This is a genomic window from Paraburkholderia sp. EG286B (assembly GCF_040965655.1).
Classification (GTDB): Bacteria; Pseudomonadota; Gammaproteobacteria; order Burkholderiales; family Burkholderiaceae; genus Paraburkholderia.
Map to the genome: position 1 here is coordinate 1 of NZ_JBFRCF010000034.1, position 55,419 is coordinate 55,419.

General features: G+C 61.1%; 62 protein-coding genes (1 of these 62 only partly in view). 41 read left to right on the forward strand and 21 right to left on the reverse strand.

From position 1 onward, the window contains the following. Positions 1–717 precede the first annotated feature (717 nt). The 5 genes from AB4Y42_RS38965 to AB4Y42_RS38985 form a co-directional block, all read right to left on the reverse strand. Positions 718–1,842, reverse strand: a complete 1,125-nt coding sequence (locus AB4Y42_RS38965; protein ID WP_368697220.1) for a hypothetical protein — start codon at positions 1,840–1,842, stop codon at positions 718–720. A gap of 397 nt (positions 1,843–2,239) precedes the next feature. Further along, the gene (locus tag AB4Y42_RS38970) at positions 2,240–2,626 is read right to left on the reverse strand and encodes a hypothetical protein (protein WP_368697221.1); all 387 of its coding nucleotides are present in this window, start codon (positions 2,624–2,626) and stop codon (positions 2,240–2,242) included. A 308-nt stretch (positions 2,627–2,934) separates the two neighbouring features. Next, positions 2,935–3,816, reverse strand: coding sequence for a hypothetical protein (locus AB4Y42_RS38975; protein WP_368697222.1), 882 nt, complete (start codon positions 3,814–3,816; stop codon positions 2,935–2,937). A 538-nt stretch (positions 3,817–4,354) separates the two neighbouring features. Next, positions 4,355–5,731: a hypothetical protein gene (locus AB4Y42_RS38980; RefSeq protein ID WP_368697223.1), complete on the reverse strand. Its 1,377-nt coding sequence runs from the start codon at positions 5,729–5,731 to the stop codon at positions 4,355–4,357. A 7-nt stretch (positions 5,732–5,738) separates the two neighbouring features. Next, complete coding sequence (locus AB4Y42_RS38985; protein WP_368697224.1) at positions 5,739–6,344, reverse strand: hypothetical protein; 606 nt, start codon at positions 6,342–6,344, stop codon at positions 5,739–5,741. A 246-nt stretch (positions 6,345–6,590) separates the two neighbouring features. Here AB4Y42_RS38985 and AB4Y42_RS38990 point away from each other — a divergent pair, with 246 nt between their 5' ends. The 10 genes from AB4Y42_RS38990 (at position 6,591) to AB4Y42_RS39035 (ending at position 15,713) form a co-directional block, all read left to right on the forward strand. After that, on the forward strand, positions 6,591–7,178 hold the full coding sequence (locus AB4Y42_RS38990) for a hypothetical protein (RefSeq protein ID WP_368697225.1): 588 nt from the start codon (positions 6,591–6,593) through the stop codon (positions 7,176–7,178). A gap of 689 nt (positions 7,179–7,867) precedes the next feature. Next, the gene (locus tag AB4Y42_RS38995) at positions 7,868–8,281 is read left to right on the forward strand and encodes an antirestriction protein (protein WP_368697226.1); all 414 of its coding nucleotides are present in this window, start codon (positions 7,868–7,870) and stop codon (positions 8,279–8,281) included. Between the two features lie 50 nt (positions 8,282–8,331). Then, positions 8,332–9,162: a DUF932 domain-containing protein gene (locus AB4Y42_RS39000; protein WP_368697227.1), complete on the forward strand. Its 831-nt coding sequence runs from the start codon at positions 8,332–8,334 to the stop codon at positions 9,160–9,162. Positions 9,163–9,213: 51 nt separating this feature from the next. After that, entirely contained in the window at positions 9,214–9,522 is a 309-nt protein-coding gene (locus AB4Y42_RS39005) for a hypothetical protein (RefSeq protein WP_368697228.1), read from the forward strand. 188 nt (positions 9,523–9,710) lie between these two features. Beyond that, positions 9,711–9,815 (forward strand): hypothetical protein, encoded by a 105-nt coding sequence (locus AB4Y42_RS39010; protein ID WP_238328148.1) that lies wholly within the window; start codon positions 9,711–9,713, stop codon positions 9,813–9,815. Positions 9,816–10,185: 370 nt separating this feature from the next. Beyond that, a complete protein-coding gene (locus AB4Y42_RS39015) occupies positions 10,186–10,512 on the forward strand; it encodes a transcriptional regulator (protein WP_081716270.1) in 327 nt (108 codons plus the stop codon). Between the two features lie 192 nt (positions 10,513–10,704). Next, positions 10,705–11,220: a hypothetical protein gene (locus AB4Y42_RS39020; protein WP_368697229.1), complete on the forward strand. Its 516-nt coding sequence runs from the start codon at positions 10,705–10,707 to the stop codon at positions 11,218–11,220. Positions 11,221–11,951: 731 nt separating this feature from the next. Further along, complete coding sequence (locus AB4Y42_RS39025) at positions 11,952–13,184, forward strand: ParA family protein (protein ID WP_368697230.1); 1,233 nt, start codon at positions 11,952–11,954, stop codon at positions 13,182–13,184. Continuing rightward, positions 13,181–14,203: a ParB/RepB/Spo0J family partition protein gene (locus AB4Y42_RS39030; RefSeq protein ID WP_028215733.1), complete on the forward strand. Its 1,023-nt coding sequence runs from the start codon at positions 13,181–13,183 to the stop codon at positions 14,201–14,203. Before AB4Y42_RS39025 ends, AB4Y42_RS39030 begins: the two co-directional genes overlap by 4 nt. A 322-nt stretch (positions 14,204–14,525) precedes the next feature. Next, positions 14,526–15,713: a Replication protein O gene (locus AB4Y42_RS39035; protein WP_368697231.1), complete on the forward strand. Its 1,188-nt coding sequence runs from the start codon at positions 14,526–14,528 to the stop codon at positions 15,711–15,713. Between the two features lie 623 nt (positions 15,714–16,336). Here AB4Y42_RS39035 and AB4Y42_RS39040 read toward each other — a convergent pair. From AB4Y42_RS39040 to AB4Y42_RS39055, 4 genes are all read right to left on the reverse strand, one after another. After that, on the reverse strand, positions 16,337–17,116 hold the full coding sequence (locus tag AB4Y42_RS39040; protein ID WP_368697232.1) for a hypothetical protein: 780 nt from the start codon (positions 17,114–17,116) through the stop codon (positions 16,337–16,339). Then, positions 17,110–17,319: a hypothetical protein gene (locus tag AB4Y42_RS39045; protein WP_368697233.1), complete on the reverse strand. Its 210-nt coding sequence runs from the start codon at positions 17,317–17,319 to the stop codon at positions 17,110–17,112. The genes AB4Y42_RS39040 and AB4Y42_RS39045 overlap by 7 nt, the downstream gene beginning before the upstream one ends. A gap of 100 nt (positions 17,320–17,419) precedes the next feature. Next, positions 17,420–17,779: a hypothetical protein gene (locus tag AB4Y42_RS39050; protein ID WP_368697234.1), complete on the reverse strand. Its 360-nt coding sequence runs from the start codon at positions 17,777–17,779 to the stop codon at positions 17,420–17,422. An 855-nt stretch (positions 17,780–18,634) separates the two neighbouring features. Then, positions 18,635–18,934: a hypothetical protein gene (locus tag AB4Y42_RS39055; protein WP_028215738.1), complete on the reverse strand. Its 300-nt coding sequence runs from the start codon at positions 18,932–18,934 to the stop codon at positions 18,635–18,637. A 199-nt stretch (positions 18,935–19,133) separates the two neighbouring features. Here AB4Y42_RS39055 and AB4Y42_RS39060 point away from each other — a divergent pair, with 199 nt between their 5' ends. The 3 genes from AB4Y42_RS39060 to AB4Y42_RS39070 are packed head-to-tail and all read left to right on the forward strand — an operon-like array spanning position 19,134 to position 22,533. Continuing rightward, positions 19,134–19,643: a molybdopterin-dependent oxidoreductase gene (locus AB4Y42_RS39060; RefSeq protein WP_368697235.1), complete on the forward strand. Its 510-nt coding sequence runs from the start codon at positions 19,134–19,136 to the stop codon at positions 19,641–19,643. After that, positions 19,640–21,472: a hybrid sensor histidine kinase/response regulator gene (locus tag AB4Y42_RS39065; protein WP_368697236.1), complete on the forward strand. Its 1,833-nt coding sequence runs from the start codon at positions 19,640–19,642 to the stop codon at positions 21,470–21,472. Before AB4Y42_RS39060 ends, AB4Y42_RS39065 begins: the two co-directional genes overlap by 4 nt. 11 nt (positions 21,473–21,483) lie before the next feature. After that, positions 21,484–22,533, forward strand: a complete 1,050-nt coding sequence (locus AB4Y42_RS39070; protein ID WP_368697237.1) for a glycosyltransferase family 9 protein — start codon at positions 21,484–21,486, stop codon at positions 22,531–22,533. On the opposite strand, the gene AB4Y42_RS39075 is transcribed toward AB4Y42_RS39070, so the two are convergent. After that, positions 22,519–23,394 carry a helix-turn-helix domain-containing protein gene (locus AB4Y42_RS39075; protein WP_368697238.1) on the reverse strand — a complete coding sequence of 292 codons (876 nt, stop codon included), beginning with the start codon at positions 23,392–23,394 and terminating at the stop codon, positions 22,519–22,521. The genes AB4Y42_RS39070 and AB4Y42_RS39075 overlap by 15 nt on opposite strands. A gap of 362 nt (positions 23,395–23,756) precedes the next feature. Then, positions 23,757–24,008: a hypothetical protein gene (locus AB4Y42_RS39080; protein ID WP_368697239.1), complete on the reverse strand. Its 252-nt coding sequence runs from the start codon at positions 24,006–24,008 to the stop codon at positions 23,757–23,759. Between the two features lie 194 nt (positions 24,009–24,202). On the opposite strand from AB4Y42_RS39080, the gene AB4Y42_RS39085 reads away from it, so the two are divergent. The 25 genes from AB4Y42_RS39085 (at position 24,203) to AB4Y42_RS39205 (ending at position 47,555) form a co-directional block, all read left to right on the forward strand. After that, entirely contained in the window at positions 24,203–24,334 is a 132-nt protein-coding gene (locus tag AB4Y42_RS39085) for a hypothetical protein (protein ID WP_368697240.1), read from the forward strand. Positions 24,335–24,500: 166 nt separating this feature from the next. Next, a complete protein-coding gene (locus AB4Y42_RS39090; RefSeq protein ID WP_368697241.1) occupies positions 24,501–24,734 on the forward strand; it encodes a hypothetical protein in 234 nt (77 codons plus the stop codon). Between the two features lie 67 nt (positions 24,735–24,801). Further along, positions 24,802–25,014 (forward strand): hypothetical protein, encoded by a 213-nt coding sequence (locus tag AB4Y42_RS39095; protein ID WP_368697242.1) that lies wholly within the window; start codon positions 24,802–24,804, stop codon positions 25,012–25,014. Positions 25,015–25,017: 3 nt separating this feature from the next. After that, positions 25,018–25,311 carry a hypothetical protein gene (locus tag AB4Y42_RS39100; RefSeq protein WP_368697243.1) on the forward strand — a complete coding sequence of 98 codons (294 nt, stop codon included), beginning with the start codon at positions 25,018–25,020 and terminating at the stop codon, positions 25,309–25,311. 37 nt (positions 25,312–25,348) lie between these two features. Beyond that, positions 25,349–26,020, forward strand: a complete 672-nt coding sequence (locus AB4Y42_RS39105; RefSeq protein ID WP_368697244.1) for a lytic transglycosylase domain-containing protein — start codon at positions 25,349–25,351, stop codon at positions 26,018–26,020. A gap of 12 nt (positions 26,021–26,032) precedes the next feature. Further along, positions 26,033–26,377 (forward strand): hypothetical protein, encoded by a 345-nt coding sequence (locus tag AB4Y42_RS39110; RefSeq protein WP_368697245.1) that lies wholly within the window; start codon positions 26,033–26,035, stop codon positions 26,375–26,377. A gap of 5 nt (positions 26,378–26,382) precedes the next feature. Beyond that, positions 26,383–26,811, forward strand: a complete 429-nt coding sequence (locus AB4Y42_RS39115) for a VirB3 family type IV secretion system protein (RefSeq protein WP_368697246.1) — start codon at positions 26,383–26,385, stop codon at positions 26,809–26,811. Next, positions 26,804–27,013: a hypothetical protein gene (locus AB4Y42_RS39120; RefSeq protein ID WP_368697247.1), complete on the forward strand. Its 210-nt coding sequence runs from the start codon at positions 26,804–26,806 to the stop codon at positions 27,011–27,013. Before AB4Y42_RS39115 ends, AB4Y42_RS39120 begins: the two co-directional genes overlap by 8 nt. Next, positions 27,004–29,403 (forward strand): transporter, encoded by a 2,400-nt coding sequence (locus tag AB4Y42_RS39125; protein ID WP_368697248.1) that lies wholly within the window; start codon positions 27,004–27,006, stop codon positions 29,401–29,403. The genes AB4Y42_RS39120 and AB4Y42_RS39125 overlap by 10 nt, the downstream gene beginning before the upstream one ends. Next, positions 29,400–29,900 (forward strand): hypothetical protein, encoded by a 501-nt coding sequence (locus AB4Y42_RS39130; RefSeq protein ID WP_368697249.1) that lies wholly within the window; start codon positions 29,400–29,402, stop codon positions 29,898–29,900. Before AB4Y42_RS39125 ends, AB4Y42_RS39130 begins: the two co-directional genes overlap by 4 nt. Before the next feature lie 2 nt (positions 29,901–29,902). After that, entirely contained in the window at positions 29,903–30,553 is a 651-nt protein-coding gene (locus tag AB4Y42_RS39135) for a type IV secretion system protein (RefSeq protein ID WP_368697250.1), read from the forward strand. Between the two features lie 14 nt (positions 30,554–30,567). Then, a complete protein-coding gene (locus AB4Y42_RS39140; RefSeq protein WP_368697251.1) occupies positions 30,568–31,500 on the forward strand; it encodes a type IV secretion system protein in 933 nt (310 codons plus the stop codon). Positions 31,501–31,525: 25 nt separating this feature from the next. After that, a complete protein-coding gene (locus AB4Y42_RS39145; protein ID WP_368697252.1) occupies positions 31,526–31,882 on the forward strand; it encodes a hypothetical protein in 357 nt (118 codons plus the stop codon). Between the two features lie 156 nt (positions 31,883–32,038). Next, positions 32,039–32,980, forward strand: coding sequence for a virB8 family protein (locus AB4Y42_RS39150; RefSeq protein WP_368697253.1), 942 nt, complete (start codon positions 32,039–32,041; stop codon positions 32,978–32,980). After that, the gene (locus tag AB4Y42_RS39155; protein WP_368697254.1) at positions 32,977–33,825 is read left to right on the forward strand and encodes a TrbG/VirB9 family P-type conjugative transfer protein; all 849 of its coding nucleotides are present in this window, start codon (positions 32,977–32,979) and stop codon (positions 33,823–33,825) included. Before AB4Y42_RS39150 ends, AB4Y42_RS39155 begins: the two co-directional genes overlap by 4 nt. Then, entirely contained in the window at positions 33,818–35,044 is a 1,227-nt protein-coding gene (gene virB10, locus AB4Y42_RS39160; protein WP_368697255.1) for a type IV secretion system protein VirB10, read from the forward strand. The genes AB4Y42_RS39155 and virB10 overlap by 8 nt, the downstream gene beginning before the upstream one ends. 22 nt (positions 35,045–35,066) lie before the next feature. Further along, the gene (locus AB4Y42_RS39165) at positions 35,067–36,218 is read left to right on the forward strand and encodes an ATPase, T2SS/T4P/T4SS family (protein ID WP_368697276.1); all 1,152 of its coding nucleotides are present in this window, start codon (positions 35,067–35,069) and stop codon (positions 36,216–36,218) included. Continuing rightward, positions 36,215–36,982 (forward strand): FadR/GntR family transcriptional regulator, encoded by a 768-nt coding sequence (locus AB4Y42_RS39170; protein ID WP_368697256.1) that lies wholly within the window; start codon positions 36,215–36,217, stop codon positions 36,980–36,982. The genes AB4Y42_RS39165 and AB4Y42_RS39170 overlap by 4 nt, the downstream gene beginning before the upstream one ends. Continuing rightward, positions 36,979–39,300, forward strand: coding sequence for a type IV secretory system conjugative DNA transfer family protein (locus AB4Y42_RS39175; RefSeq protein WP_368697257.1), 2,322 nt, complete (start codon positions 36,979–36,981; stop codon positions 39,298–39,300). The genes AB4Y42_RS39170 and AB4Y42_RS39175 overlap by 4 nt, the downstream gene beginning before the upstream one ends. Then, positions 39,293–41,965 carry a DUF5710 domain-containing protein gene (locus AB4Y42_RS39180; protein ID WP_368697258.1) on the forward strand — a complete coding sequence of 891 codons (2,673 nt, stop codon included), beginning with the start codon at positions 39,293–39,295 and terminating at the stop codon, positions 41,963–41,965. The genes AB4Y42_RS39175 and AB4Y42_RS39180 overlap by 8 nt, the downstream gene beginning before the upstream one ends. Positions 41,966–42,000: 35 nt before the next feature. Then, positions 42,001–42,735 carry a StbB family protein gene (gene stbB, locus AB4Y42_RS39185; protein ID WP_368697259.1) on the forward strand — a complete coding sequence of 245 codons (735 nt, stop codon included), beginning with the start codon at positions 42,001–42,003 and terminating at the stop codon, positions 42,733–42,735. After that, a complete protein-coding gene (locus AB4Y42_RS39190) occupies positions 42,732–43,223 on the forward strand; it encodes a hypothetical protein (RefSeq protein ID WP_368697260.1) in 492 nt (163 codons plus the stop codon). Before stbB ends, AB4Y42_RS39190 begins: the two co-directional genes overlap by 4 nt. A 232-nt stretch (positions 43,224–43,455) precedes the next feature. Further along, complete coding sequence (locus tag AB4Y42_RS39195; protein WP_028215759.1) at positions 43,456–43,782, forward strand: Killer protein; 327 nt, start codon at positions 43,456–43,458, stop codon at positions 43,780–43,782. A gap of 349 nt (positions 43,783–44,131) precedes the next feature. Further along, complete coding sequence (gene mobC, locus AB4Y42_RS39200) at positions 44,132–44,533, forward strand: plasmid mobilization relaxosome protein MobC (protein ID WP_368697261.1); 402 nt, start codon at positions 44,132–44,134, stop codon at positions 44,531–44,533. 1 nt (position 44,534) lies between these two features. After that, positions 44,535–47,555 carry an LPD7 domain-containing protein gene (locus AB4Y42_RS39205; RefSeq protein ID WP_368697262.1) on the forward strand — a complete coding sequence of 1,007 codons (3,021 nt, stop codon included), beginning with the start codon at positions 44,535–44,537 and terminating at the stop codon, positions 47,553–47,555. A gap of 379 nt (positions 47,556–47,934) precedes the next feature. Here the strand turns inward: AB4Y42_RS39205 and AB4Y42_RS39210 are convergent, their stop codons facing one another. The 6 genes from AB4Y42_RS39210 to AB4Y42_RS39235 form a co-directional block, all read right to left on the reverse strand. Continuing rightward, complete coding sequence (locus AB4Y42_RS39210) at positions 47,935–48,312, reverse strand: type II toxin-antitoxin system VapC family toxin (protein ID WP_368697263.1); 378 nt, start codon at positions 48,310–48,312, stop codon at positions 47,935–47,937. Continuing rightward, positions 48,312–48,545, reverse strand: a complete 234-nt coding sequence (locus AB4Y42_RS39215) for a type II toxin-antitoxin system Phd/YefM family antitoxin (protein ID WP_368697264.1) — start codon at positions 48,543–48,545, stop codon at positions 48,312–48,314. Before AB4Y42_RS39215 ends, AB4Y42_RS39210 begins: the two co-directional genes overlap by 1 nt. A gap of 410 nt (positions 48,546–48,955) precedes the next feature. Further along, entirely contained in the window at positions 48,956–49,219 is a 264-nt protein-coding gene (locus tag AB4Y42_RS39220; protein ID WP_368697265.1) for a hypothetical protein, read from the reverse strand. A 6-nt stretch (positions 49,220–49,225) separates the two neighbouring features. Beyond that, positions 49,226–49,417, reverse strand: coding sequence for a hypothetical protein (locus tag AB4Y42_RS39225; protein WP_368697266.1), 192 nt, complete (start codon positions 49,415–49,417; stop codon positions 49,226–49,228). A gap of 179 nt (positions 49,418–49,596) precedes the next feature. Beyond that, the gene (locus AB4Y42_RS39230; protein ID WP_368697267.1) at positions 49,597–49,905 is read right to left on the reverse strand and encodes a hypothetical protein; all 309 of its coding nucleotides are present in this window, start codon (positions 49,903–49,905) and stop codon (positions 49,597–49,599) included. Positions 49,906–49,913: 8 nt separating this feature from the next. Next, complete coding sequence (locus AB4Y42_RS39235; protein ID WP_368697268.1) at positions 49,914–50,390, reverse strand: hypothetical protein; 477 nt, start codon at positions 50,388–50,390, stop codon at positions 49,914–49,916. Positions 50,391–50,574: 184 nt separating this feature from the next. On the opposite strand from AB4Y42_RS39235, the gene AB4Y42_RS39240 reads away from it, so the two are divergent. Continuing rightward, positions 50,575–50,823 (forward strand): hypothetical protein, encoded by a 249-nt coding sequence (locus tag AB4Y42_RS39240; protein WP_368697269.1) that lies wholly within the window; start codon positions 50,575–50,577, stop codon positions 50,821–50,823. Positions 50,824–50,978: 155 nt separating this feature from the next. On the opposite strand, the gene AB4Y42_RS39245 is transcribed toward AB4Y42_RS39240, so the two are convergent. Both AB4Y42_RS39245 and AB4Y42_RS39250 read right to left on the reverse strand, forming a co-directional pair. After that, on the reverse strand, positions 50,979–51,932 hold the full coding sequence (locus AB4Y42_RS39245; RefSeq protein ID WP_368697270.1) for an IS5 family transposase: 954 nt from the start codon (positions 51,930–51,932) through the stop codon (positions 50,979–50,981). 485 nt (positions 51,933–52,417) lie between these two features. Beyond that, positions 52,418–52,873, reverse strand: a complete 456-nt coding sequence (locus tag AB4Y42_RS39250; protein ID WP_368697271.1) for an H-NS family nucleoid-associated regulatory protein — start codon at positions 52,871–52,873, stop codon at positions 52,418–52,420. Positions 52,874–53,369: 496 nt separating this feature from the next. On the opposite strand from AB4Y42_RS39250, the gene AB4Y42_RS39255 reads away from it, so the two are divergent. Continuing rightward, a complete protein-coding gene (locus tag AB4Y42_RS39255; protein WP_368697272.1) occupies positions 53,370–54,032 on the forward strand; it encodes an H-NS histone family protein in 663 nt (220 codons plus the stop codon). Positions 54,033–54,292: 260 nt separating this feature from the next. Then, a complete protein-coding gene (locus AB4Y42_RS39260; protein ID WP_236597017.1) occupies positions 54,293–54,532 on the forward strand; it encodes a hypothetical protein in 240 nt (79 codons plus the stop codon). Between the two features lie 62 nt (positions 54,533–54,594). On the opposite strand, the gene AB4Y42_RS39265 is transcribed toward AB4Y42_RS39260, so the two are convergent. Together AB4Y42_RS39265 and AB4Y42_RS39270 are read right to left on the reverse strand one after the other, a co-directional pair. After that, entirely contained in the window at positions 54,595–54,786 is a 192-nt protein-coding gene (locus AB4Y42_RS39265; protein ID WP_368697273.1) for a hypothetical protein, read from the reverse strand. A 348-nt stretch (positions 54,787–55,134) separates the two neighbouring features. Further along, on the reverse strand, positions 55,135–55,419 hold the 3' portion of the coding sequence (locus tag AB4Y42_RS39270; RefSeq protein ID WP_368697274.1) for a hypothetical protein. The gene runs 192 nt beyond the window's last position; 285 of the gene's 477 nt are visible here — the last part of the coding sequence; its start codon lies beyond the right edge, outside the window — the gene reads right to left on this strand; its stop codon occupies positions 55,135–55,137.

Below are 55,419 nucleotides of genomic sequence, written 5' to 3' on the forward strand. Positions count from 1 at the left end.
CGTCGCGGAGAGAATTCTCGGCCACCACCGGTCACTCCGTAAGCGCGCCATCCTGATCAGAAAAGGCCGCCCTGCCGCGTGTCCCGCGCCGGGGGCAGCGACGCCCGGGCGCGCCGGGCCGCCGCACATTCGCGACCAGTTCCGCCCTCGCCGCTCAGGAAGCCCGTCTCGCTGCCCAGCGTCAGGCCATCGGATCGATACGATCCCGACACGTCAGGAGGTACACCACTCCCGCAGTTACCTCACTTGCTGAAGACGGGGTTTTGCACCGGCTGCCTATGTTGGGAGGTTGGGCGCCGCAAGACCGTTAGTCGCATTTATTGGCTGGACGACCATCGCGGTTGGCAGCAGACGGGATTTGACAGTTGGGCCGGGTAATGTCGAAAAAATGGACCCGGTGATCGGCGCCCCGCGGCCGTCAACCGTCGCGCACGCCCGGTGCGATATGGACAGGGATCGGCATGCTACCACGCACCCCGCCGCCCCGCTTAGCCAGGCGTCAGGTCCCTGGAAGCTGCGGCATCAATCAGAAGGCAGCGCGGGTAGCTGTTGTTGGCGGCCCCGCTAACGGAAACTGCAATCGCTCCCGCTTCCCGATTACAAAGGAGTACGCTTCACGAGCGGGAGTCTGTAGTCGGCTGCGCTGCAACGGAGAGACTGGCATTGCAGGGGCTACGTCAGCTCTGTCATTACGATACATCGACGACACCAGCGCATTCAGGCCCGTGTGCCCTTGCGGCGACGCACCCACTCAGCGAAGGCTTCATCCTCGATGCGGTACTCACCGATGGCGAGTCTCGTAACGATGTTGTGAGACTGGAGCCGGCGTAGGGCATGAGCAGCCGTGTTCTTCGTGGCCCGCTTTCCGGTTAGCCCTGTGAGCCGCGCCAGACCCGCGGCACCGTGGATATCCCCTTCCCCACGCGCAAGCATGGTAACGACCGCCTGGTCTGCGGGATTCAACTCGGTCCACTGCCTGAGAAAGTGTTCATCCGAAAATACCGACGTCCTCGTATGTGCGAGCGCCGCCTCGTCGCCCTGGAGCTGGTAGAGCATGTACCGCTCGACGAACCGCTTGAAGAACTCGGGCGTTCGATGCAGTTCCTCGAACGCGTGCATTCCCTGCTCCAATGTCAGCCTGTGACGAGCCATGCTGTTCAGCAGCTTCACCGTGAAAGCGACGAATTCCTCACCAAGCAATGGAAATGGCTCCAGCGCCGCCCAGTTGTAGAACGGCTCGGAGGCCCGGGCAAACATCTCACGCAGCGTCGTCTCCGAACTCCCTGCAAAGATCACCTTGATGCGATCCTTGCGAACGTCGAGTGCCGCGCGCAATGCATGCGCGAAGTCGCTGTGGTCCGCAAGGGCGAGAACCTGCGCCTCGTCTATGACGAGGAGCAGCGGCCGTTTCTGTTTGTCGAGTTGGCGGAGCACCTCGCGAAGTGCCACCGCACTGTCGCCTGCCGCGCCGAGCTCGGCCTCGAGGGAACCCTCCGCTCCCGCAATCCTGGCGGTCGCCTTCAGCTTCCTCACCGGACTACCGAGTTTTGCGAGCACCGCCCTCACACCCTGGGGTTCGAGTGCTTCCGCAAGCGCGCTGACCAGGGCTTCATCTGGCGCAGAACGTTTGTCCCAAAGGTTCGTATACGCCACGAGGCAGTTTCTCCCGGCCGCGGCTGGCAGCAGGTCCCGGCGGAGAAATTCGGTCTTTCCCATGCGCCGGCGCGCAAATAGCCCGCGAGCAGACGAAAGCTTCAGGTCAAACGCCTGGAGATAGGCAGCAGCGAGGTCTGGCCGGGGAAAATGCCAGGGGTCCGGCTGCAAGGTTTCAAGTGGTATCATTGATTATGATTGGTATCAAATATCATGATACCGGATGATACTGCAGCGGGATGCCCAGCGCAAACGAGAAGTGCCCGGTAACGACGACGATTCCCTGCCTGCCGGCGCCCCCTGCGTTCGTTGTGCTATCAGGCGGGCCTGCACCTTCGCCAGGATCGACTGGCAGCAGTGGGCGGCACGCGGCCAACATGTGTGCTGCACAAGCTCGCGGAAGAAGATCACTCTCCGGCGCGACTGCAAACGCCCCGGACGCAACATTCGCCATGTCGACGCGAGCACCCATTCGTTATCAACAGCCGTATGTGTACTTGCGCAGTTGTAAACTGGATATGAGCGTGGCTCAGCCTGATACGCTACCTCGCCTCAACCCGGGGCTGAGGCTTCGGTCGTGTTCGCGTCAGTCGTGACTTCCGCGCCAGGCCGCTGCGGTCAATCGTTCCACCGCCGCGTAATATCGCGCCTGCGAAGCAGCCGCGCCGTCGTCCTGATTCGCCTTCAAAATGTCAAACAGATGCTCTGCGACAACCGAGCCGATCGCGTGGATTGCGTCGTGTCGTGTAAGCCCCTCTTTCCTGAGGCGATGCATCGCCCGGACCACGGGGTCGAGCCTCAATGCAAGCTGGTTTTCGACGATCACGTGTAGCGTGGCATGCAACCTGGCGTTGGGAAGCTTGATCCGGGCTGCGCGATGCCAGGTTTCGACGAGAGCAATTCTCTCCTGCTCATCAAGATTGAGCCATGATTCAGGCTCAGACTCGCGCTCGGGGTTGTACGCTTCCATCATTCTGCTCATTGAAAACAATGCGGTCTGCGATCGCGTCGTGTTTCTCCGTACTGGTCTACGGCAGCAGCCCGGCGATCCGCTGGCGAGTACGCGGGTGCACAGGCGGTGGAGAAGTCGTCAGTCAGATGCATTGCGACATCCTGGCGCCACATGACGCGCGAGCACGGCCGCGACGAACGTATTCCCGGGGCTCGACGCAAACTGGTCCCGCAGACGTCCGTTCAGCTCGTCCCGTTTCATGCCGGTGGCGAGCGCCGCGGTCCATTTGTAAGAGGTCGTACGTGCCATGATGTCATGGGGGCGCCATATCAGCGCGTATTCATGTAGGCAGCATAGAGGCCCGCATGCAGGCCACGTAACGCCGCGCGACGCTCGACAAGATCATGCTGACGACCCTGGCGCTCAAGGCTCAGAATTTGCCGCAGCAATGACGTTGCCCGCTCCGCGTCGACGTGCCGCGAGAGCCGCGCTTCGCGCAGCCGGTCCGCGAGCCCTGGCTTGACTGTAAGCAGCCAGGCGGGAAACCAGGCGAAATCAGCCGCGTCACCGGTCCCGGCGAATTCCGCATCAAACTGCCGCCGCAACGCATCGAGCACGCGATCGCCAAGCCGACCCATCATCGCCACGAACCGCGCTGGCGCGAGCCACGCCAGTTCCGTCAACAGCGGCCAGGCGACGTCGAGCCCTTCTAACCGGTAACGCGCCTCGGCCGCCCACTCGAGTGGAGCGGGGATGCGCCACCAGGACGGAATCTGTTCAGCCGCCTGTCGTGCCTTGTCCCAGTCGCCGGCGCACAGCCATAACGGCGCGGCGCAGTCATCTGTAGCGCCCGCGTGAAAGGGAAGTCTTGCAGCCCGTTCGGCCAGCGCACGCCAGCAGGGGGCGAGCCACGCCTGCACACAAGTCAGGGGCAGGACGCGCTGCGCAGCCGCCGCAATGGTTTCACTGAGTTCGCGCCGGGCAACAGCCAGTTCGGCATGGTCCGCAAACGGCCAGCGGCAATCGGCCTCCAGCGCCAGCACCAGCACCAGTGTGCCAGACGCCAGGAGTGTGCCGTCGCCCGGGTATTGCGCCCCAAGACGCGTCCACGCGGCCCGCGCCGCACCCGCGTCCCGGCGCAGCAGCGCGTCTACCACATCATTGCGCAACATCACGTCGCGGCTGTCGGCGAAAATGTCGAGCTGTTCCACGGCGAGTTCACCCCCAAAGAGCTGACTGGACAATGGATCGAGGCTAGCCCATTTCACCACATCGCGAAAGATGGCCCTCCTCGTCGACCGACTCGATGATCGCGCACTGGCGTAGGAAGGTCGGCTAGCTGCGGCGCAGCAAATGCGCCGCTGATTCCCGCCCCCATGCCCATGAGTTCTGTTGCCTGCCGATTGAATCTCCGAAGTCGCGAAAACTTGTCGAAAGGGCAAGGAATTCTACTTTCCAGGCGTGGATGCCACATTGACGCTTCCCGATGCAGACGTGTAGCCGGAGGGCAGGGCCCGCATGGATCGCCCGTTTCAAACCATGCGCTCGCGGGAACGCGGCTGAACTGACATCTGCCAGTACCTGCTAAACCGCGACGCCTGCTGCGCGGATGACGCTTCGCGCCGGCCCTCGCTCGTATCCCGCAATCCATATCATTTGTCGCCCGGAGCTTTGAGGGCCGCAAGCCTGCAGACGGAAATGATCCGTGACCTGGTGTCTTACAGGGACCACGATGACGCCAAGGGTCGTTCAGGTTGGCCCTGTCTGCGGCACCCCGGCGAGATGCAGGATCTTTGCAGCGACCCTGCGGAAAAACGCGTCGTCCCGCTCCTTCTGGGCAGCGTCGTCGGTAACGTGATGCTCGATCAGGATGCCGCGTCGCTTCATGATTTCCTGCGTACGAGACTTGCGTTCAAGGTAGTTAGGATCGTCGGCGCCCATCGTCTCAATGACGACACGGTGGAGCCGTGCCGTGACGCCGACGGCAGCCACCGATCGGAACGTCAGTTCGAAGTCGGGCCGGCACCACAGGCTCGGCGTGTCGGTCTGCCTCACCTCCCGGTCAAACAGCGGTTTCCACAGCGTCACCTCAACGCCGTGCTTTTTGACCCATGCCATAACATCGAACAGCAATTTCAGCGTAACGCGCTCGTACCGGCTGTCCAGCGGCACGGGGCGCGCAATCGAATACGCATGCTGTGCGAACGCTTCCCGGAAGCGTGCGTTGCCGTCGCGATCGCGGTCGACGACGCTGAGCACCCAATAAGGGGGCTCCGTCAGTCGCTGATCGCGGCCACCTGCACGGATGCCCTTTTCGGGGCGCACGACACACTCGCCCATGCTTGTTTTCTTGATTGCAACGCCTGCACGAATCTCGTCGGCGACGAACAGCAGGAGCGCGCTGCGTGCCTTCCGCTCCGGCCACACCAACGCGTCGATCTCCGTCATCTTATTGTTGAGAGGAGTCCATGGCTTGAAATAGAGTATCTGCGATAGCGACAGCTGCGGGCTCAGCGCCTGATCTGCTGCATATGCCTCGAGCCGGTCCCACGATCTGGATTTGTCATTCAACGCGTCGACGAGCAGCCGTGCGAAGTCAGCGTCCTCAAGAAGCGTATGCAGGATGCGTCCGAGCCGCGGCAGGCGGCGGCCCCGCTCGCCCACGCCGCCCCCTGATCCCGTCGAACCGCCCGGCCGTGCCGCACCTTCATGGAGATCGTCCAGATAGTCAAGCGCGTCGGCCACCGGTCTGAGCGGATTGTGCTGGCCTAGCCGCGCGCAATCATCGCCCGGCCCAACGTTTTCCGGCTCCGGCGTCTGACGGAACGACGCGAACGCGCAGTAATGCTCGCCGTACTGATGCATGCGCACGAAATGACGCGGGCCATCGTCACGGATCCGGGCGGTGAGCCGCGGCCGGCCACCGGGTGCTCTGACGCAGTCGCACTCGAGCCACAGACGCACATGTCGTCCGTCGTGCATCTCTTCGAGCACGGCTTCCACGAGTCTGGCGTCCTCAGGCCGCACTTGCTGTCCGTCGCCGCAGAACCGCCGCACAGCTGCAGCTTCTTCAGCACTCAGATGTCGCCTCACCGTCCCGGGGTGATCCCGCTCGACAAGTTCCATGTTGCGCTCAGTGTAAAGGTCGGACGAGCATCGCGAGGCTGTGCACGCTCTGGAGTGACACCTCGTAGTCACGCAACCAGCCATTCATCTGGCCGGCGAACGGTGGGGTGGATACAGCTGCGCGTGTGTCTGATACAAGCGGTGTGGGTGGCTGGGACGCGAACGATAGCCGTTCAAGGCGGACGATGCGTGATGAATGACTGCTCATGCGCACAAGACCTTCTTCGGCAAGAGTGCAAAGCATGTCGTTGATCTGCACCATCGACGTATCGAATCGCCTGGCCAGCTCGCCCGCCAGGTACTCGCGGCTCGACTCCATGATCTCAAGCATTTTTGCAGATGTGAGTTTCATCGGATTCCCCAGGAACAATGCTGAGAATGTACTGCCATTGCCAGGGTCCCGTCGCCGCCTGCGCATGAAAAAACCCGAGGTGCATAGCTGCGAGCAAGCCAGTTTCGCGCTCACGGGCATCGCGCGCACCGACGCCTTTGCGGAGATGCGCATGCAATTCCTTCGGTGCAAAACTGCTGCTGCATCCAGACGCACGTACCGCCGGTCTGTCTGCAAAGCGACACGGGCACGCTCGTCGGCGGCGGCCGCCGGGTTCTCCAAGGGGTATCCCCTTGGAGCACGGTATATGTAGACGGAAATGCGTCAGCATTTCCGTCTACATATACGTCGTGCCTCGACCTCCAGCCGAGCGCCGATCGATAGATCATCCATGGATCGTGATGAATCGACTCTCAATCATTTCTGGATAGCCTGCGGATCATGAAAGATCGCATACCTAACAGATAGGATGCAGCTTTCGATCATTCGCGGCATACTGTGCCCGTCCCCCTGACGTGAGCGCTCAAAATGGACGCCCTGATTGCCGTACAACGCGCGCAACGCCTCGACGCCCTCGCGGCTTCGTCCGATGGCCGGTCCAAGACCGCCCAGCTTCGCGACGTGTTCGAGAGCGTCGAACGTGCCATTCGCTCGGGCGTCCGGTACGCCGCGATCATCCAGGAACTCGCCGCAACCGGACTCGTCTTCACCTATCAGACCTTCGCTCTGACACTCAAAAGAATCCGGCGCGAACGGGGCATCGTGTCCAGCCTCACGCGCGCGTCACAGGCGGAAACTGGCCCGGCAGTCAGCCGTGCTCCCGCAGATGTGCCAGGGCAGGCGGCCAACCCGGTAGCAGCCGAACGCGGTGTGCCCGACAGTGAAACTGGCGCGGCCCCGGCTGAGGCGACTGCGCGCCTCGCCGTGCGTGAGCGTCGCCCGATTGCGCCTGTCGGTGCAAAGCTACCCGACGACTGGCTCACCGCAAAACTGACGCCTGAACAGAAACTCCTCTTGACGCCTGAACATCGAAACGCACGCGCAAACGCCAAGGTCAAACAGTACTGGCCCAACCCGTTCGACCCGGTGCCGCCTGAAAAAGACAAACCGGCATGAGCGCCGGTAACTGGTGTCCAACTGATCACCGCTGGAGTGGACGTTACTGTGATCAGGAACTGGTTTGGACACGTCAGCCTCGAAACGACGAACCAGTGTGCGCGCGCGAACGTTGAGATCAAGCGACGCGCGCTTGAGCGGTTCGACCATTCAGCCTGCGCTAGCGATCCGCCACAATGGCGACGCGATCCAGACTTGCTCACGTGGCTTTCTGTGCTGTGATGTGGCCGTAATGCGAAGGAGGCGTCCGCAGTCGCGGTCGTGAAGTGTCTATCAGACACACATTCATCACACTAAGGTATCCTTAGCATTAGTGCGGACAGGACCTCGATGCCGGTCGGCGCTTTCTTGTGCACGTTCAGCGGTCAGAGGGCGAGGCGGGAATACGTCACGTAATCAATGTGCCCGTTCGCGCCGTCATTCACTTCGCAGGGTGTTTCGGTCAGGTCAGTCCGAATCTCTTTAGCCACGGTTATCTCCGGTTAGGCCATCGCAACATGCGAGGCACACAACCATCATAAGGACAAAATATCCCAAGTAAAGAAGATTATCTGAAACGACTTTTGAAATTTACTATTAAAGATATTGCGGGATTTGTAAATGATATGAAGATACTTCAATAATAGGACAAAATATCGCTATACTGGTTGTGTGCCTCGCATGTTGCGATGGCCTAACCGGAGATAACCGTGATTGACAATGAAACCCGCATTACTTCCACTGTCGTTCCCGACGAATTGCGCCTGAACGCCCTGCCGCGCCACCTCGGTCGCCACTACCTGGCCGGTGAGGCCCTGGTGTACGACTGGGCCGCCCGCCTGTGCAGCAGTTATGAGGGCGGCTTCTGGCATTTCTTCTCGCTCTCCAATGACGGTTTTTACATGGCTCCGGCCGGCATGGGCCGCGTGCATGTGCGCTGGCATATGAACGGCTACAGCGACATGATGGGCGCGGATGCCTTCGGCATTACCGTCACCCTCTTCGCCCTCTGTCACCTCTCGGAAAAGCCCCTTGATGACACGCTCATCGAGCGTTACCACCAGTTGCGTGAGTTCGCCACGCAGCACGTGGAAGCGGCCAACATCCTGCGCGCCATCGACTAACAGACCGGCCCCGGCCCCGGGCCGGGTTGGCTCCTTCATTGGGGAATCAAATGAACAAGCTTGCAACTCGTTTTAGTGGGAATGCCGTCGCGCTGCGCTCGGATCGTCCGTTGACGAATGACCAGATTGCAGAGGTTGCGCCTTCAATCCTTGCCCAGTCCGCGCACGAAAGCCGCTCGGCGCGCTACAGCTACATTCCGACAGTCGATGTACTCAACGCCCTGCGCAAGGAAGGGTTTCAGCCTTTCATGGTCTGCCAGACCCGTGTGCGCAATGAGGACATGCGCGATTTCACCAAGCACATGATCCGCATGAGGCAGCACGCCGACCAGAACACGGGCAGCGAAGCCAATGAGGTCATTCTCGTCAACTCGCACGCGGGCCAGTGCGCGTACCAGATGCTAGCTGGAATGATTCGCTGGGCCTGCCAGAACGGCATCGTATGCGGCAACGTGACGAACGATATCCGCATCCCTCACAAGGGTGATGTGATTGGCGAGGTCATCGAAGGCGCATTCAAGGTGGTGAAAAGCTTTGATGAGACGGCAGAGCAACGCGAAGGGATGGCGGCAACGGTGCTCGATGAGGGCGAACAGGTCGCCTTCGCCCGCGCAGCGCTCGCGTTGCGCTACGACGAGGGCGCGCCTGTGCCAGTGACGGAACGGCAGATTCTCGCGCCGCGTCGCGTCGAGGATCAGGGCTCCGATATCTGGACCACCTTCAACCGTGTGCAGGAAAACATGATTCGCGGTGGGCTGCACGGTCGGAACGCGAAGGGCAAGGCGACCACGACCCGAGCCGTCGCGGGCATCGATCAAAACATCCGTCTGAATCGTGCCTTGTGGGTGCTGGCTGACGAACTGCGCCGCCTGCGCGGCTAACCGGATCGCCCCGGCTTTGCGGTCGGGGCGCACCCAGAAAGGGGATCTCACATGGACCTGCTCAACACCCGTCCTACGTGGCTGTCCGCCCTGCTGCCGCTCCTGGCTGTCTGGCAGTACGGAGACCGTGGCATCGTTCGCGGCGAACTGTACCGCATGGCTCTGTCTGCTGATGCGGCGGCTCTATCCGCTGACGCACTCCGGCGCATTGCCAGCATGCTCGACCACGAAGGCAATCCAATCGAGACGCACCGCGACGAGTTGCGCGACATTGCTCGCGCGGCCCTGTCGAACTTCGAGCGAGTGCCGCCCTGCGCGCCTGTTGCGATGCTCATGGAACACGGCGGCAATCTGCATTAACTTTCGTAATTCTTAGTAATTTTCAATACCCGCGTAGAGGTTGCGCGGGCGAATGAGCTTGTGATGCCTAATATATTGACCATTGCTGAAATCGAGTAGGCGATTAACTACTGGTGCGCCCAGGAATCGCCCGGCACGGACGGGGCGCTGTGTGCGAAAGCGCGCCCCTCGCTGACGTCTACGGCCTGATGATCTATAAGCGCGCCACGTCTGTAGCAGTGTCGCGGCTCACGCCCGAACAGGTCGAATCCGTCCGCACGGCGCTTGGAACCCGGCACCCGCCGCCGCGTTAGCCTCGCCTCCGTCGCGCGAACATTACCGCCGCTCGCTGCCGCCCCTCCCTCCTTGCAAGCCAGGAGGTTGGATAATCACGGGTGAGTCGCGCGCGCCGCGCGCCCGGATCGAGGCGCACGGGGTCCCCCATGGCCGCATCGTCGGACATGGGGAGCGCGCCGGCGCGCCGCGTTAGCGGCGGGACGATCCGGCTGGGCCCAGGCAAACCACCGGTCGGGGTCGTCAAGCGTCCGCAAGGCGGGCGCGTGTTTCCCCCGCGGCGAAGCCGTGGGGGGTGGATTGGTGTCTGGCAAAACGGCAGTATCGACTGTCCCCTTTCGCCGCGCACATAAAATGGATTCAGAAAAAACGAAATTGGGAATGTGAAAAATGAACGTCGACTATCACGTAGAAATCCGTGCAGAGTGTCTGCGCCCGGCAGATGAAGGCTGGGAGCAGCCTCGAGGTGCGGAAGTCCAGGAGCTGGTGCGACGTATCGGCCTGTCCGGTCGGGCGCTTGCCCGGGTACTTGGGTTGAGCAAGCATGGCGGCCGGCAGGTACGGCGCTGGATAAGCGGAGAAACGCCTATCCCCTATATCGCATGGGCAATACTCTGCGATATGGCCGGCTTTGGCACTATCTGGCGTGGTAAAAGCCTCGATGCAGCATCAAGTGGTACGGCTGAGGCAGACGAAGCAGAGGACAGTGAGGAATGACTGGGAACACGTGCCTTTCCTGGCGCGCTCGTTGCAATAGCAAGGAACAGCAAAAGAGGACCAGGTGCTCCATCATCGGCTCCCTGTATAAATATACACATGTAAATATATACAGCCATTACCTCGAACGCAAGTCTCCCGGAAACAACTTACGGCCACGCGATGTCATGTCCGTGACCGCCGGGCGGCTGCGTGGACGGGCAGGATGCGGGCCGGGCAACCGGAAAGGCGGGTTGGCAGGGCGATCAAGCAGCCGGCCGACGTAAAATGCGGGCGGGCTGTTTGCCGGTTGCCGGCAGCAGGTCATGGAGCCAGCGGGAAATTACTGAATGGAGTGTTGTGAGACGAACAGCCGAAAATAAACTGAAGGTCGTGGCCGTGCGGCTCGAACCGGCCATCGAGCACCGCCTGCGCTTGCTGGCTGCGATGACACGTCGCAAACAGTCGGTGTTCCTCCAACTGATCATTGAGCGGGGTCTCGGCGCGATTGAGGATGCGTATCTGCCGCCTGAACTCGTGGCGCGCATCCGGGCAGGTGAACTGCCACCGGTGCCTGGCGAGCCCAAAGCCGACAACGGGCTGGACCTGTTCGGTGATGCCATGTCGCCACCTGTGCGCCGCCGGCGGCGCAATGCGGGCAGGACGAAAACGCGCAATGAACCGTTGCCCGATGATCCCGCGGATCAAACGGATCTAATATCAAGGTAGAGTTTTCCGACCGGAGTCCCGCTCATCAGAAGGCACTCTGACTTGATTTCGTTGATAGGGGCACGCCGGTCGCCGCCGACGCCAATGGCGTCCGCCTCATCTACGTGGTGGGCAGTTCGGACGCAGGCGAATGGGTCTTCGAGCAGGTGAAGCTGCACGACTTCGAGCGGATGGTGGCGAGGCGGCTTGACTTCCCCGACTGTCGGGGGCGCACACGCTACTGGCTCAAGGTCAAGTGCGAGGGCTACAGCCGCCCTGCCGCGCTGGGTTTGGGGCTGGTCGGCGACGCTAGATGACCAGCCCATTAGTTGCACATCGCCCGAAAAGTAAATTATCTACAGAATACGTAGCAAACGCTACAGAGCGGCTTGATTGGCCTTGCCACCAGCCCAGAACTGGCGATCGGACAGTCTTGAGCGGAATATTCGTCCCCTCGGCGTGAAACATTTTCACTACACCGCCCCTATCTCCTTGAGTAGATAGGATTTATTTCCTTTCCTCTTCTATCCCCCGTTGTTTCACGCCGCGCTCTCGGCGTTTCACAACCTCATGCCATTTCGAGGAAACCGCCGGAGAGCATTCCATTTCGGGGGCTTACATAAAGCGACCGACGGAAAGTTTACTTGTCAGGGACAGGGTAAACGTATACAGTCCAACCCAAAATCCGCCGGTCAACGCAAAATAGCGCGACGATCGGCGAATCAGAACATCACCTACTCTAGGACGGCTACATGGCGACGAGTGGAAAGCCCATCGTTTCAATTGCACCGACCGTAAATCACACGCCTACCTCGTTCGCGCTCGATGACATCGAGATCATCTCCGACCACGCGAACGAAACGCTTCTGACCGTGCGTGAGCAGATGCTCATGCCGCACCCCAAGAAGCACGCCCCAGTATTTACCACACCGCAGCTGGCCGCGCTGTGCCGGATCGAGCGCAAGAAGGTGAACTACTACTGGGAGCGGGAGGAGCTCGCCCTCCCGCAAGGCACCAGCATGCCACGTTCGCGCGAATTCACGCTCGCCGAAGCCCGCGAATGGGTCAAGAAGGTTGGCCCGTACGTCCCCCGCCCGGCCGGCGTCAAAGGCAAGAAGATCGCGGTCGGCAACTTCAAAGGCGGGGTCACGAAGACCACAAGCGCGATGACGCTCGCGCAAGGCCTTTCGCTTTTCGGGCGCCGTGTCCTTCTGGTCGACCTTGACCCGCAGGCGTCGCTCAGCGCGCTCAACGGCGTCATAGCAGACAGTGAAGTCACGGAAGACCAAACCATCCTGCCGTTGATCTACGGCGAGAAGGAAGACCTCAAGTACGCGATCCAGCCGACGTACTGGGACGGCATCGACTTGATTCCGGCCAGCGCCGCCCTCTTCTCTGCGGAATTCTATCTGCCGTTCAAGCAGTCGCAGAACTCGGGCTTCCGCTTCTGGGACGTGCTCAACGCCGGCCTGGAACCGCTGCTGGACAAGTACGACGCGATCATCATCGACACGCCCCCCGCCCTCTCCTATGTGACGATCAATGCGTTCATGGCGGCTGACGGCTTGATTGTGCCGATTCCCCCGAACGCTCTGGACTATGCCTCCTCGACCCAGTTCTGGTCGCTCTTCACCGACCTCGGCAAGAGCATGAAGAACGTCGTGCCGGATCTCCAGAAGCGCTTCGACTTCATCCACGTCCTGCTGACGAAGGTGGACGGCAGCCAGATCGCCACCAACAAGGTGCGCGAATGGATCACGCGCTCCTACGACAGTCTCGTCCTCCCCATCGAGATTCCGGCCACGACTGTCACGACCACGGCGTCGATGGAGTTCGGGACGGTGTACGACATCTCAAAGTACGAGGGCAGCAACAAAACGTACCAGCGTGCCCGTGAAGCGTACGACCGGTTCGCGGAAATGATTGACCAGCAGTTGATGGCGCTTTGGGTTGCCGAAGCGCAGGCCCTTGAGGAGGCTGCATGAGCCTGAGCGCAAAACTCGCCGCAAAACAGGCGGCGATTGCGGCGGCCGCAGATGGCAAAGCTGCGACGCCCCGCCCTAACCAAGAAGGTGCGAAGACGGCGCCCGGCAGACTGCTGGAGGCAATGCCTCTGCTGGCCCAGAAGGATCAGCAGATGAAGAAGCTGGAGGAGGAGCTGGAGGAGTTGCGCAGACAGCTCCAAGCGGCTTCCAATGCTGGCGCAGACATCGACCTCGATCAGCTGGTCGAAGTACCCGGCCGCCGCCGGAAGATGTCGAAAGAGAAGTACGTTGAGCTGCGCGAGAACTTGCGGCACAACAAGCTGATTCACCCTGTGGTCGTACGTCGTCGTGCCGACGGGAAGTACGAGATCGTGTCCGGTCACCACCGTGTCGACGCATATCGCGAAATCGGTCGTCTCGAGATCCGCTGCGTGGTCATCGAAGGCAACGACGATGAGATCACGGACGGCGCGTTCAACGCCAACCTGATGCAATCGGGTCTGAGCGACTACGAGAAGTATCTGGGCTTCAAGATTCGCCTCGAGCGGACCCCCGACCTGACTCAGGACGATCTCGCTGAGCGCTATGGCGTGACTCAAGGGCTGGTGTCGAACATCTTCAAGTTCGACAAGCTCCCCTTCGACGCACTTTCGGTCATTGAAGAGAAGCCGGAAATCATCGGCGCTACGGCTGCAGCAGCCCTTGCGAACATCGCGAATCAAGGTGCCGCTGACCGCGTCATCGAAGCGATCAAACGCCTGGCCGCTGGCGAAATTGATCAGGGACAAGCGGTAAGGCTGGCGAAGCAGGATCCGAACAGGGCAGCCAAACCAACTGTAGCCCCTACCTCGGTGAAGATCAAACGGGGCAAGGCGACGTACTGTGACCTCCGCCGTGCCAAGAATGTGGTGCGCTTGCAGTTCAAGACGGACGAGGAAGCAGAGCGGATTCAGGCTGCGCTGGAAAAGCTGCTCGAGAGTGAATCCAAGGCAGAGACGGCCGAAGCACAGGCAAGCTAAAAATAAATCCCTTTTGAATCAGTAACATAAGGGACTAATAGTTGACAGGCGCGCCGGGAATATCAGCGCGCCGAACGAAAATCTAGTGGGACATCGTTCAAAAGCAATCACTTAGGAAAAAACCATGTGATCTGATGCCTGAAAGACAAAGGCCCCCAGCTGGAAACTGAGGGCCTTTGCGTAAGTGGGCTTGGCTGGAAACCTTCGCTCACTACACTCCCAGCTGGAAACTGGAAGCGGGTACTTCGACAGACCCGAGTGTAGCGCAGCTAGGAAGACAGTCAAGTGAAACCAATCCATTTTTCTGAAATGGACGCTCGACATGTCTATCGCGCAACGCTTCGTTGCTGGCGAGGGTGAATCGCATCCTGAAGATTCCGCAGCCCTCGCCGCCTTCCGCTGTGACTCCGTGAACCTGCCGTGGGTGATCTTCCGTGCTGCCTTTCGAGCGAGCCAGGTCGAGGAACTCCCCCAACGGGCACGCTCGGTTTTCGCCGCCCTGGCCCGTACCGTTGACGCGTCGCGCCCGTACGCCTCAATCTATGCCGGCCGCGCGCTTCTGACGGACCGCGCGCTTCAATCGAAACGAACGCTGTATCGCGCCCTCGCCGACCTTGAGCACGCTGGTCTCATTCGGCGCCCCGGTCAGTTGCGTATCGTCACAGAGGGCTACGAGGGTCGCTTCGGTCGCGCCTACCTGCATCTGACGGAGACTGCAGCGGCCCTACTCGGACTGGTCGATGCACCCGTGGCGACGCCTGAAACGTCTGAGCGCCCTGCTGTCGATGCTCAAACGCCCGCGGATCAAAGCTTTGACGAGCCGAGTGCCACGGTGGCACACGGCGCATATATAAGGGATCTTAGCCCTATGGTTTTTCAAAAGAGACAACCGGGGCATGTGCCTGCGGATCTTCAGCGGCTGCTGCCCTTGGGTTTTTCAAAATTTCTGGTTTTTGGCCTGATGCGCCAAGCCCGCGAAGCAGGCAAGCGCCTGTCCGACGTCGTGGAAGCGACGTGGAAGCACCTGAAGGAGGCTGACCGCCCGATCTGCTACCTGCGCGCCCTGCTTCGCAGCCCGGTTGATTTTGGCCACCAGATCCGCAGCCGTGATGCCGATCGCGCCGCAAAGGCCGACGCTGCGGCTGAGCGTGCCGCAGCTACCGAGCTTGTTCGTGAACATGCAGGCTCGACGTTCGTCGATGCCGCCGGCACGCACCGCCTCGTGCTCGATACAGACGGCACATCCGCGACCGTCTATCACGTCGATGAAGGTGTTCCGCGTGTTGAGGCCGGCGACTGGCAGATGCGCTTTGCTCGCGCGCTACGCTGCGGTCGGATCCGCGTCGCCACCGATGCCGACCTCGCGTCGTTTGCACAGGCGCGGCGACAGCACGCCATGCCGACGAAGGCGCCTGTCGATGTCCCGCGCGTGATGACGTCTGCGATCAGCAACCAGCTCGCCGTGCTTCGCGCAACCCTGCGCGGCTCGCGTGCTGGCGCGTCGGTGTGATGTTCTCGATCTGGACGTCGAGTGACGCAACCGGACAGGACAAACGGTCGATCGGATCGGGAAGTCGCGCGATGCCATCAGAGTTCCCGCTGCAGAACGACTTCTGTGATCTCGCTGACGCGCTACCTACCGCCGATATCAGTTTGTTGATAGTAGAGATAGCGGATTTCCGTGATGCACGCTGCCATGCTCTTATGGCGAATCAGCTACGCGATGGACAGCCACTGGTGGTGTGGTAGCTGGCGCGGGGTAGCGTCGGCTAGCCAGCCTTTTTGAGAGCGGCCTGCCGCGCGACGGCAGTAGCGAAAGCCCGCTTCGCTGGCTTGTCGTCGACGTACTGGTTGAAAGTCCGCAGATCGTCGTGCCCCATGTTCTCAAGCGCAGCGCGGGGATCAAGACCGTTGCTGACCGCGGCCGCGAGACCCTTGCTTCGACGCACAGGCTTCGAACCAGCTTCTAGATACCCGAGCGGCTTTCCTTACTGCCCCCGAGCCCCTTGCGTTGCTGCAGGATCTCGCCCTCCGGGCGGGCACGCCGGACGAACATCAGCAGCGGCCGTGAGTCCTCAGGGGTGGGGACGGGCGGAAGCCCAAAAGCGACTTGATAGGTCTGGAACGTGATCGCTATCTCATCGAACGGCACCCAGCGGCCCTTGCCCCCTTGCCGCGCTGAACACGCAGCAGCCACTGGAAGGGAGGAGCATCGGGATACCCGGCGCGCAGGTCGTCGGGGAGGGGGTGAATCTGGACGTCGTTCATCTGGCCGCGTATCGCTTCGATCGTGCGCTGTCCCACGTACTCGAACAGATCCAGGGCAAACCTGTCACGTGTCTTTTTCAGCCTGGCTTCAGTGGACGACGCCTCGCGAGCAGCGATCGCTTCCCGGATCAGCGCGGTGTCGACCGGAGCAAGGAACCTGGCCTGCTTTTCGGCTCGAACCCGTCCGATTGTCGGCAGCCCGCTGGCTGGGTTTTCGGCGACATGGCCTGCATCGCGCACGCAGCCGAGCGGGGCGGTCACGATTTTCTGGCTTTGACCCGCCGAAGCGTCCGACAGTGGCCCGAGTAACGGCCGCCATTCAGGCGAGCCGCGGCGCACGCCCCGCACGCGCACGGCCGAGGGTTCCGGCTTGCTGAAAAAGGCCACATAGGCGGAAAACTCGTCGATCGTCCAGCTGGAGAGCTCCCGGCCCATGCACCTCACGTACCAGAACAGGTGCTCAGCCTCCGTGCGATACTGGGCAAGCGTAGTGAGGGAGAGGCGGCCGCGGCCGGTGGCTTTTGCCTGCAGCCAGCGAGACACGACCTCTTCGTCTGTCAGGTCGGCCGGGGGAATCGGACTCTCGCGCCGGTTCGACGCGGCCGGCGCCGCCGGCAATGCCGAGTTTGGCGGCGGGATCAGCACTTCATTGATGCAAGCTGGTCCTGTCCCTGCCAGCGTCGGCAGGCAGGGACAGGACATTGAAAGTGGCGCAGCGCGGAGCCCAGTTCCGCATAGGCCGGATCGTCGCCGTCGTCGCAAAACGCCCAGCGGTGATCGGAGGTGAGGACGGCATACCGCATCGCGTCGGCCGGCGCCTTGCCGATGTGCACGACGTTCGCGGCCACGCACACGAGCGCGCGGATCTCGTGGGGATGCAGCGTGTCCAGTCGTATGCCGTCTGGGAGCGGGCGAGAACGGTTTCGACTGTCTGACCCAGGGCGGCGTTCAGATGCGTGACGCGCTCGACGCGCGGCAGTGCCGCCCCGAGTTGTGCGTGCATGCCGGGCTCGATCTCGACGGCGAAGCCGCTGCGGAAACCCGGCAGATCAGGATAGGTGGCGTGGAGTGCCCGCAGCTCGCCGGTGCCGGCGTCGTGCGAGCTAGCGCGATCTCATCGCGCGTGAACTTGTACACTTGGTCCGCCGTCATGTTGGCCCAGTCGGCCCATTCCGAGGAGCGGGCATCGACGCCGAGCACGAGTGTCGGGCCTCCGTCACCGGACCACTCGTCGACTGGCTGCACGCTGACCGCGATGCGCTCGCCCTCGATCTGCAACCCCTGAAATACGCGGGAGACCTCGGCCATGTTAGCTCCCGTCGATCACGGGTTTACCCTTAAACACTATCAGATGAATCCGCAATGGGGAGAATGAAAACTGGGAACATTATCGGGTAGTGTGGCCGAATTTGCCGTCCACGTGAAACATTCGGGGGCACATGCCTTGTTGGCGCAAAGCGGCGTCTGGTAAGCCATTCATGGCGATGCCCGTGGAATGTTTCACGAATACCGGGGCACCGGCGTATCTCCCGGTCGCCATTTCGCCCCTACCTGATGCAGCACATCGCTTTTGTGCCCAATCCGCATGCGCGTTGTAGCAAAAAACACGTAATTTGTAGCGTCCCCTGCGTCCCGTTGTGTGTGGCGCGCAATCGCTGGCTGCCTGTCGCCGGCAACCCCAGACGGGACAGGCGAGTGGCTGCGGCCATCACACCACCGCCGACGCTGCCCCCGATCCTGCCGATTCTGCCTTCAGGGTCCTGCTCCCCGATCCTGCACCAACCTTGCGACAATGCGGGCAGCCCGCTACCTGCGCGCGCGCCTATCCGTGCACGGCAGTGGAGGCCAGCCAGTGATTCACAAAAGTCCACCGCATCTCGACCGTAAGCTGTCCGATTCGAATGCGAATCAATCGGCGGCGTGGCACGCTGCTGGTCCGGGAGGTAGTCCCCGAACCAATGAGTACGGGGATTTGCTCGAAAAGGATGGTACTACTGCTGAAGGCGCCATCCCGCTATGCAAACCTGTTTGGCTTGACAGCGAGTTCGTCAGGTTGCCAGGGGTGCCCTGCAGCACAGGTTGCGGTGCCTTTGAGTCGACCAATGAGATGTCGAGCAATTCCAGTTGCGCAGGTCGCTCAAAATTCAATCGAATACCGATCGATCAAAGCTCCTTGCCCAAGGCGCGGCGGCATGCGACTACCAGGTTTTGGATTTCGCCTTTCAAGAGCATGATTGGTTCCAGCGCCTCGTCCCGGTTGCTGGAAGCCGGCATGCGTGTATTGATCTCTTCGAGCCAGATCTCGTGCGCCCGATCGGAAATGTCATTGACCCTCTTCAACAGGGCATCTGTAGGAACACTGGATTCCACCGCGCGAGTGAAGTCAATATCGTGCTGACATGCTCTAAGGTCGTCGACGAAGGCCCTCAAGCGATCCTCTGTGGATGTAGTACGGTCCGTCATATATCTTCGCTTCAGTGAGTGATTTGGTGGGACACACGGGCAACGTGGTCTTCGCCGCAGTTCATGGCGGTAGCGTGAAAGACGCTCGGATCGGGTTCCCCGGTGACCTGGATACGGACAATAATACAGCGTTGTTATCGATACGGTCGGTCATGTAGATATGGGCCCGCCCGGTAACCGGGCACTCTCCACGCAAACCATGGATGAGGACGATATGAGATTTACTGGAGCGGTAGCTTGCGCGTTAGTCGTGTTGTGTATCAATCAGGCACACGCACAAGCGGGCACGATGTCGCTGGACGTCACGGGTAACATCACCAGTTTTACGGACGCCGCCGCTAGGACCTATCACTTGAGCGAGGCCGATCTACTTGCGATGCCTGTTCACTCCATTACCACGTCAACGACATGGACACCCACGCGTACGTTTCAGGGCCCCTCGCTTGGTGACATTCTCGCGAAGGTCGGAGCGAAAGGCTCGATGCTCATGATTTACGCGCTCGACAACTACAGCTACGCTGTCCCTGTGTCTGATGTGAAAAAATACGACCCTGTTCTTTCTTACGAGATGGATGGTGTCCGAATGACGATTCGCAATTTTGGACCACTCTTTCTGATGTACCCACGCGACAAATATCCGTCAGAGCTGAGTAGCCCCGTCTACGACTCCCGGTTCATCTGGCAGGTACGCCGCATCGATGTCAAATGACGCAGAAAATCAAGACCACCACAATCTCGGCCGGTGTCCTGACCGCAATTATCCTTTTCGCGTCCGCGACGGCCTTCTACTACATCCACAACGTTCTACTGTCTCCCAAGGCTGTCGCGGCCATTGCTGGGCCGCAGGAGAACTACTTTTGGGGGGTGGGGCAGTTTCAGATCTCGCTTTCTGAAACGATGGCGCTGATCGCACAGAAGCAGACCCACAAACCCTTCGACGTGGACGGTGTAACAGAAGGCTACCAGATGCTATTGTTTACATTCGACCGTATCTCCGACCACTCCGAAGCCACCCGGCCGCTATATGCCATACCTGGCTATTCGGATTCCATCAAACGCATTGGCACCGCTCTCAATTCCGCGAGCAGCTACGCTGACCATCTGGATGCTCACGGCACTGGCGCATCAGAGATGCTTGAAAAGCTCAACTCAATCAAGCCCGAAGTGCAGAGCCTTGCCCGCCGCGCAGGCGATGCCGAGGTCGCCCATCGTGAGGCCCTGTATCGCGAGTTCATGGACAAGCGCATCAAGATTGACTATGCCTTTGCGTTCATCGGAATTCTAACTCTCGTTCTTTTTATTCTTACGCTTGTCACATTGCGACAGCAGCAACGCACAATCGCAACGCAACGCGATGCGCTGCGCGCCGAAAACAAGGCTACTCAGGCCGCAAACGATGCCGCGCGTGCGAAAAATGCATTTCTCGGAATGATCGGGCACGAACTGAGAACCCCGCTACAGAGCATCGTGAGTGTCACCGATACCTTGCTTGAGCGAAGTTTTGCAGAGCGCGATGCCATTTTGATCCAGCGGCTGGCAATCGCCTCTGGGAGACTCGAATCGCAGATGAAGGACCTTACCGACTACGCCCGACTTGACGCAGGCGGCCTAAAACTGAGGGAGCAGGAATTTCAGCCTGAGAACATAATCAGGTCGATGATCGACGAGGCTGCCGTATCCGCCGCACGGAAAGGTTTGGATCTTGATTTCGCTATAGAGAATGGAGATGGTTGGTATGTATCAGATCCAGATAGAATCAGACAGATCGTCGGGAACCTCTTGTCAAACGCCATCCGATACACTGATACAGGAAAGATCTTTGTGGCGGCCGAAGTAAAGCCGGCGAAAATCGGGGCTGTTCTGGACATCAGCGTGGAGGATACAGGACCTGGAATACCGGCAGGTTCTATCGACCGGCTCTTCGAACCGTTCACGCAGCTGGACGAATCCGGCACGAGGAAGCACGACGGTGCAGGCATTGGCCTCGCCATCGTGAAGGGATTGGTTAGCTTGCTGGGTGGGACGATCAATCTAGATACGCAACGTACGGAAGGTACAAAGTTCACCGTTTCGCTACCGGTCAAAGTCGTTGCTGCCGCAATAGCGTCCGACGAAACAGCGCTCCAGGTTACTGCGCTGATTGAAGGCAGGAGAATTCTTGTCGTGGACGATCACGAGTCGGCGAGGGAATCATTCGCTGACGTGTTGTGTTCTTTGGGTGCTGTTGTCGAGGTTGCCGAGAACGCGCAAGAGGCTTTGAGTGCTTTTCAGGAAGCGGTCTACGACGCTGTGCTGCTGGACATCCAGATGCCCGGGGAAGACGGAATTGCCGTTGCGCGCAAGGTAAGGACGGCGCCGGGGCCCAACAGGGATGTCCCGATCATTGGAGTGAGTGCGCTGCCCAGTGATCTTCTTGATGGGGACGCGGCAGACGTGTTTACCCAGCACCTGTTGAAGCCAGTTCGAAGTGCAGCGCTGAAGGACACTCTTTTGCGAATCTTTTCCAATCCAACTCGCCGGGATGTCCGGCACGGCTGATCGAATTTACCATGAGCTTTCTGGACCCGAGCGCGGCTCTCACCAACGCAGGCTCGCTGCTTTCGAGAGAGAGCCAGATATTGGCCTCGTACGATCTTGAAGTATCTGATGCTCCCGCAGATGGCTACCACTCACTATCGACTGTGGGGTCTGTCAAAAATGCCAATCACGAGGCGTTTGAGATTGACTACCAGGGCATCGCGCATGCACACATCATCAATGGCATGGGTGTGACGCTTGGAGATTCCATTATTGGGCTTACGGCGCTATCCGCGATAAAAAAGAGGAATCCTGAAATACGACTCACGATCTATCGGCCGAATAGGGCGCCTGAGTATGTGAAGCAGTTGTACCAATTGGCTGCGCCAATCTTCGGCGCGTTGGTGGATCTTCCTGTTCACGCAGATTCGCTTCCAGACGCTGACCTGCGAATCGATGTCGGAAATCACCTCTTTTGGCCGAACTTCTCCACTATGCCAATGATCGATTTCTTTCTTTGGGCGCTGGGTATGGAACCCGGAGATGTCGTCTCCCAGGATAAATCGAATGACTGGCTGGCCAGCATTGCTTTGCCTGAGTTGCAAGGGGAGTGGAAGTCAAAGGAATACTCGCTATTTTGCCCAACTGCGAGTACTCCTGTCCGCAGTATTCCCAAGGCTTTTCATGCAGAAGCTGTGAATAAGCTCTGGGAGAAGTTTCACGTGCCGGTACTCGGTTTTGGTCGGGTTGATCACGAGCACTACACCGATATTACGCGCTACTCAAAAAACACGGCCGACTTCATCACGTGGGTGAAGAACGCACGGTTCCTCGCCACTTCAGATACGGCCGCGGTTCATATCGCGGCCGGATTCAATGTGCCAACGGTTGCCTTCTTCACTTCGATTCCATCTGAGATGCGAGTCCGGGATTATCGGCAATGTACGGCTATTGACCTTCGCGTAGACGAGGTCGCCGGTATTCAGGCTAGCAGTCGCGTTAGTGACCTGTTTGTCGTGGAGCGCGCATTCAACCTGTTAAAGGAGAGCGACTGGGCATCGAACGCTCTACACGTCTGTTGACGGCTCCAACCGTTTTCTTATCTTGTGAACCAGGATTTGCGTCCGAACGGGTTTCTCGATCCATTCACAGCCAAACTTGTCCAGGACGCGCGCAATATCGCCTTCACTTGCGCCGCCACTCTCTAATGCACCGGACAGCAAGAAGATCGGGGTCTTCGGCGGAGTGCTCTTGCGAAGGTCGTCGATGGTCGACTCCGACGTTTCGCCGCTGATTAGCCAATCTATAACAAAAGCCTTGAAAGCGTTGCTCCTGATTCCGTTACGAAAGCTGGCAAGATCAGAGAAGGGAATTGCATTGAAGCCATGCTCATTCAGAGAGTCGCAGATAGTCTGCGCGACGTTTGATTTCAGATCATCGTCCAGCACGGCGATCAGAGGCCCATCTGGATAGCGCGATCCAGGACGTATTTCGACTTGCAATACGTTGAACACCGGCCCAGGGGGAGCAATCTCTGCCGGGTAGATGCACCATACGTCGCCTGAAGGGATTGCGACGAGATTCGCTGATTCGGCCGGTGGCGATTCCTCCGTGGTTCGCTCATCGCCAACTGTCACTGAGCACGGCAGGGGGCGCGGAGCTACCATCAGCATTCCTTTTCCGGAGATCGCTCCGGAAAACGGTTCAATGCTTCCTATCAAAACGCTGGGTGCTTCCCCGAAGTGCGTCGCGATCGCTGCGAGTTGCTTCAGGTCCCACGGATATTGCCCTTTCAGTTTCCGGCTTGCCGCCGAAAAGCTGAGGCTGAGTATCCGGCTGAGCTCGCTTGCCTGTCTGCGCGGCGCGACGCCATGCCGCTCCATCAGGGCGCGAACGCGTTCCGCGATAGCGAGGTAGGTGGGTTCGAGGTCGATTTCTGGCATTTCTGTCTCTTTCCTTTGGGCCCTAACCTTAGTTAAAACATGACGCATTACGCAATGATTGCGTGCCAGATAATGTTAAGTGCGAAGAAATCATGACGTGCAGTGCAAATGTAAATGTAACAAAATGAAACATGACGTGATGAGATCAATTTGATCTATACAGTGAAGTGTCAGGTAATGTCAGACGTTTGGTTCCGATATCTGCGACGTGGAGAATCCAGATGAAGGAGTTCGTTCGCGAGCAGTCCGAGCTCCTCGATGTGCCGAGGTGGCAGGGAAGGGCCTGCGCGAGCCTTACAGGCACCTGTGAATGCAATGTCGACCTGGACGGCAGTGATGAGTCACACAGCCGGCTGGGACGGTCAGGAAATGAGGTCGATCGCCTTTCGCACGATCAGCGGATCTACTTGTCCAGTTTCTGAGGCGGACTGATAGACCAGGGCGAACAGCTTGGCCTTGGTCTCAACATCCACGGAGAGCCCCGCGGCGGAGGTGCTGGTTTCGATGATAGCAAACACCTTTTGTAGCAATTGCTCATCGACAGTTCCGTAGTGCGGGGCTCGTTTCCCGGTCAGGAGATAGGCGACGTCAACGCCGTGCTCGATCAGGGTCATCAGGTAGTCAGCATTTCGTAGGCAGATTGAGTCTTGCGGTTGATGCCTGTCCACTCAGCGATGTTTCCCTGAGTGAATTTGAGTCGATGTCGCTCTTCGGCCAGCAGCAAACCAAACGTTGATAGCCGGGCGACGCATGCTACTGAAAACATTGGAAGGTACGCGCGGGGTTCGACAGGTGTGGTCTTTCCGTTGTGAGCTGGGCTGCAAGGCATGCAATCCCTTGCCACATTGTCAATGATGTGTCGCAGGGGCGCCTGAAGGGCAAGCGAGGGCACGCATACAACGCCGCGGTCTTGCTAGGGTCCCAAGGATGGTGTTTGTGACGCTTGAAGAAGAGAGCTAACGGGCTGGACGAACAAACGCTTTTGCATGAGGTGTCATCTAACCAATAAGCATAACTAAGTTATGCGTGCTGTATTGAGGGTTGGTACTTTCGGTCAGCTTCCGCGGTAGCAATGGAGAAAACTCCGCCTATCTGGAACTCGCAAAATGAAGGCTTTGATCAGAGCAGGACCATTCAACAGTGTCGAGCGACAAGCACTCCTGAAGGCTTCATTTGAGGGCGCGGACGCAGTAGATACGCAAATCGAGATGCTGCGCGCGGCGCACCCGTATGCGTTTCACACTTCGGAATCGCTTTCTATACCCAATTTCTTCGACCAGCCAAAGCACGAGTTGCCATGTCGCGGCTTTGTTCGCGCGTGTGAAGAAGCGCAGGAGTGATAGCAGGCATAGGCACCACGGGCCGATGGCGTGCCAGTGGGACCTGAGCACATCGGAGGACACGCAAATGGGCAGGGTTTTTGGGTGGATTCGAAAGGGCGTGTGCGCACTGCTGTTGTTCGTGGCGGTGACGTCGTTCCTTGGCTTCGCGTACTGGTTGGTTGAGCGGCATTCATCGCCGCGCGAGCTGTTTGCGGTGGCGATCGTGGGTTTGGGTTGGGCCGCGATCGGCTGCGTGGTCTACAGGCGCGGTTGGCCGCGCGAGAAGCGGGGGGCGTGAGCCATGCAAAACCTCTTTGGATTTCGTCTTGCAAGCCGGCCCGCAATTGGCCTGTTGCAGCTGGGCGTGCTCGCCGATTGGGGCTGCGGTGGTCCGGGCTGGCTTCTCGAACACTACATACGCTGGGTCGTCCAGCGGATGCGGGGGCTGTCGCTATCGGCCATTGTTCCGGCCGCTCTCGACCTGGGCATGGGTGGTACGGCTGCAAAGCGGGTGACGCCCCAACTGCCTGCGGTCGCGGTTGCCGTCGCTGAAGGCGTCGCACATCGGCTCAGGCGCGACCGAGGCGCCACATGAAAGCCCACCTCGCGTTTGGGCCCGCAACGGAGCGGTCATGATGCCAGTCGACTTCGCGATGCTCGCGCAGCAATGCGCCCCGGCCATCTATCCGACGACCCTGCAGGCGCTCGTTAAGGCCGAATCCGGCTTCAATCCCTTCGCCATCGGCGTGGTCGGCGGCCACCTGGTGCGCCAACCGCGCAACCGCAGCGAGGCGGTGGCGACCGTGCGCGTGCTTGAGGCGGCTGGCTGGAACTACAGCATGGGCCTGACCCAGGTCAATCGCGCGAACCTGCGTGTCTATGGCCTTACCCCTGAAACCGCGTTCGATCCGTGCGCGAACCTGCGCGCGGGCGGCGCCATCCTCGCCGACTGCTACACCCGCGCGGCCGCCGGCGGACGTGTGCCGCAGGATGCCGTGCGTGCGGCGCTTAGCTGTTACTACAGCGGCAATTTCACGCGCGGCTTCAAACCGGATGTGGGTGGCACGAGTTATGTCCAGCGCGTGGCTGCGAACGTGCCCGATAGCGAAGCCAGCGCTGCTGTCGTGCCGCCGATCGCCGTCGTACCGGAGGGCAAGGCACCCGTTGTGCACGCAGCATCGCGCGCAGCAGTGCACCCGGCCCGTGTGCGGCGGGCCGATGACTCAGTGAGCACCGACACCGGGGCTGAGCACGCCCAACAGGTCAATCACCATCCAGCCTGGGACGCCCTGGGCGATTTTTGACGGAGCAGGCAGATGAAGAAGATTCTTCTCGAACCCTTGACCGGCCGTGCCGCGGCTTTGGCGCGTTTGCGTGGCAGGAATGCCGGGCGCATCGGCGCCGTGGTCATGTCGATGGCCGCCCGTGGAGCCCGGGCGGGCGGTGGCCTGGCAGCGGGCACGTCGGCGGCCAACACCTTCACGCTATGGTTTTACGGATTCTGTGGCGTGATGGCTGGTTCGTATCTGCTGTGGGTTGGGGTCCAGTGCTGGTCCAACAAGGCCGACTGGATCCATGACTTCGGCGGCGGCATCGCGAAGGTGGCCGGCGTGGGCTCGGCACTCGTGCTGGCTGGCTGGGCATTCGGACTCTTTGCCTGATGGTCATGGAAGACGAACGCACGCTGTACCCCTCCTACGCGGGTCTGAACCGCACCGCGATGATCGGCGGCGTGCCGATGTTTCCGGCGCTGATCATCGGCTGCACATCGCTGATCACAAGTATGGTCGGCGGCTTCGTGCTTGGGCCTGGCGGGCTGTTGATCGGCTCGGCTGGCGTGCCCGTCTTCCTGTTTTTCCGGCATGTCTGCGAGACAGATGACCAGGCACTGCGCCTGACGTGGCTGGAATTTCGCTGCTGGCTGGACCGCCGTCGTGTGTCGGTATTCGGCAGGACATACACGCTCGCACCGATGCGGTATGGCCGCGACCTGGACGTGTACACCCGCTCGTTTTCGCGCGGCCGGGACCTTGAGCGCTTCGAGGCGCTGCGTCAGCGCCTGCTTGCGCAGGCAGAGGAGGACGAAGATGAATGACCGCAAGCCTGCGCATAATCCTGCACTGTCTTCAGATGGCGCTGCCAGTGCGTGCCTGCCCATTGTGGTCCACACCGTGACGGTTGGTGCTCCGGGTTCGGGCAAAACAATGTATGACGTGTTTCGCCTGATCGCGGAGCAGCGCCGTCGCATTCGCGGCGCGCACGACGCGCCGGACGCGGGAGAGGAAGCATGCGCGTGAGCAAAGAACTGAACCGGCTCGTTGCGTCAGCGGAGGACAAGCTGCCGCGCATCGGCCGTCCGGTGTCGGAAACGGCGACGAGCATCGACAACGGCGGCGCTTTCCTGGTGATGCGCGTGAACGGCGTACCGTTCGAATCGGTGAGCCGTGGCGAGATCGAAGCACGCTACGACAGCTGGAACCGTCAGCTGGCCGCGATGACGCTGGAGAAAGGCAATCGCCTGTCGCTGTGGACCACGTTTCGCCGCCGTCGCATCTCGTTCGGCGACGAGTACCGCTTCTACAATCCGTTCATCCAGCAGGCCGTCGACAAATACCTGCAGCGTTTCCGGAGGCACGATCACTTCGAGAACAGTTTCTACATCACCGCGATCCTGCAGGGCGACGACCTGGACGAGACGGTGCGCGAGCTCGAGGAGCTAGGCGAGGGGCTGATGAAGGCTCTCGTTGCCTACGATCCTCAACTGCTCGAAGCATACGGGCACAACGGCATTCTGTTCTCGGAGGCGTATCAGTTCATTGGCGAACTAGTGAATGGCATCGACGAGCGCGTGCCGGTCACGCAGGCAACCGGACGCGACCTGATCCCGACGTCGCACCTGCACTTCCACTACGACACGGTTGAGATCCGCACCGATCGCTCAACCCGCTTCGCGGTCTGCTACGACCTGAAGGATTTTCCGAAGGCCGGCTGGGGGCAGACGAATCCGCTGCTGTCGCTGCCCGTCGAATTCACCCTCACGCAGAGCCTGGGCTGTCTGAGCACTGCCGAAGCGATGAAGGCGATCGAAGACCAGATCAATCACCTGAGGTCGGTCGAAGACAAGGCGAAGCACCAGATCAAGGAACTGGAGGATGCGGTGGCGCTGATCGCCGGTCGCGATCTCGCATTCGGCGACTATCACGGTGCACTCGTCGTGTATGGCGACACGCCGGAGAAGGCAATCAGTAACGGCGCGTACGTAACGAGCCGCGCGCTGAACGATTGCGGCTTCAAGTTCGTGAAGGCGACGGCATCGGCGCCATTCACGTACATGAGCCAGGTGCCGGGATTCAGGACGAAGCCGCGGCCGATGCCGAAGTCGACCCGCAGTCTCGCGTCGTCGTTTTCGATGCATACCTATTCGGCCGGCAAGGCACGCGGCAATCCGCTCGGCGACGGCTCGGCCCTCATGCCGGTGCAGACCGTTGCGAAAAGCCTGTTCAGCCTGAACTGTCACGCTTCGCGCCTGGATGAGGACAGCGTGGGCGAGAAGGTTGCCGGCCACACGCTGATTCTCGGCTCGACCGGCACGGGCAAGACCACCCTCGAGACGATGCTGCTCGCCTTCCTCGAGCGGTTCGACCCGAAGATCTTCGCGCTCGATCTCGATCAGGGTCTGCGGATCTTCCTCGAGGAGATGGGCGCTGTCTACTACACCCTGCGTGAAGGCGAGCCGACCGGTCTTGCGCCGTTTGGCCTGCCCGAGACGAAGCGCAACCTCGCGCACCTTTACGACCTGGTGGGTGCCTGCTGCCGCGACGAGAACGGCAAGCTCAGTGCAGACGACCAGCGGCAGATCAAGCACGCGGTCGACACGGTCATGAAGCTGGAGAACATCGAGCACAGAACCTTCAGCCGGCTGCTGGAGTCGATTCCGGATACGGGAGACGAGAACGGCCTGTGGGTCCGTCTGAGCCAGTGGTGTGGCGCAACTAACGGTCGATTCGCATGGGCGCTGGACAACGTACCGGATGCGCTGATGAACATTACCGACGTGCGCCGGATCGGTTTCGACGTCACTGACTTCCTGAAGAAAGACTATGCCGCCACGGAGCCGGTGCTTGCACACCTGCTGTACCTCAAGGACCAGATGCAGAAGAGGGGCGGCCTGCTCGCGACGGTGATAGCCGAATTCTGGCTGCCGGCTAGCTACCCCACCACGCAAGAGCTGATCCGCAAGTCGCTCAAGACCGGCCGCAAGGCAGACGAATTCCTGATCCTGGATTCACAGTCCCCGGAGGACGCAATCCAGTGTCCGGTCTTCGCTGAGATCCGCGACCTGACGGCGACAAAGATCTATCTGCCGAATCCGGACGCGACGCGCGACGGTTACAAGCTCCTGAACCTGACCGACCGCGAATTCGACACGCTCAAGCGGCTGTCGAAGGAGTCCCGCACGTTCCTGATCAAGCAGAGCAACCAGTCGGCGTTTGCAACACTGGACCTGGGCGGCATGAACGACGAGATCGCGGTGCTTTCCAGCAGTCTGGACAACGTTGCGATCTGGGAAGAATGCACGCGCGACGCACATGGCGACACGGACCTGCGAATGCAGCTGTTCCAGACACGTCGCAAGGGCAAACGCGATCGAAAGCACGAGGCCGAACTTGTTGAGGCAACCGAATGACGACGACACACGATCTTCACTTTTCGTCGGCGATCGGGCCAGCGACGCGCGAGCGGCTCAGGGAGTGGGCAGACGAGCACGACCGGCTCCGGAACCGGAGAGTGGGCGCAGAGCTCATCTTCCTTGTGGTTTGCTCAATCGGCTTCGTGGGACTGGCCATCGCAGCACTGTTTTTTTGTCCCACCGGTCTGGGCATATGGAAGGGCAGTGAGGCCGGCACGCGAGGCCGGGCGCTCGGAACACTGACTGCGGTGGCCTGCCTGCTCGTCATCCCTGGGTTGGGGTGGCTCTACGTCCATCGGATGGACCATTTCCCGGTCAATCCATACAGGCCGATTGACATTTCACCCGCCGATCTGCAGGCGCAGAACGCAGATTTCCCCGCGGCGCTTGCATATCTCGATGCCATTCGCCATCAGCAACGGCCGATTGTGCCGCACGACCTCGACGTGCTGGCGATGGTTCGCCGGCAACGACAGTCCAGCCTGGGAGCATGACGATGAAAATCATTCGCAATCTGATGGGCGCCGCATTGATCGCGGCCACGTTCTCGATGCAGGCAGCGCACGCGCAGGGTGTCCCGGTGATCGACCTGCAGGCGATCGCGCAGGCGATCTCGACCGTCAAGCAGCTGGAGCAGCAATACAGCCTGCTCTCGGACCAGTACCAGTCGACAATCGGCAACCGCGGCCTCGGAAACATCTTCAATGACCCGTCGCTGCGCAACTACCTGCCGGATCAGTGGCAGTCGGTCTACGACGAAGTGAAGAGCGGGCAGTTGAACGGAATCAGCGGCCTCGCCAGCAGTATCGAGAGCCAGGAGGGGATGACCGCGTACACGCCCGGACAGCAACGTCTGAACGATACTCTGGCCGCCAACAAGGCAATGGCGATGCGCTCGTATCAGGCGTCGATCGACCGGCTGACGAACATCCAGCAGCTGATGCAGCAGTCAAACCTCACGCAGGACCCGGCGGCGAAGGCCGATTTGCAAAACCGGTGGGCGGCAGAGAACTCGTCGCTCAACGCGGAAAAGATGCGCCTCGATCTCGCGGCGCGGCTGCAGGATGCGGAGAAGGATCTGGCTCAGCAGGCCGCGCACAACGACATGCAGCAGCGCCTGAACGGCGACGACAACGCTGATCAATAACGCGGAGCGCGACCATGCAACTGCAGATCTTTACCGAAATGTTCAACTCGTTCGACCAGAACGTGCTGAACACGATCAATACCGGCTCGGCCCGGATGACTTCGCTGATCAGTCCGCTGGTCGCCGCCTGCTTCAGCCTCTACGTCCTGCTCGTACTCGTGTCGTACTGGCGTGGCCACAACGACAGCCCGATATCCGACTTCCTGCTGAAGATGGCAGGGTGGGCGGCTGTGCTCACACTCGGGATGAATATCAGCTACTACAGCGAGTACGTGGTGCCGTTCTTCAACGGTCTTGGTGATGATCTGAGTACGGCCTTGATGGGTGGAAACAGTCTGAGCAGCGGGCTCGATACGCTGCTGAATCTCTATATTCAGGCTATTTCAAGCATGTATAGCGGGCTGAAGGCGTATCAGATTGGCCTGTTCGTCGAGGTCTCGGTGCTCGCAATCTGCATCCTGCTGGTCGGCGTGCCGTTTCTCGCGATCGCGGCGGCTTACATCATCCTCGCAAAGTTCGCACTTGGGTTGCTGCTTGCGCTCGGACCCGCCTTTGTCGTGGCGGCGCTGTTCCCCGCCACACGGCAATTTTTCCAGAACTGGGTCGGGCAGTGCCTGAACTATGGCCTCCTTGTTGCGCTGTTTGGCGCCGTGGGTGCCATCGAGGTGAGTTTCATGACCTCGGTGCTGCCGAAGAGTTTCAGCGTCGGGGATGTCATGCTGACCTATGCCATCGAAGGAAAGATCATCGGGGCCGGGCTGGTGTTCATCGTGGTGTCGTTGAGCATGCCGTCGCTGGCATCGCAGCTGGCAGGCGGCGTCGGGATTTCGTCGATGGTTGGTAAGCTCGGTAACGCGGCCGGTGCAGCCATGAGGGTGATGAAGCTGAAAGGTGAGTCCGGAGGCCGATCATCGTCTGCGTCCACCAACTCGATCGGCCACGCGTGATCTCTACGACCAACAGGAGGAATAGATGAGGGCAATCCGGTTTGTGACCGCGGCAGCGGTGATCATCGTCGCACTAACCCAGTTCGGCTGTGGCAAGAAAGCCGGCGAAGAATTCGTCGGCAAATGGGAGAAGGTCAGCGGCAACGGATCTCAGGAGTTAGTGATCGACAGGAATGGTGACGGCAACGATTTTTATATGGCGGACAAGGTCCCAAACCTTGCCGCTGAGAGTAAGGCCGATGCCATGAAGACCGAGCGGATACCCGCCACTTACGCGGATGGAAAGCTGATGTTGATGGTCGGTGTGCCGTTTGCCCTGACGATCGACAAGTCGTCAGGGCATCTCGTGATGGAAGACGCGGAATACCAGAAGGCTAAGTGATACATGCTGTCGGTTCGCCAGTTCATCCCCGGCAGGCGTCGAACTCGCGAACCAGATCTGACAGGAGCTGAACATGAAACTCATCGTCGTGCTTTGCAGCGCCGCGCTGCTTGCGGCGTGCTCGTCGGCGCCAAAGCCGGCACAACCTGAGGGGCTGTGGATGCCCGTCAACCGCGCGACACAGGGGAGCGCGCCATGAAATGGATGCGATGGAAGCCGGCCAGGGTACAGGCTGAGCACGTCGCGGTTGCCGCCGACGGCAACTACCCGGCTGCCCTGCAACAGATCGCCGCGAAGCTCGCCGAGGCCGATCCGCGCGAGATGGCGCGCATGTATTTCAGGGAAGCGCTCTCGTTCGAGAAGTCCCGGCAGCAGCTGCAGGAGAACATGACGAAGATCGCGTGGCGCGTCGCGGGCGGCGCGATGTTTGTCGCACTCATTTCTATTCTTGGCTCGTCAGCCTTAGTAGAACTAAAGAGACCGTCACCACCGGTGATTATCAAGGACAACACCGCGACCGGCGACGTGCAGGTGATTGATGTCGCGCACAGCGGATCCGTGACGTTCGGTGAACTCGAGGTGCGGGCAGTACTGCGCACGTATGTCAAGCTGCGTGAGAAGTACGACTGGTACACGATCCAGGATGCGTACGACACCGTGACGCTGATGAACTCGCCACGCGAGCAGTCGTTGTACGCGGCGCTCTACAACCGCAAGAACTCGCCGCAAAACGTACTCACCGACAAATATCGCGTGATCGTGCGCCCGGGTGCAATTACGTTTGTCGGATCTACGGCACAGGTGTTCTTCTCGAAGACGATGCTTTCGCTGCCGTCGCTGGGCGGCTCGACGCCACCACCGCCTAAAACCGAATACTGGGTCGCGACGATCACCTACGAGATAGGCGACCTGCCGACCCGCAGCGACGAACAGGAGCTCAATCCAACGGGCTTTCGTGTCACCAGCTACTCGGTCGACCGCGACTGGACGCGCAGCACCTCAGACGGCGTGACACCCATGCCGTCGGCGGCCACATCGTCCCAGTCGGCGCCGTCGAGTGTGTCCTCGAGCGCACCGGCGGGAGGAGCCAACCCATGAGATTCTGGTTCCCGAAAGCGCCTTCCGCGGCGTCGATCTCAGTGTCGGTCGCGGCGGCACTGCTCGCGCTGTCGCTACCGGCTGTCGCCGAACTCGTGCCGGGCGCGTGTGGCAGTGATCCGCACATTGCGTGCGCCGTGTACGACCCGAACGAGACATACCGGGTTGCCTACCGTCCGGGCGAGGCGACTGTTCTCGTCTTCGAGAAAGGGGAAAAAATTGACGGTGGAGGCATGGGCGATGGCAAGGCGTGGACGGCCGGCCCGGCCGGCAACGGCTTTTTCTTCAAGCCGAAGGCACCGCAGGCGGGCACCAACCTGATCCTGCTCACGAACCGGCGTCGCTATGTGCTCAAGCTGGTCCCGGTCAGGCGGCACGAGGAGGCAGTCTGGTCGCTGACCTTCGATTATCCGGACACGCGTGCATACGCGTCGGCGGCCGCCGCGGTGCGCTCGGCCGAAGCGCGTGCATTGCTTGCACCGACCGTCAGTGCGTCTGGCGTGGGCAACTTCAATTACGACATGCAAGGTGACACGACACTCGCGCCAACGGCGCTGTGGGATGACGGCCGCTTTACCTACTTCGAGTTCAGGACGAGCCGCGACCTGCCGCAGATCTATCGCGTGTACGGGGACGGCAAGGAATCGCTCGTCAATCCCGACGACGAACGCGGTCCCGTGCTCGTCGTGCACGACACGGCGGAGCGCTTCAACCTGCGCTTGGGGGACGCCGTGCTTGGCATCCGCAACAACGCATACCGGCCCGACGGCCAGCTGAACCCGACAGGCACGACGATTCCGCGCACGGTGCGGCTCGTGAAGCAAAAGGAGGCGAGCGGTGAGTGACGAGATCAATCTGGACAGTCCGAACCCCGCGAATCCGGCGAACCCGGCGCCGGTGGAGCCTGTCGGCATAGGCGAGCGCGGGGTGCCGGGCATTGGGCGCACGAAGCGCAAGAGTGCCTTCCGGATGCTGCCGATCGTGATCGGGATGGTGCTGGTCCTGCTGTTCGGCGCGATCGCGGTGGGCGTCGCGATCAAGCGCTGGTCGGCGCAGCATCACGCCGAGTCCGAGGCGGCCAGGGCGGAAGCGGCAAAGGACAAGCCGTCGGATGACCGGCACGACTTTGCGCGCGACAAGGCGAAGATCGAAAAGGAGCGGGCAGAGGAAGCGGCGATGGCGTCGGAAGCGGCTGCGGCGAGTGCGTCGCTCGCAACGCCCGCCCATGCGAACGCAGCCAGTGCAGTGAATGGAAACGCCGCTGCGGCAGCGACAGCGGCCAGTGCGGTCGAGACGCCGGCGCAACGCAAGCTCGATGGCGACGTGCTGCTCAGCTTCAAGGATGAGAAGACGGCGGGGGCAACGAGTGCGCCAGGCGCCAGTGGCTTGCCCGGTCTGGGCACAGCGCACACCGGATTTGCGAAGGATGGTCTGGACAGCAAGCTGCAGCCGTCGAAGCTGGAGATGGTCAAGGCCGAACTGATGCCGTCGCGAGACTTCCTGCTGATTGCGGGCACCACGATCCCGTGCGTGCAGGGTTCGGAGATCGTGACCGACTACCCGGGCATGACCACCTGCCATGTCGCAAAAGATGTGTATTCGGCGAACGGCAAGGTACTGCTGGTCGAGCGTGGCTCCGAGGTCGTGGGCGAGCAGCGCCAGGCGCTGATGCAGGGGCAGGCGCGGATCTTCGTGATCTGGACGCTCCTCACCACGCCTGACGGCGTGAAGGTGCACCTTGATTCGCCGGCGGCCGATGCGCTCGGCGGCAGTGGTCTGCCTGCCTACGTCGACAACCACTTCTGGACACGGTTTGGCGGCGCCATGATGGTCAGCCTGATCAGCGATGCCGGTCAGGCGCTGTCGACGCTCGCCGCGAACTCGGGCAGTAGCGGGATCCAGTTCAACAACACCACGAATGCCGGCGGCGAGGTGGCAGCCGAAGCGCTGCGCAACACCATCAACGTGCCGCCGACCGCGTATTCGATCTACGGCTCGATGACGACGATCTTTGTGGCGCGTGATGTGGACTTCTCCGACGTGTACGAGCTGGCGACGCCCTGATCCAGTTTCCTGCGGAGTGTTTATGAACATGCAATACGACGACAGTGTCACGGTACGCAGTCACCTCAAGACACTCGGCATCGCGGCGATGCTGGCCACGCCCGGCGTCACCGAGTTTGCGATTAACCGGCCGTATGAAGGCTGGACGGAAACGCGCGACGGCTGGCAGCGCCATGACCTGCCGAACGCGTCGCTGGAAGCATTGAACCAGTTCGCGCCAGCGCTGGCCATCTACAACAAGGCGAAGCCGCCGCTATCGGCCGCCGAGCCGGAAAAGCCGGTGCGCCTGCCCGACGGCGAGCGCGGGCAGATCGTGATTCCGCCGGCGTGCGAGCCGGGCACCGTGTCGCTGACGATCCGCGTGCCGAATTCGACACGCCTTTCTCTGCAGCAGTGGGCGGACGCCGGACGGTTTGCCGGGTTCCGGGATGTGGTGCGGGATGGACTGAGTCGCGGTGGGGCGATAGCGGAGCGCGAAATCGACACAGCGGCGGCACAGGCGGGTTCTGAGGGGCTGGACGTCAGCCGTGCCACTGCAGTGTTCGATCCTGCCCGGGCGCTCGGCGCGTATGGACTTGCGCGTTTTCAGCAGGAGATGCTCGACGCGCTTGCGCAGCGCGACGTGGTGCGGTTCCTGACGCTTGCGATTCTGAACCGGCTGAACATCGTTCTCGTGGGCGGCACGGGCTCCGGCAAGACCACGCTGATGAAGGCGCTGGCCGACCTTATCCCGATCATTCCTCGCGAGGCGCGTCTGGCGACGATCGAGGATACCCACGAACTGCCGTTGCCGCTGCATCGAAACCACGTGCACCTTTTCTATAGCGAGGCGATCCCGGCGCGACGCCTTGTCAAGGCCACATTGCGCATGAAGTTCGATCGCGTGCTGCTTGCCGAGTTACGCGGCGATGAGACCTGGGACTACCTGACGCTGCTCAACACCGGCCACCAGGGCGGGTTGACGACGGTGCACGCGAACGACTCGATCGCGGCGCCCACGCGTATCGCCACGCTGGTCAAGCAAAGCCCGGTCGGCCAGACGCTACCGTTCGATTACCTGATGCGCGAGATCTGCACGACGGTCGACGTGGTGCTGTTCATGGAGAACCGAGACCTGACGGAAGTCCTGTTCGATCCGGTGACGAAAAACAGGCTGCTGCGAGGTGATGCATGAGAGCGCGACCGAACGGATCCGGCATTGCCGACAGCGGCGAGCACACCGGCCGGGAATCCCTGGAGCGGCAGACGCACGCAGCGGCGGACCGGCTGGCGAGCCAGATTCCGGCCCTGTGTGATGCAAGCGGCGCGCTGCCGCCCCAGGTGATGCTGGCCCAGGAACTGGGGGTGAGCCGTGCCCTGCTGCGAGAGGCGGTCAACCAGCTGGTAGCGCGTGGCGTCGTCGATGTGCGTACGAAGGTGGGTTCACGCGTGCTCGATGAGCGCCAGTGGCACATTGTCGACCGGCATGTTGTTACCTGGCGTCTGGCGCGAGCGACAGATCCTGCCTTCGTGGTCGACATCGCGCAGATTCGCCGCGTGCTTGAGCCGATCGCCGCGGTCGATGCGGCGCGACATGCGAGCCCGGAGCAACGTGCGCGGATCACGGTGGCCAGTGCGGCACGGCTGACCTCGACCTCGCTCGCCGGTTACGCGGCCGCGCGCCGCGAACTGCATGTCGCGATCCTCGCCGCGAGTACCAACCAGTTCGCGCAGCAGCTGACGTGTCTCGTGCCTCCTGTGGATGAGACGGTCGATCTGGATAGCGGGGCGCCTGCGATCGCCGATGGCGAGCGTCACCCGCTCGTGCTCCTCGAGGCCGCCATCCGTGACGGCAATCCTCTCGCCGCTCATGAAGGTGTTGAACGCCTGAACGGGTGGGACCAGCCACGCAATGACGATTCATATCGCCATCCGGCACCTGCAGGAGCGTCAGCATGAAAGCCCGTCTTCTCGTTGGTGGCTTGCTTGGCATTATGTCCGGTGCAGCGGTGTTCGCGGTCGGCCGCCTGCTTCATCTCGATGCGCTCACCGATCCGCTCGAGCTCGGCGCCGTGATTGCGTTCTTCGTTGTCACGTGCGCGTTGTGGGGCGTGTGTGTGAGCGCCGTGCTGCTGAAAACCGCGACGCCTGCCGACCGGATCATCGCAGCCGGGCTACTTGCGTCGGTGGTTCTGGCTGGTCTCGCTGTCGCGGGTCAGTACGTCGGCGCGATGCTGTTTGCGAAGCTGGAGAATCTGCCAGACTCGGCAATCAGCCTGTGGACGCTGCGAGACTACTGGCACGCCTTTGGCGATGTGAAGGCCGTAAAGCGTTCGCTGCAGATGGCGACAGCGGCATCGGTGATCGTGCCGCTCGTGCCAATTGCGGCGATCGTCGCGGCGCTGGTGACGAAACCGAAACGCGACCTGCACGGCGATGCGCGCTTTGCCCACAGCTACGAGGTTCGGCGCTATGGGCTGCTCGATGAGGCGACCGGCCGCGGGCGCAGAAAGGGCGGGCGCAAGGGTGATTACCGGGATCCGACGATCATCGTCGGCAGGTACAAGGGCAAGTATCTGACCTTCCGTGGTACGGAGTTCGTGATGGTTGCTGCGCCCACGCGCTCGTTCAAGGGAGTGGCCATTGTGATCCCGAACCTTCTCACCTTTCCGGATTCAGTGGTCGTACTCGACGTGAAGGGCGAGAACTACGACCTGACGTCGCGTTACCGGCAGGCCTGCGGCCAGAAGGTGTTTCGCTGGGCCCCGTTCGACCAGAAGGGTTTTACGCATCGCTGGAACCCGTTGTTCAAGATTGCGAAGAGTCCGGCGTTTGTGCGCGTGGGTCGCCTGCAGTCGATCGCCGCCCGCCTGTATTACACGACCGAAGGCCGCAACAAGTTCTTCTATGAACAGGCGAGTGACCTGTTCATGGGGCTCGCACTCTACCTCATGGAGATGACGGGCGACTGTACGTTCGGACAGGTGTTGCGCCTCGCGATCACGCCCGGCAAAAAGGTGCGTGAGCACCTGTCGGAGCTGATGCAGCACGAGCCGCAGAAGGGCGCGCCGCTCTCGGGAGATTGCCTTGGCGCACTCTCGCGCGTGCTGGCTTCGCCCGACGAGACGATGCTGAACATCGTCGCGACGTTCAATGCGGGCCTGCGCCTGTTCAGCAACCCGATCGTCGACCAGGCGACGAGCGCCTGCGACTTCGAGCTCGACCGCGTGCGTCGGGAACTGATGTCGATCTACGTCGTGCTGCCGGTGCGCGAGCTCGCCGTCGCGAGCCTGCTCGGCAACCTGTTTTTTACGCAGTGGTTCGAGGACAACCTCGACGCGCTGCCAGGCGAGGATCCGACGATCCGGTATCAGTGTCTGGGCATCCTCGACGAATTCACGGCGCTTGGCCGCATCGAGGTGATCGATAAGGGCAACGCGTTCATCGCGGGCTACTGGCTGCGCCTGCTGACGATCCTGCAGTCGAAGGCGCAGATGGAGCCCAACGACCTTTACGGCGTGGCAGGCGCACGCACGCTGGTGACAAACCATGCGGTGCTGGTCGCGTACGCTCCGCGCAACCAGCAGGACGCCAAAGAACTGTCCGAGACGCTGGGCACCTTCACCGAGAAGGCGACGTCGCGAAGCCGCAATCATGGCCGCAACACGTCGACCGGCACGAACACCTCGGATCAGGTCCGCGCGCTGATGCTCGACCAGGAGCTCAAGCGCATGGAATCCAGCCAGGAGATTGTGCTTGGTTTCCAGCGCCCGATCCTGTGCGAAAAGGCGGCCTATTTCGAGGATGAGCTGTTTATCGACCGCATGCGCTCGGTCAGTCCGATGCTCGCTGCAATCAACAAGCGCCTGCCCACCGAAGACGAAATCAAGGCGGCCTGGCGTGGCGGTGAGCTGCGCGCGACCGGCATCCCGACGCACAACCCCGAGACCTATCACGCGGCGCTGTCAGCAAAGGCCGCCGGCGAAATCCGTCTTGCACGTCAGGCCGGTGCGAAGCCGCTGACCGCGGCCGAGCTTCTCGCGCTCGACCAGCGCACACCGGGCCCGCTTGCGACCAGTATGGCGCTCGTCGGGTTCGAGGCCGATCTGAGCGAACTCGGCGTCGTGATGCGAGACGACGTGCGCGAGATGCTTGCGGACATACGCATCGATTTCAACGTGGCAGGCGGGGATGACGCAGTCCAGGACCGGATTGAACCGGCGCTCGCGTCTGTCGCGCCGGCGGACAACGAGGCAAAGGAGGTATCACATGGCTGACCCGAACAGGCCGAAAGGCAAACGGACGTATCTGGACGTCCCGTTCAGGGAGAAGGACGCTGCGCACGATCTGGGCGCCAGGTTCGACCGGCGATCGAAAAAATGGTACGTGCCGGGTGGCACTGACGTTGGGCCGTTTGCTCGGTGGAATCCGGCGCATGAGCCGCAGACAGCGCAGGACGCCCGGCAGGCACGCCACCCAGTGCGCGGGCAGCCGCAGCTGCTGTTCGGCAGTGAAGCCGACATCGAGCGGGAAGCCGCGCGACTGACCGAACTGATGGGGCAACCGCTCGACGAGTCCCGCGCGTTCGTGCGGGACTCGCTTCAGGCCGCCGCAGAAAAGGCGGGGCTCGAGGCGCGGGACCGGCTGCGCGCGCAGGGTGCCTCTGCGTTCGAGATGATTGACGGAGTGCGGGAAGCCGGTGTCCACGCGCGGCACCAGTATTTTGCCGACCGGCAGCATCTGTATGGACGGGGCGCGCGCGTTGGCCAGCAGGCTGCACAGCCGAATCTCGACGACGCGGCGCTCGGGCGTCGCTTTCGCGAAATGATCCAGTCGATTACGACGGCGGTCACGCTGCGTGGCACCGAGGTCAACCATACGCTTGCACTTGAGCAACGGCTGGAGTCGATCCATCGTGAAGCGTTGCGCAAGTCCGGCAACGCTGTTGATGGCGAGCGCGCGATTGGCGAGCAGATCCGCAACCGCACCGGCTTTGCGGCCGGGACCTTGCCGCCGCGGGCAGCCAAAGCGCTGGCCAAACTTCGCGATGAAGCGGGCTTGAGTCCGATGGAAATCGACGAGCGCACGCCTGCGCGCGACGTGACGGATTCCGACCCGGTGGACGACGCGCTTCCGGTTGACGGGGCAAGCATCGCGCCGCAACACCCGCATCGCCATCGCGAGCCGGAGCGAGACGACAGCGTTGCCACCTTCGCGGACATCGCGGAAGCGTTTGACCCCGTGGAGGCGATGCCTGCGACCGGTCGTGGGCAGGAGGACAGAACTGACTGGACGATGGTGGCGAAGGACCTGGCCGACGTCCGGGGGCTGACAGGGCGTATCGGTGAGGAATTCGCGCAAGGTAAGAGCGCGCCTGAAGTTGTCGCTGCGCTCGATCAGGAGCTTGCGTTTCTGTCGCAGGGCACCCGCGAGCAGTTCGTGATCCACGTGCGCGAAGCGTTGGACAGGCAGGTCGACGCATCGCCGGTGCGATCTCCGACGCCGCAGGCGCAGCCGGGCGTCAAGGCCGCCGGCGATGCGGTGACCTTTGCCGATGTCGGCGAAGCGGCGGCAATCGACGACGCGATGCGCGGTCGCGGACTCACCGCAAGCGCGTTGCCCGGCATCGGGGAAGTCGTTCTCCCGACTGTCACCGCGGCGGTGGCCAACGAACCGGTTGTGCAGCCCGGCCGTGCTGCCAACGATACGTCGATGACCACGCCGGCGGTGTTGGGCGTGGTCGACACGCAGATCGGGCGCACGCAGACGCCGGCGCAGAATGAACCGGACGCAAAAAATCCGGCGAACGACCCGCAGCGCCCGGTGTTCGACGCCGTGTCGCCGCAGGATCTGGAGCGCGTGCGCACGCTGCGCGACGGCGAGCGAGCGGCCGCCGAGCGGTTGCTGCGCGAACAGGGCAAGCCGATGCTAGGGCAGCACGAGGGCGACGCCGTTGCGGCGGCAGAGGCGCACGAGGCTGGCGTTGCGAGTATCGCCGACAGCCGCGACAACCAGATCGGCGTCGATCCTGCCTCACGCAAGCCGATCGTGACGAAAGACGGCTACGACGTGCCCGCCCATATAGCGGCGCGCTACATGGTGAAGGAGGGCCGGTTCTGGAAACTCGACAGCATGGAGTCGAAGCCGGATGCCCAGCGGGATCCGGCAGCAACCACGCAGCCGCATTTCGAGGACGTTGGTGCACGCCTGAACTCCCGGCAGAACGATCGCGCAACGATTGCCGACATGGTGGCGGTGGCGAAAGCCAAGAACTGGGATTCGATCGTCGTGCGCGGGAGCGAAACGTTTCGCCGTAACGCGTGGATCGAAGCGTCGCTCGCGGGTGTGGACGTGAATGGGTTCACGCCGTCCGAAGGTGACGAAGCGCTGTTCGAGGCCACGAAGCGCGAGCGCGCCGGGCTGACGATCCGCGCCGGGGCGTCGCCCGCGCCGGACGTCGCGCAGAAGGCGAACCCGGCGGCAGGGCAGGCGAGCCCGAAGCCCGAACCGAAGGCGGAATCAGCGGCCAGCGCTGCGCTGACGGCCGCGATACCTCCGTTGGGGCGTGCCTGGGATGTCCCGCGCTCACAGCGGGCTGCGCGGTTCACGCCTGCCGCAGACCCCGCGGCATCGCCCATGCCTGAAGCACCCAGAACGGTCGCGCAGATGCGGGAAGTCCTGGAGAAATCGCTCGAGGGGGCACCCGCGCGCACGCGCGCCGAGGTGATCCGGCGTTTCGATGCGCGCATGCAGGCGGGCACCGAGATCGAGGCGCGGATTGCGCGAGGCGAACTGGGTCGTGACGCCGGCCTCGCCGAGATCGACCGTCGCGCGGCCGAGTTGCACGCGGCGTGGACGGCACCGAAGGCCGCGCCTGCCCAGGGTCAGTCGAACAGCCCGCAGCCCGCGCAGGCCTCCAGCCCGGCACCCAGGGTGACGTAAGCACCGCCATTCTCAATTTTCATAAGGATTCCAAAATGAGCATTGCCATCGTGAACTGCTCCGGCAACGTCGGCAAGACTACTGTGACCCGCGAACTGCTCGCGCCGCGGCTGCCGCATATGTCGGTACGCCAGATCGAGTCGATCAATACGGACGACTCGGCCGGCCCGAGGGTCGAGGTGATGATTGCCGCGCGCTTTGACGAACTGCACGACGAGCTGATGCGCGGCAATGATCTGCTGGTCGATATCGGCGCGTCGAATGTCGAGGAGTATCTGAACCGCCTCGATGGCGCCAAAGGCGCGCAGGAGGATTACGCGTGCTTCATCGTGCCGGTCGAGCCGGAGAGCAAGCAGATGAAGGACACGATCAAGACAATCAATCTGCTCGAGGATCTCGGCGTCGGGCCCGCGCGCATCCGCGTGCTGCTGAACAAGGTTGAGCTGGTCAAGAGTGAGACTCGCGATGTGACGCTGCGCCGGTATTTCGGGCAGTTGTTCGAACTGCATGAGAAGGAGGGTACCTTCGAACTTGACCAGGAGGCACTGATCCCGAAAAACGACGTGTTCACGCATGCGGCCGCCGCCGGCCGCACGATCCACGACATCGCAACGGACGGTGTCGACTACAAGGCGCAGCTGATCGAAACGACGACTGCCTCTGAGAAGGACCGCCTCGTGAGACTGGTTGGCCTCAAACGCAAGGCACTGTCCATCCAGCCGTTGCTGGACCAGGCGTTTAACGCGCTGATGGCAGGAGTCGTTGCATGAACGAGCCGACGCCGCAACCGGATCACGCCGAGCGTGCGTCGGAGCGCCTGGGCCACGTGATCGCCACGATACCGGCGTCGGACGAGCTGGCCGTGCTCGCGGAGATCCTGATCGAGCAGATGAAGGTGGTGGATGCACAACACCATGTTGTCGCGCTGATGGAGTCCACTGACCAGAAACTGACCTCGACGGTGCAGTCGCTGCGCGAGGAGAACGCACAACTGACGAAGCTGCTCACGCAGTCGCGCCAGGCGTTCATCGGAGAGGTGGCCGCGAAGGCGGCCGACCAGGCTCGCCGTGCGGCAACGGCCGATGTCGTGGACGAACTGGCACGGTTGCGGGCCGCCGTTGAATCGCGCGATCGCGCGGTAACGCCGAAGCCTGCCGTGAGAGCCAGCGGCTTTCTCACCGCGTGCATGGGCATGGCGTTCTGCGCAGGCGCCGCGCTTGTCTGGGTCGCTGCCCGCCTGGCACACACGCTCACCTAGCCTGAAACGAACGAAGTTTTTCGGGAGGAACGTTAAATCATGAATGTCAGAGATCTGTTTTCCAGTACTGGTTACTGGGGTCGGCGTCGGGGTGGTCATTTTCGCGGGACTTCGTGCGCGTTCGTTGCGCGGCCGGGCAACGGGCGAAGGCGGGCGCACTGGCAAAACCGGTGCGAGGAGCAAAGCAACGCAGCATCCGTTCACTGAACGCATTTCAACCAGGAGTCAAGCCATGAAACGCCGATCGATTGCGGCCGCGCTGTGCATCACGGCACTGGCCTGTGCGCTTGTACCGCCGCCGGCGCACGCCGACGACAACCAGAACGCGTGTGGTGCGGTCCTCTGTCTTGCCGGTTTGATGATGGGCGGCAATGGCGGCAAGACGTGCGCCGAATACGAGTCGGGCTATTTTTCCATCGTGCGCTTTCACCACGGTCACTTCGATGAGGGCGGCACAGCCAATGCTCGCGGCGATTTCCTGAACCAGTGCCAGTCGGTCGGAAGTGCCGTGAAGGATCCCGTCAATTCGCAATACGGCCGGACCCAGTACGGCCCCTGACTGTGATGCGCCGGCGGGGCAAGGTCGTCGCCAGACTAACAACCGGAAATCGTGGAAAACAGGGAGCATTGCATGAGCCAGCAAACACCAGCGTTGTCGTATGGCGATCTCACGGACGCAGCGGTAAGCGCGATCTGGTCTTACCGGAATGACCCAAGTGCGCGGATGTTGTGTACTCCTTTTGGAATCGCATCACGACCGGAAGGCAGGTCGTGGAGGATCAGAAGCGCCTGAAAGCACTGGCGTCAGGCGACTGGAGCGTACTGGATGACGACGGGATCGCGGAGCTTGAAGTGCAGACTCGCGGATGTGCCGAAGGGCAAGACGACTGAGCACGGAAAAACATGCGATGAGCGCAGACGATCTCAATGTTGTGGCGCAAGCCAGGCGCCGTGGTCGCAAAAAAGCACAAAAGGCGCTCGGCAGGCCGGTCAGCACGCGGCTCACCGAAGAACAGTGGCAGGTCTTCAATGAAAAGGTCGCACGCTCCGGCATGAGTCCATCCGTTTTTTTGCGCGAATGCATCGTGACGAACCGCACGCAGATCGTCGCGCGTCCACCCGCGACTGTTGAGCGGCAACGGATCATGTACGTGATCAACAAGACCGGCAACAACCTGAACCAGCTGGTCCACGTGGCGAATACGGCGCGCGTGGCTGGCCAGCTATCCGAATCCACGTTTGTCGCCCTGGTCGACGAGCTGGAGTTGATCACGCAACTGCTGAAGGCCCATCTCCATCGTGTTGATTAGAGTGGACGGCCGTCACGACGGCGTGAAGCAGTACCTCGAGGAAGGCCGCAAGGTTGGCCGCGACCTGGATCGCGACGACCTTGACGAACGTGTGGTGCTCGCAGGTGATCTCGACCTGACCGACGCAGTGATCCAGTCGATCAATGCCGCACCCGGTGTCGAACGTTACCTGTCCATCACGCTCTCCTTCAAGGAGGATCACGTCGCCCGGGAAACGACGTTTCAGATCGTCCGGGAGTTCGAGGCGTTCGCGCTGCACGCCTACCGCCCGGACGAATACAGCTTCTATGCCGAGGCGCACCTGCCCCGGATCAAGAGCTATGTGGACCAGCGGACTGGCGAACTGGTTGAGCGCAAGCCACACATCCATATCGTCATTCCGCGCTGGAACCTGCTGGCTGAAAGGCACCTGGAGCCGCTCGGCTACGTGCGCTCCAACCTGAGCTTCATCGACGCCTTCCAGGAGCATGTTAACGCGCAGTATGGCCTTGCGAGTCCGAAAGACAACCGGCGCACGCTGCTGACCGACGCGTCAGAAATGATCAGCCGCTACCGTGGCGACCTGTTCCGTGCGAGCAGTCGCGAGCTGAAGGAACAGATTCTCGACGCGGTGCTGGATCGCCAGATCGAGACCCATGCGGATTTCATGGCGCTGCTGTCCGAGCACGGTGCCGTGCGCATGCGCAATGCCGGTCTCGACAGCGCCTACCTGAATGTGAAGCCGGCTGGCGCCGCCAAGGGCGTGAACCTCAAGGAATACGTATTCACGCCTGAATTCATCGCACTGCCGACCGCCGAAAAGCTGCAGGCGCTGTCGGCAGATGCGGCCGACCGTTATGAGGCTGGCGTTGCGCCCAGACGCACACCAGCGCACATAGCGGCCGTTCTGGATGAGTGGTACACCACCCGCGCGCGCGAAGTGAAGTATCTCAACAGCGGTAGCCGTCAGTACCAGCGTTATCAGGAATCCTCTCCCCACGACCGCGAGCTGATGCTTGTGGATCTTGAACGCGGCTTTTACGCACAACATCTGAAGGCACGTCATGAACGAGCAGACGACTCCCTCCCAAGCCTCGGAGGACATCTTCACAGAAGCGGACGCGCATTTGAATTCGGCGCCCAGCCGCCCGACGTCGTCGACGGGCCAGGCGCGCGCGAATCAGAACTCGACACGTCCGCACCCCTCGACGATGGATACGGCGGCCTCGATGCCGAGTTTGACCTTATCCCAGGTGGGGCGTACCCGGCGCCCGAACCCTTCAACGCTGTGCGAAACGTGCCCGGCGGCCCTCTGGACGGCATCGGACATCGATCTGCAGTGCTATTGCCGCATCATGCGTTTCACCAGCTGGAGCCAGACGGCGCCGTATCCGCGCACGGCCTGCGACGGGCTGCAGATCGCGATGGAGAGCCTGCAGCGCAACGAGTAGGGCACGCAGCCCCCTCAGTCGACGGGCTGGACGCGTACCACCGTGCGCTTGAGAGGCACTATGCGTTCGGCGATCCGTTCGTCAGCCTGCCAGTGATGCGGTCGCATCCGGCATGGACACCATCCGGCATGTCGCCGCCAGGCTGGTTTTCAGGCGACCGGAGGAACGCGTTTCCAGACCGGTTCGACTCGATCGACGCGTCGTTCGAGTTCGAGGCAGGCCGGCCAATCCTGCGGACGCCGCACGCATTGGCGGTTGATGCTCCAACGTACCGGTCGCGCCGCTCTCGCACCGACGACGCCACGTATGCCACACCGCGACACACGGGCCGCGTCTCGGACAGTGTGGTTTCGCAACTCGCGCGCGAACTGCGGCAGCGTGATGAATCAGGTAGTCAGCACACTGAGTTTCGTGAGATTCGCCAGGGTCTCGATGCCAGTCGCCTGCTTGCCGAACTGTCGCACACCCACGGCGTGCGGCCCGCGAAATATGCGGTCACGACGGGCCGCGACGGCGCCGATCGCATCCGCGCGGGCTCGCGCAACCTCAACGTGTCGGACTTCCTGACTAAAGAACTGAATCTGTCGTGGCGTGAAGCCGCACCATTGCTACGCGCAGTGTATGAGCGACAGCAGGCCGGTGAGCCGGCTCCGGCTCCGCGCGAGCTGCCACGCGCGGCACTCTGGCGCGAATACTCGGTCGCGCGCGAAGCGCATGTCGTGGCCCGTACCGACGCGTGGCTCACACAGCGCGCAAATGAACAGTGGCGCCGCGCTGAGATCCGCGCAGCGTTCGACACCAGGCGCGCGGAAATCCGGCAGGATGTGCGACTCACACCGGCTGGCCGACGCGCGGCGACGTCGCTCGCACGCGCCGGGCAGCTGGGCCGCGACGACGCGCTGCGGGAGTCGATCGCACGCGAGCGGGCGGCACTCAAGGAAAAATTCGGAGCTGCAGGCGGCCCGAGCTTTTCCGGCTGGCTGCGCACGCGGGCGGACCAGGGTGACGAGCGCGCGCTCGAGGAGTTGCGACGCACTGCGGGCCCGGAGCGTGTATCGGGTGCGGTCAAGGTCGATGCCGGGATCGGCGGCGAGGCGTTCAACGTGATCCGGCCGAACACTCCACGGCAGCACGCGCAGGACGAATACAACGCGATCATTTTCCGCTCGCCGGGCCTATCCTGGTCCGTCAACGAACGTGGCGACGTTACCTACCGGCATGATGGCCGCGACATTGTGCGTGATCGTGGCACCAGTGTTCAGGTGCTGCAGGCGGAACGGTCCGCCATCGAAACCGGGCTGCGGCTCGCGCAGGAAAAGTTCGGCCGCACGCTCGAACTGACTGGCGAAGACGCACACCAGTTGGCAGCCGCGAGGGTGGCCGTGGATGCCGGGCTACGCGTGCAGTTCAGCGACGAGCGACTGAACCGGGCGATGGATCAGTATCGCCACGCGCGCGTCGACCAGCAGGTGCAGGACGCGCTCGGCACGCCTGGTGCCTCTCCGCCTACCGTTCCACCGCCCCAGCCGCAAACCGATCGACCGGCACAGGATTGGCCGAAGCCCTCCGAGGACGGTAAGCCGACCCTCTGATGCTCGAACGGCCACAGCCCGTTTTCGCCCGCTGCCCAATGCACCTGCCCGCGTATCCCGCTGGAAATGCAGAATCGCCTCGACGCATCCCTGGTCTATACGGTCGGTTTCGCCTTGGCCGCTGGACCAGACACCCACGCGGCAACAACCCCTGATATGCGCCAAACCAGCCAGAACATCACGGGCGCAACCACTGCCCAACAGCCCCACTGGACGAATCGACGCGAAGCCTCCCCAACGGAAAGCGACTGCCATATGAGCAATCGACTGTGCGGCCCGACCGCTGTCCAGATGACCGCGACCAACCCGATGGCGAGCACCAGATGCGTGGCACATTCTGCAACGGTTGCGGGTCTATTCTTCACCGATGATTTTCCGGTTAGAGCGTGATTACAAGGTCGGAGTACCGACCCACGGTGCCATCGTCGGTCAGCAGCCGCAGTGGCTCGGTAATGGCCTGTGCGACTAGCATCCGGTCAAACGGATCGCGGTGAATATCGGGCAGATTGCGAACCGGCGCGGCGTGTGTCGCCGTCACGGGCAGTTCGCGAAAGCCCGCTTCTTCCATGCGGGCTACCAGCTCGTTCACGTCTGCGTCCAACTTCCCGATTCCAGACTTGATTGCGATTTCCCAAATGCTCGCGGCGCTGACGAAAACGGTTTCTGCGCTCAACATGATGGCCTCGGCCTTCTTTGTGAGTTGCCTGTCGCCGCTCATGGCCAACAGGAAGATGTGCGTATCGATCAACAGACGCATCACCGACCCTCAAATGTCGCCAAAACATCGTCGGGCAAAGGGGCGTTGAAATCGTCAGCGATCTTGATCTTCCCCTTCACCAGACCGAAGCGAAGCTTGGGCTTCGTCTCGACCGGGACGAGGCGCACCACCGGGGTTCCTGCCTTCGCGATGACAACTTCTTCGCCACTGACAACAGCCTCAATGAGACGCGAAAGCTGCGACTTTGCCTCATGAATATTTACGGTTTGCATGGCACCTCCATCATGTGAGCTTAGTTTGGCTTAGCTAACACGGAAGTGCAATCTTCGAACAACAAAAGAGGGCCTGATGGTCGTTCGTTCGGCGCCCCGAGTGCCCCCTTCCAACCCTCGAGTTCTTCAACGGCCCGCCTCACGGAAGAATCAAATTACCCCCGCGACAATCGCACCTAGGCGAACAAGGATCGGCGTCAATCAATCGCTTTGTAGCCGTCAGTGTTTCGTGTCCAGGTAGCTCATTTATGTGCCAAAGATCGAAGCCGATTCGATGCAGGCGCACGGCAAACGTGCGCCGACCCGACATCGCGCTTGCTCCTTGGGTGATCGACTTCCACGTTGCACAGACGCCAAATGTAGTTAGTTAGACATATTAAAGTTTCAAACTTTTTGAATACTCACGCCGTTCAGGCGTGTTTGCTGCCCAAGGAGTCGAGGTCGTGGACAGGCGCTTCGACAGTCTTCGCTTTGCGCGGTGGCGTCGGGTCCACTTGCGCATGCATTGAGCTGGCCGGATACAGACTGAGAAAGGACCGGGCTTCGTCGGGAGATTTTGCGGTCAGCCAGTCCTCGTATTCATCCGGCCGAAGGATCACCACGGATCGCTTTTCGCTTCCTGGTTTGTGGAAACGATTCATGAGGGGATGCGCCTCTGCATTGAGCGTCAACATCGTTTCTCAATAGTGGTAACTGTTACCAAGGGCCTTCCGAGGTTGGACCATCAAGGCAGTCGGGCGCACCGGGATGCCGTTGCGATCGATGACGAACTTCCAGTGGTTGTCCGAAAGCCAGTTGATCATGCTCGTCCGCTCGTTCGGCTTGCAGCCGATGAGATCGGCGAGTTCGCTCGTGGTCAGGTAGTCATTCATCGTTTGCTCCATCTGCTATTTGCCCTGAGTATTTCGGTCCCGGTCTATGGGAGTGCGGTTACCTGTCCGGATCCATTTTTTGCTTATTGCCGCGGCTCGGAATTTGCGGACCGAACGACATCTATCCGTAAATCCTCCATGCGGCGAAGAAGGAGCCACGTCATGAATGAGCGAACCGTTTACATAGGCACGCAGGAATATAAGGTGACCGCTGTGTCGAGCGGCCTGGGGCGCTGGATTGCGCGCGCATCGTCCATACTGACCACTCGGCTTGCCCAACCACCATGGACGTTGCCGATATTCATGGTGAATTCGGTACGGTTGAAGAGACCCTTGACTCTGGGATCCGTCTTTGCGAGCACATGGCGAAACGCTTCGCGGTGCATTAACTGCCCGGCGGCCCCGCGCGCGTGCCTTTGGTCGAACACACTTTCACCCGCTGCGCGCTGTTGACTTGCCATATGCACGATTGCGTGCACAACGTTCATGTCGCGTCTCATTGCACACCATCCTTGGCGGCATGCGTTGCCACACGCCCCGCAGCACCATCTGCAGCGGGTATAGACTGTATTTGCTCGGCGGTTTCCGAACCTTCAATGAGGGACACATTGCCATTTTTGCCATCCCGGACATGCGTCGGCACCCCATAGCGAGGCGGCAGATCCTCGAGCCATGCCTGCACCTCGCTGCCCGACCACATCTTGCGCAGCATCGTGGGAAAGCGCAGATCGAAGCGCTCAGCACTCGCAGCCGCAGCAAAGGCGACTGGGGTGGCGTCGAGCATTCCATCCCACAGCGGCGGGCACCATCCCTTCGCGCTGTTGCATGACACGGCGGCATCAACGCCAGCCGCGAGCATTGCGCGTGTAGGCTCCGTCGGGACCAGTTTCCAGCCTTGCAACCCTTGCGCTGCATCGGAAGGCGCGAGAGCGGCGAGGATCGAGCAGGCGCCTAACGATTCGATGATCCGCATGTCACCGCAGCCTTTCCGGCTTCCCGGAGAGATCGCGCAGCTAGGTCAACAATTTGTTGCTAAGTTGTTTTGTGTCCATTGTTGCCCTCGTGAGACTATCTCGCTCGTCTCTGGAGGGTTTTGCCGTTTCAGTGGTGCAGGACAAAATATTCACGTTAGATGCGACTACTCCATAACAGAACCAATGAGTTACTCGCTTGAATACAAGGGCTATCTGATCGACTACGCGCCGATTGAGGTCGAGCGATGCGTTTTCGGCGCTCAGTGGACAATCAGAAGAAATGACGCACCGGTTGAGGCATTGCCGTTTTCCAGTGGGGACCTTGGATTCCGCGGCGCCGCCGATGAGATGGCGGAAATCGCGAAAAGGGAAGCCATGAGTTGGATCGATCAAATGGATCAAACGGATAAGCTGAGCGATCAAAACTGCTAATGATTTAGGGAAGGTCTGCACAACACGCTTTCAGAGCGCTGATCTTTTTTCACGTTGGGCGTATCAGCCGTAAGCGTCTGCTGGCAGGTTGATCGTCCGGCTTTTGAAGCATGAGGATCTTTGTTTTCCGAGACTCACGGCCTGAGCCGAGCGTTTCACACTATGCTTAAAGCCCTGCGCGACATCCAGAGGTTGCCCAGAGCAAACAGTGTCGTGATCTGCGCGGTGTTCTTCACCAATCCCCGGTACCGCGTCTTCGTATAGCCAAACTGCTGCTTGAGCACGCGAAACGGATGTTCAACCTTGGCGCGCACGCCAGCCTTCAGACGCTCAATCTGGTTGTATATCGCGTCCAGACGATTGTTCAGGTCCAGTTGTCGACGCTTGCCTGGTCGCATCGCGACATGCCAGCGTACCGGGTTCGCCTGACAGCGCTTCTCAATACCCTGATATCCGGCGTCAGCGTACACATCCTTTTCCTGGCCGTGCAACAGCGCTTCGGCCGCATTGATGTCGTGGACGTTGGCCGCCGTACCAATGACGGTGTGGACCAGACCCGACTCTGCGTCCACTCCGATGTGCGCTTTCATCCCGAAATACCATTGATTTCCCTTCTTCGTCTGGTGCATCTCCGCGTCTCGTTTGCCAGAGCCGTTCTTCGTCGAAGTGGGTGCGCTAATCAAGGTTGCATCGACCGCTGACCCTGCCTTCAACATCAAGCCTTTTTCACTCAGGATCTCATTAACCACCGCGAGCATCTGCGCGGCCAGACCGTGCGTTTCGAGAAGGTGACGGAACCGCAGAATCGTGCTCTCGTCCGGCAAACGCGTCATACCTTCGCCCAGCCCCGCAAACTCACGATACAGCGGCACGTCATAAAGCGCCTCTTCCATCGCCGGGTCTGACAGACCAAACCACTGCTGCATGAAGTGGATCTGCAGCATCGTCGCAACCGGAAACGGCGGCCTTCCGGTCTTACCCTTCGGATAGTGCGGTTCGATCAACGCAATCAACCTCGACCATGGCACCACGCGCCTCATCTCATCGAGAAATTCCCGCTTGCGCGTGCGTTTCGTCGAAAGATCCAGACCAAGACCGAGTTGTGTCATCGACGAACTCCTTGAACGTGTCTATCTTCCAGGATAGGCGAACCAGTCTTCAATGCCAGGACTTTTGCAGACCTTCCTTAGGTTCCATTGTTTCGTATCCGTCGTTTCTGCGTTATCAGCCGGTGACAACGTGAGGACGGAAGTCCTGCGGATATGACGCGCATCAGGAAGGGGTCCGCTGGAGGCGACTGCCCGCTGTCCACTATCCCGACGTTGCCGGTTCCAGTTCATCCTGGGGCCGAGATATTGGTGAACAGGCGGATGTCTTGCCCCCGTCACATTGCTGGCGCCGCGGCTACCTGGCCGCTCCCCAGAATCGCGAATACTGTCGGCCCGCTCGTGCGCTTAGCGTTACCCGCGGCCTTTTATCCTGAGGCAGACTTTGCGTTCCCCATCGGCCAGAAATCAAAACGCGTCATTGCTTAAACCGCGTGGTCGGGAAGACGAACTCGCGCTGTGTTTCCTGGCTGGCTGCTTTACTGCATTCAGGTCGCACCCACACCCTCTGCCTTGATCGTGGCCAGTCTGGTACCAGCAAACGGGTCGTTGCGCCAGTCGGCGCCGGTGCGTTTGCCTGCGTCGCGATTCGACGCGGCGTCAATTGCAAAGTGCTCAAGAGACTGCCCGGCGCTGATTGCCTGGACTACCCACTGCGGTGCAGCACCCTTGCCATCCCAGGTGTTGCCGGAAGCGTCCCTGAAACGTACTGCCCGCAAACGCTCCTGGTCTGCTGCAATTGAAGTAGCGATGTCTTCCGGTTTGATCCCAAATTCGGCCATCCGTCGCCTCAGATAGGCGACGATGCTTTCGCGTTTTCTCTCATCCATCTGGTGTATTCTCCGCGCAACAATCTGTCGTTGGGCAGGTGATTGCAAATCGCGTGCCGCCAGGATGCTACGCGACCCAACGCTGCCCATGCCGGGGCAGCGAAGAGGGGGCATGTTTAAACCATGTTTGGTGGGAGCGGCGCACGGGAGGCGCCGCGGCTGGCGACCGGTATGAAAGCAGTATAAATCAACTTAGGTACGACACCAGGTTTGCTGGCGCACGTTGAGTCTTCTTTTGTTGCGCTCGCGGTTCGTCTTGCGGTACGAACGGGTGCATCGCTGACGCGGGACCCATGCCTCCCCGATCGACGATGCCGGGCACATGTCTGGATATTAGGGAGTTGGCTATCTTGCGGCGCAATAGCAATCAAATAAAGCAAGGCAACGTTGCGGGACGCACAGGCAACATCGGGTGTGCCTCTATTCCTGAACTCCAGTGATCATTCAAACCGTTGCGCGCTGTGCTTTCAATTTGCACGAGTGTACTGATAAAGTCATAATCACGATCGCGTCAATTCTGACGGGCCGACCGAACTTCGAAGTGCCTGGCAAACAAGCTAGGGAAGTTCCAGGATCGCATGAACGGAAAACACCACAGCGAGGAATAGAAATGGTTACCCTGGACGCAATCAACTCGAAAATTGCCAAACTCCAGAAGCAGGCGGCAACGATCGCCGAAAAGCAGTCGTCGGTGGGCCTGACGAAAATCCGTGACCTGATGCAAAAGCACGGTCTGACTGTCGCCGATATCGAAGGCTTTGTTGCAAAGCGACGCGGTCGCAAACCTGGGACGACGCTGGCAAAGGCAGCAGCAAATGCGCCGGGTGCGGTCGTGCATCACGTCGCGCCGAAATACGCGGATCCGAAAACCGGTGCGACCTGGTCGGGCCGTGGTCTGGCGCCGCTGTGGATTCGCGACGTCAAGGATCGTTCGAAATTCCTGATTGAAGCTGGGGCAACGGCGAAGACTGCCGGCGCCAAGGCGGCGCCTGCCAGGAAGGCTGCTGCGAAAAAGGCTACTGCGAAAAAGGCTACTGCGAAAAAGGCTACTGCGAAAAAGGCAGGCGCAAAGCGTGTCGTGGCAAAAAAGGCGGTGAAGACGGCAGTCGCCACGAAAAAGGCTGGCCGGGCAGCAGCGGCGCCGGCAAAGAGTGTGCGTGGGCGCAAGGCCGCAGCACCCGCGAAAAAGGCTTCGGCGCCGCGCAAGGTCGCAGCCAGAAAGGCACCGGCCGCAGTTGAGGCTGCTGCCACGCCTGAAGTCGCAGCAGCGTAACGGCTAACGGGCGATCCAGTCGTAGCTGGCGGCGCCGCATTCGCGGCCCGCTACGACTGATTGCTCAGGTCCCTTCGCGCGTCGCCTTAATGAGAGCGGCGCGCCATGTTTGTACGCGAGGAAATGCGGACCCAGAGCCGCACGCCGTCAACCCAATGGCTTACCGTTTCGCGCTCGTATCTCTCGCGTTGCCAGCTGACTGTCCACCCGAGTCGGTTCCTCCGGCGGTGGGTCGGCTGATCGCGGCCGCATGGAATGGCATGAGCCGAGCGCAGCTCGTGGACCGTGCTCGCCGGCTCGACATGCGTGCATCGCTGCGGGTGCAGCCCGGTATCGGACCGGATGGGCTGACGCAGTTCAGGCTCACTCTCAGTTTTGCGAACGGAAGCTTCGAGCTGATCGCCCATGTACGCCGTGTCATTCGCCGGCGCACGGGCGCGCGACGCCAGAAACCGTCATTGCCTCCAGCACGCGATATCAGGCAACAGAGCCTTTTCTGAGTGTTGACGAGGCTGGGACAACGCCTGTCGACACACAGGCATCACCGCTGAAAAGAAGCCCGCTAGAGAACCTTGAGATTGCGAATCTTTCCGATTGCCGGCGAGCGTTCGACGATCAGGTTCGCGATGAATTCAGGCAACAGGGCGCGCGGCACGTTCGCGGGGATATCGGTCACGAGCTGCGAAGGCACCTGAACGATGAATTCCTCCGGCGCAGTGGCGAGACTATGTTCGTACGCAACGCGGATTTCCATGCTGTTATCTTTCGGAGATGTGGTTGCCGGGAGTGCATGCAATGTGCGCAGGGCTATGCAGGGTTGTGGACCCAGTGGAGCGCGCGATACACCTGTCGTTGTTTGTTGTGAGCGCTTGCGCGCTTCTGCCGACCATCGCAGGCTGCACCGCCCGCGACTCCATTTCCCTGTCATGCAAGCCCGGCGATTTGGTCCCCGGCTATGGGAGCCGGTTACCATCAGATGCCGGAATATCCGTATGACGTTTGTGCGAGTCTCTCTCACGTCCACACGTCCTTGGTCACCGGCGGCCTTTAGTGCACATGAGCAGACTGATGTGCGATTGCACGACGGGGCGCGTTGACGACGTTATCGTGCAACCTGGAGATGACTGTCGTTGGTGCGGGTGTCGCGCGCGACCATACCGACCTGCTTTCCGAGGTAGTCACTCGCCCTGAGTACGATCTCCATTCGGGTCACGCTGAGCGCGCGGTCGTATTCATTTACCACGGCGGTGAGACCGTCAGTCAGCGATTCAGGCACATTCCAGACGCCAGTGCGGTCTGCCTGATCGAGCACCTCTGCGAGGCCACGCTCAACGCGGTCGATGTCCGCGATATCGAGCTGCCCATGCCCCGCCCGGGTGATGAAGCT

Coding starts and splice junctions, on each gene's coding strand:
- AB4Y42_RS39255 (WP_368697272.1), top strand. CDS start 53,370: ATGGTTACCCTGGACGCAATCAACTCGAAAATTGCCAAACTCCAGAAG.
- AB4Y42_RS39015 (WP_081716270.1), top strand. CDS start 10,186: ATGAACGTCGACTATCACGTAGAAATCCGTGCAGAGTGTCTGCGCCCG.
- stbB (WP_368697259.1), top strand. CDS start 42,001: ATGAGCATTGCCATCGTGAACTGCTCCGGCAACGTCGGCAAGACTACT.
- AB4Y42_RS39240 (WP_368697269.1), top strand. CDS start 50,575: ATGAGTTACTCGCTTGAATACAAGGGCTATCTGATCGACTACGCGCCG.
- AB4Y42_RS38980 (WP_368697223.1), bottom strand. CDS start 5,731: ATGGAACTTGTCGAGCGGGATCACCCCGGGACGGTGAGGCGACATCTG.
- AB4Y42_RS39035 (WP_368697231.1), top strand. CDS start 14,526: ATGTCTATCGCGCAACGCTTCGTTGCTGGCGAGGGTGAATCGCATCCT.
- AB4Y42_RS39175 (WP_368697257.1), top strand. CDS start 36,979: ATGAAAGCCCGTCTTCTCGTTGGTGGCTTGCTTGGCATTATGTCCGGT.
- AB4Y42_RS39135 (WP_368697250.1), top strand. CDS start 29,903: ATGAAAATCATTCGCAATCTGATGGGCGCCGCATTGATCGCGGCCACG.
- AB4Y42_RS39010 (WP_238328148.1), top strand. CDS start 9,711: ATGATCTATAAGCGCGCCACGTCTGTAGCAGTGTCGCGGCTCACGCCC.
- AB4Y42_RS39115 (WP_368697246.1), top strand. CDS start 26,383: ATGGAAGACGAACGCACGCTGTACCCCTCCTACGCGGGTCTGAACCGC.
- AB4Y42_RS39220 (WP_368697265.1), bottom strand. CDS start 49,219: ATGTTGACGCTCAATGCAGAGGCGCATCCCCTCATGAATCGTTTCCAC.
- AB4Y42_RS39120 (WP_368697247.1), top strand. CDS start 26,804: ATGAATGACCGCAAGCCTGCGCATAATCCTGCACTGTCTTCAGATGGC.
- AB4Y42_RS39265 (WP_368697273.1), bottom strand. CDS start 54,786: ATGGAAATCCGCGTTGCGTACGAACATAGTCTCGCCACTGCGCCGGAG.
- AB4Y42_RS39090 (WP_368697241.1), top strand. CDS start 24,501: ATGAAGGCTTTGATCAGAGCAGGACCATTCAACAGTGTCGAGCGACAA.
- AB4Y42_RS39125 (WP_368697248.1), top strand. CDS start 27,004: ATGCGCGTGAGCAAAGAACTGAACCGGCTCGTTGCGTCAGCGGAGGAC.
- AB4Y42_RS39210 (WP_368697263.1), bottom strand. CDS start 48,312: ATGCGTCTGTTGATCGATACGCACATCTTCCTGTTGGCCATGAGCGGC.
- AB4Y42_RS39050 (WP_368697234.1), bottom strand. CDS start 17,779: ATGGCCGAGGTCTCCCGCGTATTTCAGGGGTTGCAGATCGAGGGCGAG.
- AB4Y42_RS39070 (WP_368697237.1), top strand. CDS start 21,484: ATGAGCTTTCTGGACCCGAGCGCGGCTCTCACCAACGCAGGCTCGCTG.
- AB4Y42_RS39180 (WP_368697258.1), top strand. CDS start 39,293: ATGGCTGACCCGAACAGGCCGAAAGGCAAACGGACGTATCTGGACGTC.
- AB4Y42_RS39080 (WP_368697239.1), bottom strand. CDS start 24,008: ATGACCCTGATCGAGCACGGCGTTGACGTCGCCTATCTCCTGACCGGG.
- AB4Y42_RS39025 (WP_368697230.1), top strand. CDS start 11,952: ATGGCGACGAGTGGAAAGCCCATCGTTTCAATTGCACCGACCGTAAAT.
- AB4Y42_RS39250 (WP_368697271.1), bottom strand. CDS start 52,873: ATGCCCCCTCTTCGCTGCCCCGGCATGGGCAGCGTTGGGTCGCGTAGC.
- AB4Y42_RS39075 (WP_368697238.1), bottom strand. CDS start 23,394: ATGCCAGAAATCGACCTCGAACCCACCTACCTCGCTATCGCGGAACGC.
- AB4Y42_RS39195 (WP_028215759.1), top strand. CDS start 43,456: ATGAAACGCCGATCGATTGCGGCCGCGCTGTGCATCACGGCACTGGCC.
- AB4Y42_RS39245 (WP_368697270.1), bottom strand. CDS start 51,932: ATGACACAACTCGGTCTTGGTCTGGATCTTTCGACGAAACGCACGCGC.
- AB4Y42_RS39165 (WP_368697276.1), top strand. CDS start 35,067: ATGAACATGCAATACGACGACAGTGTCACGGTACGCAGTCACCTCAAG.
- AB4Y42_RS39060 (WP_368697235.1), top strand. CDS start 19,134: ATGGATGAGGACGATATGAGATTTACTGGAGCGGTAGCTTGCGCGTTA.
- AB4Y42_RS39100 (WP_368697243.1), top strand. CDS start 25,018: ATGCAAAACCTCTTTGGATTTCGTCTTGCAAGCCGGCCCGCAATTGGC.
- AB4Y42_RS39235 (WP_368697268.1), bottom strand. CDS start 50,390: ATGCGGATCATCGAATCGTTAGGCGCCTGCTCGATCCTCGCCGCTCTC.
- AB4Y42_RS39005 (WP_368697228.1), top strand. CDS start 9,214: ATGGACCTGCTCAACACCCGTCCTACGTGGCTGTCCGCCCTGCTGCCG.
- AB4Y42_RS39030 (WP_028215733.1), top strand. CDS start 13,181: ATGAGCCTGAGCGCAAAACTCGCCGCAAAACAGGCGGCGATTGCGGCG.
- AB4Y42_RS39140 (WP_368697251.1), top strand. CDS start 30,568: ATGCAACTGCAGATCTTTACCGAAATGTTCAACTCGTTCGACCAGAAC.
- AB4Y42_RS38970 (WP_368697221.1), bottom strand. CDS start 2,626: ATGATGGAAGCGTACAACCCCGAGCGCGAGTCTGAGCCTGAATCATGG.
- AB4Y42_RS39170 (WP_368697256.1), top strand. CDS start 36,215: ATGAGAGCGCGACCGAACGGATCCGGCATTGCCGACAGCGGCGAGCAC.
- AB4Y42_RS38965 (WP_368697220.1), bottom strand. CDS start 1,842: ATGATACCACTTGAAACCTTGCAGCCGGACCCCTGGCATTTTCCCCGG.
- AB4Y42_RS39095 (WP_368697242.1), top strand. CDS start 24,802: ATGGGCAGGGTTTTTGGGTGGATTCGAAAGGGCGTGTGCGCACTGCTG.
- AB4Y42_RS39155 (WP_368697254.1), top strand. CDS start 32,977: ATGAGATTCTGGTTCCCGAAAGCGCCTTCCGCGGCGTCGATCTCAGTG.
- AB4Y42_RS39190 (WP_368697260.1), top strand. CDS start 42,732: ATGAACGAGCCGACGCCGCAACCGGATCACGCCGAGCGTGCGTCGGAG.
- AB4Y42_RS39225 (WP_368697266.1), bottom strand. CDS start 49,417: ATGAATGACTACCTGACCACGAGCGAACTCGCCGATCTCATCGGCTGC.
- AB4Y42_RS39215 (WP_368697264.1), bottom strand. CDS start 48,545: ATGCAAACCGTAAATATTCATGAGGCAAAGTCGCAGCTTTCGCGTCTC.
- AB4Y42_RS39110 (WP_368697245.1), top strand. CDS start 26,033: ATGAAGAAGATTCTTCTCGAACCCTTGACCGGCCGTGCCGCGGCTTTG.
- AB4Y42_RS39055 (WP_028215738.1), bottom strand. CDS start 18,934: ATGACGGACCGTACTACATCCACAGAGGATCGCTTGAGGGCCTTCGTC.
- AB4Y42_RS39230 (WP_368697267.1), bottom strand. CDS start 49,905: ATGAACGTTGTGCACGCAATCGTGCATATGGCAAGTCAACAGCGCGCA.
- AB4Y42_RS38990 (WP_368697225.1), top strand. CDS start 6,591: ATGGACGCCCTGATTGCCGTACAACGCGCGCAACGCCTCGACGCCCTC.
- AB4Y42_RS39065 (WP_368697236.1), top strand. CDS start 19,640: ATGACGCAGAAAATCAAGACCACCACAATCTCGGCCGGTGTCCTGACC.
- AB4Y42_RS39105 (WP_368697244.1), top strand. CDS start 25,349: ATGATGCCAGTCGACTTCGCGATGCTCGCGCAGCAATGCGCCCCGGCC.
- AB4Y42_RS39000 (WP_368697227.1), top strand. CDS start 8,332: ATGAACAAGCTTGCAACTCGTTTTAGTGGGAATGCCGTCGCGCTGCGC.
- AB4Y42_RS39145 (WP_368697252.1), top strand. CDS start 31,526: ATGAGGGCAATCCGGTTTGTGACCGCGGCAGCGGTGATCATCGTCGCA.
- AB4Y42_RS39130 (WP_368697249.1), top strand. CDS start 29,400: ATGACGACGACACACGATCTTCACTTTTCGTCGGCGATCGGGCCAGCG.
- AB4Y42_RS39260 (WP_236597017.1), top strand. CDS start 54,293: ATGAGCCGAGCGCAGCTCGTGGACCGTGCTCGCCGGCTCGACATGCGT.
- mobC (WP_368697261.1), top strand. CDS start 44,132: ATGAGCGCAGACGATCTCAATGTTGTGGCGCAAGCCAGGCGCCGTGGT.